This is a genomic window from Flavobacterium sp. HSC-61S13, from assembly GCF_024171535.1.
Taxonomy (GTDB): Bacteria; Bacteroidota; Bacteroidia; order Flavobacteriales; family Flavobacteriaceae; genus Flavobacterium.
In genome coordinates this window covers 288,358-335,656 of record NZ_JALJZV010000003.1, presented here as the reverse complement: position 1 = coordinate 335,656, position 47,299 = coordinate 288,358, and the positions used below count along the sequence as shown (strand labels likewise).

Below are 47,299 nucleotides of genomic sequence, written 5' to 3'. Positions count from 1 at the left end.
CTCTAAAGCCGCACAGTAATTATAACCGGTAACAACTAATTCATAAAGCAGACAGGGTGCCGGCTCACCCGGTGTTGATGTACCATATTTAACACACTTAAGTTCATATTCTTTGTTTCGTTCTAGTATAGCTAAAATATCATTCTTACAATCAATCGTTTCCGCCGTATTGTAAAATACTTGCAGCAACAAGTCAACTTGATTTTTACACAATGCCGACTGAGTTGCTGATGATGCGCCTACAGAACGAGAAGTATTGATATTCCCTAAAACATCCGAACTTATAGCCTTATCACTGTAATCCATCGAACTATTTACCGCAGACGATGCTGAATTTCTCTGGAGCGACGAACTATCTCCAGATTTAGGCGCACTAAAATTCGCAGTAGCAGAATTGCTTTTGGTAATTCTCGAGGCTATTCGCTTTCCATTAGCATAGTAGTGATTGGTATAGAAATTTTGATTGAACGTCAAATGTGCACTTGGATACAAAACCTCATTTGCGCCATACATCCCGTTTTGCGGATTAGTTCCGTTTATCGAAAAGGTGCTACTCATTTCCACTCGCTTACTAACGCGATCACCCTTACCATCATATTTGTACTCATTGAAAATTGTTCCAGCTGCCGTGTATTCGACTATGCTGGTAATATTATTGTTGGCATCCCACTGGAAAATACGTTCGCTATCACTGTTATGTTTCCATTTTATAGTTCCATTCGCATGTATACCGTAACTTTGCTTTTGTTCATGTCCAAAAGGATCTTTACTAACAACGGCACTTAGAGCAGGTCTTTTATCTTCATAAAGATACTTTCTTTTTAGATAATTTTCCGTATGCCAAACATGCCCTGTATTTTTATCTTGGATCAGGTGATTCTGAGCTTTCTCCGAAATGGAATGATCTTTTAAATATTTCATCTTTAATTGATAGTCATGGGATTCCAGCAAACCGCTCCATTGACCATGCGCCTCCTGGAGGCGATTGAACTTATCATATTGGTACATTTTTACGGAAGTCCCTCCCACTACGATATTTTCATATTGGCTAAAATCATTTCTCTGTCCAATGATGTTGTTGTTTTTATCATACCCATATACATTTCTAGAAAATACATTTAAGTTATTCGGATCGTTGTAAGGTCCATTAAAAAGTTGAACAGCCCTCAAGCGTTCTGTCAAATCAAATTCCTGAATCACTTTTACGCCATTGCCATATTCTATAAAGTACGGTTGATCAAAATGGGTGTATTTTACATCATAAATATACCATTCTCCAAGAGAACTCCTAACCGAAGTTAATTGACCCACACGATTGTAATTGTAGGAAACCCTTTCTAAATCTGGATAATAAATTTCTAAGATTCTGCCCCAAGAGTCGTATTCGTAGTCGGTTCGGAAAAAACGAGAAACCCCAGTATTGTCTCTGAGCATTTTCACATCGCTTATTACTTCTCCCAACCTACCGTACTCAAATTCCTGAGAACCCGAAACGTCTTCCATTTTAATGACCCGCCCCCCTTGATCGTAAGTGAATTTCGTTTCTATGGTGGCATTGTTAATCTCTAATAGGCGGTTAAAATCATATTTATATTTTATAATGTTGCGGTTCGCATCTTCTTTTTCAATCACATTTCCCAAATTGTCGTATTTATATTTCGTAATTCCCGAAGCAGCTAATGTTTTATCTGTGATTCGCCCTAAATTGTCGTAATTATAAATTGATTTATGATCCATGGCATTGGTTACAGTTTTTACTTGACCCAAATGATCGTAACTAAAACGCGTCCATAAATCTTCATCACCAATTTGTTTCTGACTGGTTTGTAACCCCAATTCGTTGGTATATCCAATCGTTTTATTTCCTTCTGGTAAGGTTATTTCTTCTGTAAAGGTATTTGTTCCAAGATAATCCGATCCGAAGGCATATTTGGTTGTGGTTCGCGCATTGGTTCCAAATACCAATTCTTCTACAACTCGGTCTTTATGATCGTATAATCGATTGGTTTTTTTCTCGGGATTACGCGATCCTTGATAGTAGTTGGTCAACAAGGTTCGCAATGAAGCCCCATTGGCGCAAGCAATTTCTTCTTCAGACAGATAATTCTCGACCACACGACCAAATTCATCATAGAGTTTATCTCCCGAAACGGCTAAGCGAATCTCAGGAATTTGATTATTACATCTTGGATTTTTGTCCGTCGGCATGATTTCTTTTTTCACCTGAATCGTCCTACCCAAACCATCATTAATCATGCTGGTATGTAGTTTGTTGCCCTGTCCTAAATTGTGTTGACTAATTGCAGTTCGGTTATTTATATATTCATTCTTGATAGTCCAATCGAATTCATAAGGTCCTTTTACCTCAATGATTCGATTGAGCTGGTCGTATTTATAATATATTTCTTCACCATAGGGATCCACCATTTTGGTCAACTTACTGGCAGCATTATAGACAAATAGGGTTTCATTTCCAAAAGAATCACGTATTTTTGAAGGTGTTATCTTCCTATAGTTATAATTGTCATCATCAGGATGATCGATATTAGAGCTACCATAATCATATTCGTAGTAAAAACCCGTATCAAATTCCTTTCTAACCAAATTACCCATATCATCATATTGATAAAACACCGCTATGTAATCCGTAGGGTTTAGATACTTTCTGATTTCGTGAATTTTCAATCCATCCTCAGTTATAGCCTTGGTCTCACGTAAAAGTTGTTGTCCCTTGGTTGTGCTAATGCGATGGCCAATCGGTAAGATTTTTGGAGATGTATTATATTCGATTTCAACCGTTAGACCCCGATCAACATCCAAGTATTTCTTGACATTGCCAAATTGATCATAGGTATGAAAATACTGCTGTGTTTTTTGAGTGAGGGAACTGTTTTGGGAATCCTCATCGTAGTTGGTCACCATATTCAGAACCGAAGTTACCAAGGGCAACACAGACATTTTATTGGTAAACACCTGAATTTCCGCATTGGAATTACGCGATGTATTGATGTCTGATGTCAATTTTGTACTGTCATAAAACTTATAAGTATAGACCGTTTCATTCAACATGCGTTTACTTCGGTCTAAGGAATAAGTTCTTTGTGGCAAGCCTTTTTTGTATAGAAATTGTTTTAAATCGGAACTAATTCCCGGGCGATATAACTGATGTTCCGTCATGTCGTTATTAAGGTATTCCGTCACTGAGGTCCTATATACGTAACCTTTTTTGTCGAGTAAATGTGCTTTGGTCATTCCAAACCCTAGAAAGCTTCGTTCTTTTCTGTCTTTATATCCATTGAAATATTCGTAAGCATAACGCGTGGTGTTCTCGCCGTCGCCGACAAAACCATCGTGAACGGCTACTTTTGTCAACGCCCATTTCTTATAAGGCATTTTATAGGTAGATCCGATCACCGATTTATCAATTGGATTGACAATATCATAATCCAATTCGATTCTAGCACCGGTAGATTGAGTTACGCTTTTGAGTAAATTGGTTCGCCTAATTCGAGATCGATAGACCGTAAGGCTTTCATTTTTATCGGAAGTCACATAATCCGGAAAACCATCGCCGTCAAAGTCCATATAACGCGCTTCTTCACTAGAGATACTTTTTCCAGCACTCGCACCTAAGGAAACACAAAATTTGGGTCCTATGAGCAGTATGGTCGGAAAGTAGACACAGATTGTGATATTTCCATTTAGCCCAGCCTCTGTGGATTTCTGTGTTTGAGTTCCGGGTAGGGTACGCGCTCTAGTTTCAAAGCCGGTTCCCAAATTAATATAGTACGTTGATCCATCAATAATTTTCTCGGGTAGCCCATCGCCATTGAGATCCATATACGTTACTTTATCTTCAGAAGTACTTGATGAAATACTAATCCCACCAGAAACATCCATATTGGAAATACCCGAAAATCCGACTCCGCCTCCCCCTTGTTTGGTAACTGTTTGGCTTTCTTGAAAAGGTAATGCAGCCTTCCAAAAATTACTTTTTTTAAAGTTACCTCCGTAATTGAGTAAAACACTACCGTCACTTTGCACCAGATCAATCAATCCATCGCCGTTGATGTCTACATAAAAGCGCTCCACCTTGTTGGTCGTAGAAAAGGAACTACCACTTATAGAGGCACTCCCCTGATTTCCTACTATTAAATTCAGCTGGTTGCTTTTGGATCCAATACCCGCACTTCCCCTAATACCCGCATTTCCTCCACCTACTAATTTACCCGATCCCTCTATGGCTGTTTTCGAATTGAGATTGACATTTAAAATCCTATTGGAGAGGCCTCCTCTCTTGGCGGTTAATTGTATTTCACTTCCAATGATATCGGGGAAACCGTCTCCATTGATGTCAAAAAAATCATTGGATAGCGAACTCGATCCTTTCGTCTTTGTTTTTCCAAGACTTACTCCTAAAAAACCCACAGACGCATTAGTACTGTTATTTTTAAAGCTCGAATACTTGTTAATTCCATAAGCACCAAAACTATTTACAGGTACTGTTGGTGGTTTTAAATTCGGTATTTCATCCGTTAAAAATCGGATATAGGGGCTAATCCCCGAACTCGAAACATATAAATGCTCGTGACTTTCCCAGCGGTTGAGTTTTTTATTGGGCATCAATAGCGCAAAATGGTTGGATACATTACCTCCTAGACTTTCAATTTGATCGAAATCGGCTTCTGCATCGTCTAAAGACAAGTTTGGATCTTCGAAGATATCCTTAGTGGTTTGTCCTTCTGCATTGGTTTTGCCAGGGTTGTACAAATGAATATGGTCTCCTATGATCGGGGTATAAGCCTTTCCCACTTCCGCACCTTTGTAAGCGAATTGCCCCCAATTTCGATACATACTGCCCCAGGCTGTAGTTAGCTCGGAGGAGTATATATTGGATTTAAACATACCGTAATTGTTACCGCCTTCGACATAAGTGGATTTAGGGGTTTCATTGTTGACCCGTACCAAAAAATTTGAGCCGGTGTTTTGATAGTTTTTTAATTTTTCAGCAATGACATAATCTGTGGTGTAATACTCAAAGAATATATTTTTTCCTGCAAATCCCCCCAAACCATGCGTGGTGGTGGACTTTACATCGACATATTTATTCTTATTGATATCCAACCACTGCCGTTGTACAATAGTACCATGGGCATTTATCTTATATCTGAATTTCGCATAGTACCTGTTGTTTATTCCTCGCTCAAAAGTCGCGATTCTTCCCCCTGACCATTTGATAATTAAATATACATATCGATTTTCGCAACTGTTTTGCGTACACCCTGGTAGCGAAAAGTTATGGTTAATTGTGAATTCATCTGCAGTCGTATAGGTAGTAAAGTCCGAATTGGCATAATTGGTATTGACATTACTATAATTAGAGTAATAAGGCACCAAATAGATATCGTCCTGATTGTCTAGAGAAACCAATTTTGGTCTGAAATGGGTGTCAATATCTTTCCAGTTCACTTCCGACTCACTGAGTACCTCAACCTTAACATAGTGAAACGATTGTGGATTACTGTTAATCGAGTTCATATTCAAAATCAGATTCGGAGAGGGGAAGTTGGTAATATCATCGATGGCACTAACTCGCTCATAAATTGTGACATTATTTCCCTTTACAGCTTTATTTATAAGTCCATTACTTTCCTTGGTATAGTGGGAAACTTTAATGGTGATACGGTCATTTGTTTCAAAATTAAAAGAAGGCCATTCCAGTCGATAGCGACCACTTTTTTTAAATGTATGTTCATAATTTGATCCGACTATTAGGCTTTCTTCGAAGGATGAGGAGTATTTCGAATGTCCGGTTGATGATTCGAAGTTTTGCGTTAAGTAGGTTACTTTAGGATTCCAAGTAACCTGTAGTTCTTGAACAGGCATTTGATTGGAATGCGTTCGAAAAAAGATTAAATCACCCTTGACTACATTTACCGTAAGATCATGCTTATCCGAGCTCGACAACATCAAATGCGGTCCATAGATAAAAGTTGCGGGTCCCATATCGGTATCGTGTAATTTTTCTATGGAATATTTAACCCCGCTTTGCAAATTGATATGCTGCTTGGAGATGGTTCCGTCAATGCGCACCTGTCCGCTTTTCGGTGCGCGCCACACCATCACCACATCCATTAAACCGTTAGTCAATTCCAGTTGCGGCATCGGATTTAATACCGGAGCGATATCGTTTTCTTTAAGTATGATAGCTGGCGTTATTGAACTGTCTAAACTAAAAGCAGGTTGCTTAGTAACCGGATCAATATAACCAAAGTAAACGCGTTCATTGTCGACCACGTCCAACAAACCATCTGCATTAACATCTGCGGTATAATTATAAGTGGTTGACGTGCTTTCAGAAAAGGATTTACTCACACTTCCTGCCAATATATTCAAGCTAACCGATTTATCACTGCTCGATGTTTTGGAGTAATTCAAATTGGGCAAATTTTTGATGGAAAAGACTTCAGAAGAAAATCGATTCCCCAAATTCTTGCGGTAGAAAAAAGCACTACCGCCCTTAAAGATTTTGTCGGGCAAACCATCACCATCGATATCAGCCATCAAAACTTTGGTTTCGGAATTGGACGAACCTCCACCCAAATTGCCCCCCAGAGTTGCAGCTCGACTAAATGGTAACCAGGACGCGGGAAATACCGGCAATACCATACCTGCAGAAGCCCCTCCTACAAAATTGGTAGATTTCCCTTCAGCACCCCCTAAGGCGGATATAAATACATTATGGTTGTCGTAGCTCGTTTCATAATCTTTATAAGTATTCATGGTTTGGCCTGTACCTTCAAATAACGACCCCGTACCTACATCGTCGTGATAGTCAAATTGATATTTCTCCACCACCGATGAGTATGTGGTAAAATCATCATAATCATTGTAATCTTTACCAATATTATTATAAGCCCTTTTGATAATTTGATGCAACAAACTCCTACCGAATTGACCTTGATTGTACTTAAAGCTGTACTCCATCAAATATCCACGTTTGTTATATACATCGTTGTCATTGGGAGGGGAATAAATAACAATTTTGTCTATTAGATCAGGACTTTGTATCGCATACCCATAACGGTTGTTAATTTTGGTATCAACCCTGTTTTTATTGGTTGCATCTATTGTTTTTTTTCTGTATACTTTTATATCAAAAGTTCCTTGTTTATATAGATTTGGATGATTTGTGTTGTTGTAAGTTATTTTATACAATTCAACGCTTTCTGTCGTCGGATTGACCACATAATCATACTCGATACTGTTGCCAAACTCATCGCTAATCCGATCTAAAAACCAACGACCGAAAAATCGATTATGGAATCGATTACCGTAGAAAGAGGTCCAGCCCGTCTTGGTGTCGCGAATTTTCCAAGAATACCTCCCCTGATAGCCTTCTCGCAATATTTCCAAAGTTGGGTCGTGTATCAATTTTTGAAATTTAGCCGTTTGAAGTCTAGGAATCAATGGGTCTTTATGAGGGGCATACAGGGTATTATCACCTTTTACAAGTAATAATTCTTCTCCGTTTAACAGATAGGACTCGGTTTCCTGATAGGGATCAATAGTCGGAACCCCCCAACGGGTATCGATTTCTATAGATGGAACTGTCAAACTCCATCCCAATCCAAAATCACCTTCGTCGGCACTACTGTTATAATTGATCGAAAGATCGGGAACCATACCCTCTCTAGCTGGAGGTAGCATCAATGGAAAGTTAAGCGTTGCATCACCCCGATCATTAATTTGAGGAACGCTGACCATAGTGGTGTTTTCCATTGGATTCGCTGCCTGTATACCACTGATTGTTGTCGGTGTAAAAGCATTACCTTCAGGGCTCTCCGGCTCTTGAATAACACCAGCGATATAATCGGTGAAGTGTTTGGTCAAGGCAACGACTTCTCCCGTGGCTTCTAAAACTTCCATTACTTTGACCTTAATCCACTGTTTTAACGTAGTATCAAAATAAAAAACCTGCACATCTTTTAATCCATATCCCTTCGGCAGGGCATTGATATCGCACTTGATTTTGACTTTTACTTCTTTTTCAAACTGGATACCGTCGGGTAAAAACCGATAGGCTGCTCTGTTTTTGGTGACATTATGTAATACCATGCCGGTCGGGGCATAGTCACTGGGGCGCAATTCTTGAATCGACAATAGAAAATCTGTGGAATAACTTGCCACTGGAATCGTTATAGCAATATTTTCTAATTCATACCGGTTTTCCTCTGTTGCAGTAATTGTACAAAGTGCTTTTTCAAAGGCACGATCCCATGCTTTCACCTGATCAACCGCTTCGATTTCGGAAATGGGAATACTCTTTTTCTCGATGAGTTTGTTCCTTTTTTTCAGCTCAAAAACAATTTCTCTTTGATCATCTTGCTCTAAAGAAATAAGCTGTTCAAAACGATGATTGACAAGTGTGATTTCCTGATCCCCAATAAACAATTGCAGTTCCGGGTCCGTACTAGCTACGACTCCTTGTGCATAAACTTGATCCGTACTAGCCGCTTTCACCACATCATTAAGCCACAATAAATCATCTGAAGAAGCGGTTGTTTTTTCAAACTGTAGGTTCCGAATTACATAGCCAAAGTCCTTAGTCAAATCACTGGTAAACAAAACTGTATTGACGCCCTTTTTTAGCTCGTCTGGTGATACAAATTCGGAAACTCGAGTCCATTCTTTTTTTGCTTTTATAAAAAACCCTCCGGTACTCGTTCCTGTATTAATGCTTTTGGTTACTCCCGAGGCATTGGCAATTCCATAAACTTCATAACTTAAAATATAGGCAGCATTCGAATCAATTTCGTCTTGAATATCTACAGTAAACAAATTGTCGTCTGGCGCGTCAAACGAAGTGTGCGCGCTTCGACCTATGTGCCCTATAGTCAAATCCGCATTATACAAGGTGGTGGATACTTCTATCTCAGGAACCACATTATTTGGATGAGATTGCCTTGGTGATGTCTTTTGATCATTTACAGGATAATCACGGAGTGGCTGTATTATAGACGATTCTTCATTTTGTTCTTCGCTGTGATCTCTGTTTTTATAATCGTTGTTATAAATCGGCAATACCGTGGATGTTATGGGCGCAGATGGTATGGCAAAGGCCTCATAAACAAACCCGTGTAGAAAGGCTAATAGTAGAAATGTTGCTACTTCTTGATTATATGACTTAAAAAATTTCATAGCTGTAAGGCAATTATTTTACAATCAATTTTTGAATTGATGCTTTTGAATTGATAATTGGAATGATTAAATAGGTTGTTGCGCCTTGAAGTGTATAAACAAAACTGGCTTTTTCAACAACTCCCAACTCTTTACGAAGTATGAATTTTCCATCTAGGGTATAGACGTAGAAATCCACTTTCTTTGGAGAATCAAAGTCATAGGTAACTGTAAACTCTTCTCCTCTCTCTACCGGATTTGGGCTCACTACCCACTGTGATTCTATTCGTTTGTCCTGTTTCGGTTTATCGCTAACCGTAAATCCAAAATGTTCTTTTTTTCCGTATTTATCCGAAACATGTAACGTAAATGATCCTGGATAGTTCAACGTGAGTCTAGCCGAATTCGAAATCAATTTGTCGTGATAATACCATTCAAATGTCAAGTAGTTTTCCAAATTTGGTGTGGTCGCGTTTGGTGTAATCTCCAAGGGCTTGTTGTTTTCCAACAGCCAATAATCAGCGAGAGTAACTAACCTGGAATCTGGTGCATTTAAGGAAATGTGCTGTAATTTGGCTTGATGATTCTCTGCATCTACAACCGTGAAATGGTAGGTGGCAGGCGGTAATTGCTCCAAGGGATATGTTGACTCTTGACTGACAAAATAATATTCTTGTTGTGTATCAGAATCTGTTGCGGTGATGTAGAAAGGAGCCTTACCCACATCATTAACCCCTAAATAATATTTTGTATTTAAGCTTTTGTCGTCCTCAAATATTTTAAACTCAAAAGGTTTCTTCTGCTCTATAGTAAAATAATAATTCTGGCCTCTTTTAATCAGTATATCTTTAAAACTCAAACGTAGGCTATCTTGCTGTTCGTTCCGGAATACTACATCCGAGCCGCTATGCAAATAATATTCGACCTCCCTTTCTGGTTTAATGCTCCAATGTAAATCAAGATATACATTGCTATCGCCCTTATTCTGAACCAACCACCGTCTCTTATACAGACCCGATTGATCGTCAAATTTCTTTTCGCCATCGTTATCACCAACCATCACATAGGCCATATTCGGCATAGGATCCGCTACTTGACTCTTAGATTTAGCTACTATAAAAGATGTATCAATATGACTAAAACTCGCCGTTTGCTCTAAACTAAAAAAATCATCGCGCGCAATGCCAATGATGCGATGGTTGTACTTGCTATCCAATTCTTCATCCCATACCTTTCGTTCATCACTAGCCACATAATTTTCTTTTTGTACCAAAGTGATACCGTACTTCACCGCGAGATAGGTTTGTATTTTATTTCGAATCTTTCGATCATCACAAGTACTACAAACTAATACTTCATAGAGCTCCACTTCGGATACCGCTGGATTATCCAGGTACAAAATTCCGGTCTGCTCCTTGTTATAATCCTTGTTATAAAAATTAAAATTGACCAAAGCTCCAGAAGACAGCAGACCAACATCCACCGACTGACTAACAATGGATTTAATGATATCGGTATAGAAACTATGTAAATATCCTGAGTTGTATAAGGAGAATACCTTTTGCGAAGGCGTTTGTGTCTTGAGTACATAATAGACATAAGTAAACTTTGATGATTTATATTTTTTATTCAAAACGGGAAAGTCTCCCCGAAATCGAACCGGAATATAAAAATTCAAACTTGCTTTTTGTTCTTCCGAAATCCCCAAACTCTTGATCCATATATTACGATAAGAATCCTTGAATTTCCTCTGACCAAACACGTTCGTTGAGGACAAGATAAAAAGACTAAATGCGGCGGTAAAAATTAAGGAACGTATCATAACTACCTAAATTTTATTAAAAAACAATTGTATCTATCGCTAGTTGTATTTTAATAACTCCTTATTCGCAAATTGAAATGCCGTTATTTGAAAAACAACCAATTAAACTAATCTTATAAAAAACCTATTCTAGACCTCATAGTGACCATTTTATTTCATCAAGACTACTACTCATGAAAATTAAATCCGTCCTATAAATCTGTAAAGCAAGATAAATCTATATTGAAAGAAAAGCACTCAGTAATTGATTTTTAAGGATAATTCAATAATATTTTAACTAAATTTAGATACAATAAATACTTTAATTGCCTCTATAAGTCTAAAAGACACCTTAAAGTTTAAAATAAATGGAAGTACAATTAATTAATTTTTTAGAATAATTTCATCAATTATGTTATCAAATGTAAAATGACATAAATCGATGCCAGACAGCGTTTTACTAGCTGTCGTAAAATAAAAAACGAAAGATTTTAAGTTAAAACGCTTATGATTTTTTATATAAAGTGAAAAAACATTAACGGTAAAATGAGTTAGCTTTTACCTAAAAGAGTTCTTTACCAGTAAAAAACAACACTAAAAACACAGTTAATTAAATGGTTATAAAAAAAGATATTGAGAGAAGATATTCCAAATCGAAGAACTCGAATTAAATTTAAGGCAGCTAAAACCTTGTAATTCAATTAAAAACAAAAAAGGTTACAGTAACTTTTTGTAAATCCAAAATCGCAAAAAGAAACATATAAATTAAAAACTTCCAAGAGAATTGCAAGTTAAAATTAGCCGTTTCTTATTTAAAATCTGCAAAGATTTCCTTTAAAACCGCTAGTGATTTTGGTTTTCTAAAACCAGAGAGATGTAGTTCATAGTACCGCAGTAGCAACCCGAGTAGTTCGTTGCGCTCTTTGCCGTTAAATATTTTTTGATCGGACTGAAAGTTATGTTCCAGCAACCGCTTAAACAAATGGGTTTCCTCCGATTCAAAACTTCCCTTTTCAAAAAGAGCATTGAAATGCCCCGCCACGGGATTAAAGTACGGTAACTCTATGTCGGCAGAATCGGGATAAAACCCCAAATACTTCGTGACTCCCAATAATACAATCAGGTGAAAATTGGAGGCTTCCTCTTGGTGATCAAACCACAGCAGAGCCGTTTCCAGATACTCAAACAAGGGTTCGTTGGGCTCTTGTTCTTTGATCAGGTTATACAGCATCTCAGACACAAAAGTGCCCATGCTGTTTTTATAGAAATCGTTGTAAATCGTTTGGTAGGGATAAGCGAGTTTAAGTTCTTTGATATACTCCAAACCTCCTTTATTCTTGTGTTGGGCTTCGACCTCCAACAAGGTAAGTGGTCGAAAGTAAGCATTGTTTTGCGCTCCTTTTCCCTTTGAAAAAGCATTGCGGATATAGTATGATTTGACGCCGCTCAGTTGTGTAAAACAAGTGACAATCAAACTCTTTTCCTGATATTTGACCACACTGAGTACTACGGCTTTGGTTTTGATTAACATTAGCGAATGACCATGATTTTTCTTACTGTTTTTTCAGCGCCATCTTTGGAAGAAATCATTATTAAATAGACCCCTGTAGCCACTTTTTTACCCGCAAAAGAGTAGGTATTCCACAATACAGTTCCCCCCTCAGAAGTAGCTTCAAAGACCAAATTACCTTCCAAATCGGTAATTTTGACATTGGATTTATCCATCAAGCCCGATATTTTTACATCACCAGCAAACTCTGGTCGCACAGGGTTTGGATAGGCAAATACGTTGCTAAATGACGGCATAGCAGCAGTGGCCCCCCCGCGAAAAGATACCATACCGTTGTCTGTAGCGAAGAATACTTCGCCCGTTTTTCCGTCGATTTCAATATCGTTGATATTATTACTCGGCAAAGGAGAGTTCTCCTTGGTAAAGCGATATAGGGTCTTCTGTCCGTTTGGCGACACCAAAAATACTCCGGCATCTGCAAGAGCTACCCATTTGTTGTTGGCACCATCAACTTTAATTTTTGTAATACTTTGATGATAAAACAATTCTTGAGCAATGCCACCCTCCTTGATAATAATCGCGTTAGACGACAATTGACCTTCATTGAGGAAACGATCTACATTGGGTATGATCCGCAGTCCTTTATAGGTTCCAATCCACAATTGATTGTTGTTATCTAAAGCAATTGTGCGCGTATCATTATCGGGCAAATTGCCCGTTGTCGCATTGATTACCATCGTTTTTAGTCCCTTTTTTTCATTAAAGGCAATCAAACCGTGATTGTAGGATCCAATCCATTTGGTATCGTTTTTATCAACGACCGGCACACCAAAACTCGTAGCTTCTTCAGAAGGGATACTCTGATTTAAGCTGTAGGATGCCCAATCGCCATTGACCAATAGTTCTTTGATAGGAGAAGTGACCAAACTGTTGGTCATCCAAGCATTGCCACTACTATCAAAAGCGGTTCCATTGATGCGAATCGACTCGTAATCGGGTATACCCGCCACCGATTGTGGTCCTGCGGATCCACTATTTTTGTTGTTATAAAATTTAACTTCACTCGATTTTAGGTCTTGCAATTTTAAAGTGATATCCAAAAAACCCGAATGAAAAGAACTGACATAGAGATGCCCCGGTTTACGCGGATTTATTGCTGCATGTGACAAGACCATCGCACCCTCTAATTGAGATACCAGTATTCTGTCATATCCTATGGAAGGGCTATAAAGATTCATCCCATAATTGGCCAAACCGGGATTGTGGGGATTGTATTCTTTACTATATCCTCCGAAAATCATCCACAGTCCATAATCGGTACTCAAAAGAGAAAAGACCCGATTGTTAATCGGCCCGTCTGGTGATAGTGAATTGGGAAGTCGCGTTAACGATCGTTCGTATTGCAAGAGTCCTCCTGAATGAGTCCCTACATAGATATCATTTCCAACGATCACTGCCGAACTAAAACCATCGGTTTGCCCATAATTGGCGTCAATGGTGAAGGACAGATTTCCCTGTTGATTAAAGCCAAAACTGTGTGACAATGTTGTTGCTTCCAATAAACCCGCAGAGTTAACCTGCGCATCTAAAACCGGTTTTTCAAATTGGTAAAGCGGGTTGGCACTATTTTGATTGAACTTGTACAAAACCAGATCATCCTTAACCCCTGCTAACACGCCATCCCATAAAAATATGTGACCCCAATTACCATAGTCAAAAACCTCCCAATGACCGAAATCTACTAAATTTGGATCGCTCACTAAGGCTTTTTTTATTCCCTCAGCTTCTGTGGCTGCATAAATCCAATTGCCTACGACTGCCACTTGTTTAACTTTTTGATTCAATCCCAAATCACCTATAAAATAGGTGTCACCAAAAGTATTGTTGTTTAAATTTAGAACGCTGATACCATAATTGGTACTGATGTATAACTGCCCCCCATGTTCCATTAAGGCATTGATGCGCTTTTCTGTAGGCGGAATGGCGGTTTTGTTTACAATGTCATTGATACCGGTTATTTTCCCACTCGGACGATGTACAATTTGAATCGAACCGTCTTCATTACCAATAACCAATTTCTTAAACTTCTCACTATAAAAAATCGTTGTGATTTGCTGTGATTTTAATCCTTCTACTGAACTGATCGTTTCCACCTGCTGCGATGCGATATCAAAAATCAACACCGAACTGTTTGTCGCCGCATATACTTGAGTAGGTGATGCCGTAACCGCAGTTATTTGAGCATACGAAAAATACCCTCTCCACGATTGGGTTTGAGCTTGCCCAAAAAAACCGATAAACAACACACTCAGATATATAAAAAACTTCATGAAAACAGTGTTAAGATGGTAATCAGTGATCAGTAACTAGTGATCAGTGGATAGTACTGATCGCTAGTTACTAGTTGCTATTTAAAAGCTTGCTCCAAATCGAGAATCAAGTCGTCGATATCTTCAACTCCAACGCTTAGGCGAACCAAGTCATCAGTCACACCAATTTCTTTGCGTTTGTCTTCGGGAATCGAAGCATGTGTCATCAAGGCAGGATGGTTTGCTAGCGATTCAACCCCTCCTAAGGATTCTGCCAAAGTGAATACTTCTAATTTTTCCAGAAAATCAATAGCGTCTGCTTTCGCTTCTGATTTAAAAGTAAAGGATACCATACCTCCAAAACCATTTTTCATCTGTTTTTGAGCAATGGCATATTGCGGGTGATCTTCTAAGCCCGGATAAAAAACCTGAGCTACTTTCGGGTGTTTTTTTAAATATTGAGCTACTTTCATTCCATTTTCAGAATGTCTTTGAACTCTTAAATGCAGGGTTTTAATACCTCTAAGCACCAAGAAACTCTCTTGAGGCCCCAAGGTTGCGCCCGTTGCAAATTGGTAAAAATGTAATTTTTCACCGAGTTCTGCTTCTTTGGTAATTAAGGCTCCAGCGATAACATCCGAATGCCCTCCTAAATATTTAGTCGCTGAATGCATCACCACGTCTGCTCCTAAGTCCAACGGATTTTGTAAATACGGTGTAGCAAAGGTATTATCGACCACAAAAAGAATGTTTTTCTCTTTGGTGATTTGTGCGATCTGTGCGATATCTGCTAATTTCATCAAAGGATTCGTCGGTGTTTCTACCCAAACCAATTTGGTCTTATCGTTAATAACCGATTCAAACTGAGCGATATTATTCATATCAACGAAATGGAAAACAATTCCCATATCTTGATAAATTCTAGTAAACATTCTATAAGTTCCTCCGTAAAGGTCGTCCATTGCAATTACCTCATCCCCGGGTTTCAACATACGCAACACACAATCTGTTGCAGCCAAGCCCGATGAAAAAGCCAAACCACGAGCACCGTTTTCTATACTAGCCAAGGCATTTTCCAAAGCCGTTCTCGTCGGATTTGCAGCGCGGCTGTATTCATAACCCGAGTGAACTCCTGGGCTGGTTTGTGCAAAGGTGGAAGTATGATAAACCGGAGGCATCACAGCTCCTGTACTAGGATCAACTTGCTGTCCTCCATGTATGGTTTTGGTATTGAATTTCATAGTATCTATTATATTTATTATTCTCTTAAAATCAGTAATTACAACGGCCTATATGATTTTATTTATTAGATTAAACGTATTAATAAGCTAGTGTTACCGGTAAAATTATCCGATTTCATCGGCCACATTTCGCCGTGTTTTTATACAAAACACCGCAGCGCTATCCAACACATCATATAAAGACAAATATACTTTTAATTCCAAAGTAAATTGTATAAATTTGTTAATTATTAACTCTTTTTCAAACGCCTTATGAAGTTATATCCCTTATTTTTTGCGAGTTTATTTCTAATGGTTAGTTGCCAAGATAACAAGGAGTTAGTCTTTGAAAACAAAAAATTTGAACGCAGTTCAGCAAGCCCTTGTCCGGAAAATGAATGTACCAAAGCGGTGATCGATATTGCCGTGGCTACCACTCCCAATTCCGTTATTGCCGATAGCATCAATAAAACGACCCTAAACGTCATCAGCCATATCGTATCTTTTGATGAAGAGCCCAATAAGTCTACATCCTACGATCAAATCATTACTTCTTTTGTGGATTCGTATAATGCACTAAAGAAAGAATACCCAAAAGAAAGCACGCCTTGGCAAGCCGAAATCAAAGGCCGTGTCGAGTATCAAAGCCCACAGGTATTGTCTATGCACATAGAGCACTACACCTTTTCTGGAGGTGCACACGGTTATCAGGGCGTACGCGGCTTAAATTTTAATCCTGAAAACGGGCACCTTTATACTGCCGAAGAATTGATCCTCGACCAGAAAGGACTGTCTGACTTAATCGAGCAAAAACTTCGCAAACAACTGAAAATTCCAGCTGAAAAAGGCATAAACAGCACCGGTTTGATGTTTGAAGACGACCTTTTTAAATTACCCGAGACCTTTTTATTCTTTAAAGATGAATTTGTAGCCTATTACAATACCTATGAAATCGCTTCGTATGCTGATGGACCTACCAAATTGGTATTTACCTATGCAGAAGTAGCTCCCTTTTTACGTGTAAAATAAATCCATAATGCCCACAGTTTGTGCGCATTTATTGATTATTTTTGCTCACTGACTGAAACCGCTGATTTTGAGCATCTACAAAAAAATATTTAAACAGACCGCTATTTACGGTCTAGCCACCGTTTTCCCGAAGTTACTCGGTTTTTTCTTGGTGTCTTTCCATACCTCGTTTATGGCCAATAACGTCTATGGCGAATACAATATTGTATTCTCTATTATGATGTTTTTCAACGTAGTACTCGCCTTTGGTATGGAAACCGCATTTTTCAGGTTTTACAACCTTAGAGAGGACAAACAAGAGGTTGTTAACAACTCCCTGATCTACCTAAGCATCACTTCGCTGTTGTTTCTGACTTTAGGACTACTGACCAAGGATTATTGGAGCGCATACCTCAACGTCGATGCTGAGATCATCAAGTATCTTATTTGGATCTTGGTTTTAGATGCCTTGGTGATCATCCCGTTTTCAAAATTGCGTGCCAATCAACGTCCGATGTTTTATAGTGCGGTAAAAATTGGCAATGTCATCGTCAACGTCTCACTAAACATCTTTTTTCTTTACGCCCTACCCAAATTGGCCGTTGCTTATCCGGGTTCTTTTTTTGATTCCATTTATACCGAGGGACAACAAGTACAATATGTTTTCCTCGCCAATCTAATTGCCAGTGCTCTAACCCTATTGGTTTTTGCATCCGATTATTTAAAAATCAAATTTACTTTTAACAAAGATCTTTGTAAACAAATGATCCGCTATGGTTTTCCAGTAATGATTGGAGGTTTGGCATTTGCGATCAATGAAAGTTTTGACAAGATCTTATTAGGACGCCTATTGCCGCCTGAAATCGCCTTGGTTGAAGTAGGTAAATATGCTGCTTGTTACAAACTCGGCCTTTTTATGGTTTTGTTTCGTCAGGCCTATACTTTGGGAATAGAACCTTTTTTCTTTAACTACGCCAAAAACGATGATGCCCCGACCAAATATGCTACCATTACCAAATATTTTGCTATTATAGGCAGTTTGATTATGTTGTGTGTGATTGTATTTGTCGATATACTGAAGCCAATCATGATTCCCAATCCTTCCTATTGGGAAGCGATGAAAGTGGTTCCGTTGATTATTTTAGCTAATTTCTGTTTGGGCATCTATTCCAATTTATCGGTATGGTACAAGTTAAGAGACAAAACGATGATTGGAGCATATATCTCAATTTTCGGTGCGGTATTGACCATTGTTTTAAACTATGCGTTAATTCCCATTTGGAGTTATGTCGGCTCAGCAATTGCTACTTTGATTGCCTATGGAAGTATGATGTTGATTTCATACGTTTTAGGCAATCGCTATTACCCCATTCCCTACGATAAAAAAGCGATCACGGGTTATACCTTAATGGCCATCACTTTTTCAGCGATCTATTTTTATGGTTTTCGCGAAAATTATTTTGTGGGAATCGCATTTATAGCAATCTTCGTGGCCGTCTTATTTAAATATGAAGGAAAACTGTTGCGTAGCATCATTAAATAACAGCTAGGTCATTTAAATAAATCTGTAGAATACATTATATTTGTTTCCAACATCGCGGGTATTGATCAAGCCGAACGATGTTCCCATGTTATGAAGGTCGATAGACGTAGACTTAATACCGGGATTACAAGATTAAAAAATATCAAGATATGAAGACTATAAAAATCATCAACCACTCCCAACATCCCTTACCAAACTATGAAACCACTTCATCTGCTGGTATGGATTTGCGAGCGAATATCACAGAACCCATCACTTTAAAATCGTTGGAACGCGCTATAGTTCCGACTGGTTTATTTATAGAATTACCCGAAGGCTATGAAGCACAAATCCGCCCGAGAAGTGGATTGGCTGCGAAACGAGGCATCACGCTGCTCAACTCTCCTGGCACGATTGATGCTGATTACAGAGGTGAACTCGGCATTATCTTAGTAAATCTTTCGGCGGATCCCTTTACTATTGAAAACGGAGAACGCATTGCACAAATGGTTATTTCTAAATTTGAGCAAATCCAATGGGAACCCGTAACGGTCTTGTCTGAAACAGAAAGAGGCGCTGGTGGATTTGGAAGTACCGGAACGAAATAAAAAAATTGAAAAAAAGCTAAAAAATGAAAATAATAGTACCCATGGCAGGACGAGGGTCTCGTCTTCGCCCACACACCCTAACCGTACCTAAACCGCTTATACCTATTGCAGGAAAACCCATCGTACACCGATTAGTTGAGGATATAGCTAAGGTTCTAGACGGATCCATTGAAGAGATTGCCTTTATTATACACGAGAGTTTTGGAAAAAAAGTAGAAGAAGATCTGATAGCTATAGCCGAAAAACTCGGAGCCAAAGGAACGATCTACTATCAAAACGAAGCCCTAGGAACTGCACATGCTATTTTATGTGCTAAAGAAAGCATGCAAGGCCCTATAGTGGTCGCTTATGCAGACACTTTGTTCCGTGCTGATTTTACTTTAGACAAAACCGCAGACAGTGTTATTTGGGTAAAACAAGTTGCCGACCCAAGTGCTTTTGGCGTGGTGCAACTCAATGCTCAGAATGAGATTGTTGATTTTGTTGAAAAACCCAAAGAATTCGTTTCGGACTTAGCCATTATTGGTATCTACTACTTTAAAAGTGGTGAAACACTGAGAAAAGAACTCGAGTACTTGCTCGACAACAACATGACCAAAGGCGGCGAATATCAATTGACCGATGCTTTGGAAAACATGAAGCAAAAGGGAATGAGATTTGTACCAGGTAAAGTGGATGAGTGGATGGATTGCGGTAATAAAAACGTCACTGTCGACACCAACAACCGCATGTTGCAGTTTTTGCATCAAGATCAGGTCAATTTGGTGGCAAGTACGGTAAAACTGGAAAACAGTCAAATCATCGAACCTTGTTATATTGGGGAAAACGTCATCTTACGAAACAGCACCGTAGGTCCGAATGTCTCAATTGGAGATCATTCTATCATCGAACATGCGGTATTGACCAACAGTTTAATACAAACACATTCGCAAATCCGCCATGCTAATTTAGACAACGCCATGGTTGGAAATCACGCTATATACGACGGTAAACACACCCAAATCAGTATTGGAGATTATTCCGTCTTAGAATAAAAAGTGCTATAAAATCCGTTTTATTTAAATGAAACGGATTTTTTATTAGAAAATAGGAATGCTATTTGCTACTTGATTAAGAATTCAATGGCCTGCGATAGCTATTATCTAGGATTTCGACTGAAACAAACAATAGTCTACTTAGATATCCTATGAACTTAATTAAAATAATATTTCTATATGAAAAAGGTATTTGCTTTACTCCTTGTGACACTGACTTTCGGTGCTTGTAAGTCGACCAAAATAGCTGGAGATGGTGTATCAGAATCGGCTGCTTCCAGTTCAAAAACGGTACTACACATCGTAAACGGACATTATAAAAACAGTCCTGATTTTAATACAGCCAATATCCGTTCTTCGACCAGTTATAAGGGCAACGGTCAACAGTTGGGTTTTGATACCGATATTCGTATTGAAAAAGACAAGCAGATACTTATCACAGTCAAGTTTTTCACCATCACTATGGCTAAAGCTTATATTACCCAAGACAAAGTGCAGTATTACGAAAAGATGAACAGTTCGTATTTTGAAGGCGACTACAGCATGTTGAGCAAATGGTTGGGAACCGACCTCGATTTCCAAAAGGTTCAAAACTTATTGTTGGGTCATGCGATTAACGATTTAAACAAGGAAAAGCTCGTTGCTAGTTTAGAAGACGGTTTGCACAAACTCGAATCAACCAATACCAAAGGTCTGGAGTCTACGTATTATTTTGAAGACCAAGATTTGCTGTTGAAAAAAGAGGCACTTACACAACAAAAAGAAAACCGTTCGGTTACCATTTCGTATCCAAACTACCAGAAAATCCAAGACATTACGCTTCCCAGCGAAATAAATATTGATGCAGAACAAGAAAAAACCATACATTTGAACATTATTTATAACAAAGTGACATTTAACGAGAAACTGTCGTTCCCTTACAGTGTTCCAAACAATTATAAACGAATCAATATTAATTAAATTGGTAAAACAAATTCAATGCAAAGACTGATTTACATCCTATTATTTTCGCTTTTATGCCATTTTTCATGGGCTCAAACCTCTGAAAAACAACGTAATTTGGAACTTCGAAAAGAGCAAATTCTGAAAGAAATTAAAAATGTTCAGAAGATGTTATTGACCGAGAAATCCAAGGAGCGTAATGTTTTGGCCGAAATAGCCGAGCAAAATAAAAAGATCCGACTCAGTCAAGAATTGATTCAAAATACTCAACAACAGGTGCGCTTATTGACTGATAACATCTATAAAAATCAGTTACAGATCAATAAACTTCAAAAAGAACTGGGTGTATTAAAGGAGGATTATGCGAAAATGATTGCTAAATCCTATAAGAGCCGTTCTGAACAGAGTCGCATTATGTTTGTGTTGTCTTCAGAAAACTTTTTGCAGGCGTATAAACGGATACAGTACATGAAGCAATATGCTAATTTCCGAAAAAACCAAGGCGAGGAAGTCAAGGTTAAATCGACGGAATTGCAAGCTATAGTTGCTACACTCGAAGTACAAAAAGGCAAGCAACGCGTGTTATTAAACGACGCAGAACGCGAGAAAAAGGATTTGGAAAAAGACCGCTTAAAGCAAGAGGAGTTGGTTGCTTTGATCAAAAAAGATCAGAAGAAGTACAACGAACAAATCAAAAAGAAACAAGAGGAAACGCGAGCCATTGATAAACAGATACAGAAGTTAATCCGTGAAGCCATTGCCGAAGCCAATAGGAAAGCTCGAGAAGAAGCGGCCAAAGCGGCAGCCAAAGCAGGTAAAAAACCGGTAGCTCCAACCAAATCCAATACGACGACCTTTGAATTAACTCCAGAAGGTAAAATTATAGCGAATAATTTTAGAGCCAATCAGGGAAGTTTACCGTGGCCCGTTGCCAAAGGTTATATCTCTCTGCCTTATGGAGATCAGCCCCATCCGGTTCAAAGTCAATTGACCATTCACAACAGTGGATTGGAAATCAGTACAGAACCCGGTTCAGAAGCTCGTTCGGTGTTTGGAGGAGAAGTACTTCAAGTACAAGTTTTATCCGGAGGTAACAAGGCGGTTTTAATACAGCACGGAGATTATATTACCGTATACCAAAACTTAAGCTCTGTCAGCGTTAAAAAAGGCGATAAAGTCAGCATCAAACAATCGATCGGTACCATTGGTACCAATGCGACGGGTAGAGCGGTATTGAAATTTTTACTATCACATAATACAACCATACACAATCCACAAAGTTGGTTGAGCAAAAGTAACTAACGCATAGAAAAGTAATTTTTATGAGCAGTAGACAACCTTTTAATTTACACCGATGGATCGAAGAAAACCGCGATCTATTAAAACCCCCGGTGGGCAATAAGAACATCTATGTAGAATCCAAAGATTTTATAGTGATGATTGTCGGTGGTCCAAATGCTCGCAAGGATTTTCATTATAACGAATCTGAGGAGTTTTTTTATCAGCTGGAAGGCAGTATTCAAATCGATATCCAAGAAGATGGTCAACGAAAATCGATGACCTTAAACGCGGGCGATATTTATCTATTACCGGCAAAAACACCTCATAGTCCTATTCGCTCAGAGGGGTCTGTGGGCTTGGTAGTCGAGAAGATCCGAGAAGGAGCGGGACAGCGTGATGGCCTATTGTGGTACTGTGAGAACTGCAACCACTTATTACACGAAGTCTATTTTGAATTGACTAATATCGAAACGGATTTCCTACCTCATTTTGAAAATTTTTATCATTCTAAAGATCTGAGAACTTGCAAAAAATGCCAACAAGTCATGGAAGCAGACCCGAGATTTGTCAAGTAAGCCTTAGCTTAAAGTAAAGTACTCGAGTGCTTCCATATATTTTTTGTAAATTCGCTCAGAAACATAAATCAATCATTTAACCACAAATCATGGCAACAGTAACAGACCAATTTGGCATTCAGGAGGCTTTAAAACAATTAGGCCTACAGGAAATAAATAATGGAACTTCTACTGGTTCTACAACTTTTTCAAATGGAGAGATTCTTGAATCTTATTCACCGGTAACCGGAGAATTGATTGGAAAAGTAAAAACGTCGACTAAGGAGGATTATGCGACAGCAATGAAAACTGCCGAAGAGGCTTTTAAAACATGGAGAATGGTGCCTGCACCAAAACGTGGTGACATTGTTCGTCAAATCGGAATCGAATTAAGAAAATATAAAGAGCCTTTGGGTAAATTAGTATCCTTTGAAATGGGAAAAAGTTTACAAGAAGGTTTGGGTGAAGTACAAGAGATGATTGACATCTGTGACTTCGCAGTGGGTCTTTCCCGTCAATTATACGGATTAACGATGCATTCAGAGCGTCCACAACACAGAATGTATGAGCAATGGCATCCATACGGTATCGTTGGTGTAATCTCTGCCTTCAACTTCCCAGTAGCTGTATGGAGCTGGAATACGATGTTGGCTTGGGTTTGTGGAGACGTTTGTATCTGGAAACCAAGTTCAAAAACACCTTTGTGTGGTGTAGCTTGTCAAAATATCGTTTCGAAAGTATTCCAAGCTAATGATATTCCGGAAGGAGTAAGCAACTTAGTAATCGGTAACCAATGTGGAGATTTGATCAACAACGATTCTAGAATTCCTTTGGTATCCTTCACAGGATCTACTCGTATCGGGCGTCACGTATCTAAAACAGTAGCGGAACGTTTTGGAAATACCATTTTGGAATTGGGTGGTAACAATGCTATCATCGTTTCAGAACATGCTGATATCAGTATGGTATTGGTTGGAGCGGTATTCGGAGCTGTAGGAACTGCCGGACAACGTTGTACTTCAACAAGAAGATTAATCATACACGAAAGTGTTTACGATAAAACCATTCAAGTATTGCAAAGTGCCTATGCACAGTTGAAAATTGGAAATCCATTGGATACCAATAATCACGTAGGTCCGCTTATCGATAAAGGAGCGGTAAACGACTATCTTAACGCTATTGAAAAAGCCAAACAAGAAGGTGGAAAAATCATCGTTGATGGTGGTGTTCTTGAAGGAAAAGGTTATGAGAGTGGCTGTTATGTTAAACCTTGTATCATCGAAGCGAAAAACGAATTTCAAATCGTTCAAGCAGAAACTTTTGCACCGATCTTGTATGTCATGAAATACAGTACAATTGAAGAAGCAATCGACTTACAAAATGGTGTTCCTCAAGGTTTATCTTCTTCTATATTTACGAATAGCATGAGAGAGATGGAATTATTCTTATCTCAAGCGGGTTCTGACTGTGGTATTGCCAATGTAAACATCGGGACATCTGGTGCTGAAATTGGAGGTGCTTTTGGTGGAGAAAAAGAAACTGGTGGTGGTCGTGAGTCTGGCTCGGATGCTTGGAAAGCATATATGAGAAGACAAACCAATACCATTAACTACGGTACTGCACTTCCGTTAGCTCAAGGAATAAAATTCGATTTTTAATCGATCGATTTTCTAATAATAAAAAAAGGTACTGTTTTGAAAACAGTACCTTTTTTATTTATTTGAGATTCGCCTAGAGCGTACAATATTTTTACACCTTACTAGTACCTACTCTCTATTGCTTATTTATTGATCATTAAAATCTATAACCAAGAGTAACTCCTGCATTCAATTCAATTGCCATAAAACGGTCGTTCACATCTTCGCTAAAGTTTCTTCCGATGTTTGCAAACGGCTGAATGGTAAATGAGTCATTTTTAACCCATTTGTAACCAACGCCAAAACCAACGATAACACTATTCATATCCGTAGTTTCTTGAACCAACACATCGTCTCTCCATTTGTCTTCTTCAAAATCACCAAAACGGTATTTCAAAAAGGGAGTCACACTATAACCCGATCCATTTTCACCATTTGATCCTCCAAAATAAAAGTTATAAGAAGCGGCAATACTTGTGGTATTAAACTTTTTTCCTTTGCTTTTACTTTCTGGATAGTATGAAAAACGGTCATTTAAGTAAAGATCCACACCTATTGACTGATCTCTATCGATAAAGTGTTCGTATCCCACTTCTACAGAGGTCATGATAATCGTGTTTAAAATATTGTATTTGATTTCATTAACAGCCTGAGCTTGAGCCGTCAAAGACCCTCCTACTAGGAGAATTAAAAGTACTAATTTTTTCATAAGTTTTTGTTTTTGTGCAAATATACAAAACGATCTATTAAGTCGCATTTCTACCCATCTCATCTGGATAAAGTTTCGGCAAAAAATCGCTTTGCCAAAATTCTTTGGTATCCACATCCATCACAGAAATACAACCTGTAAAAGCTGCTCCAGTATCTATATTCCAAACCCCTGCTCTATGCATCGGTATGGTCGAATCAAAATGAGTCACGGGTGTATGACCGATATAGATCTCCTTATAAATTTTTAGGCGTTTTGGATAAACCAAATCCTCACGACTCAAAAGCGGATCTAATCCCAGAGCCGTTTCCCATAAGGTTCGATCCCAGCGAAAATACTCGGTGAAAAACTCGTAATCAACACCGCGTTGATTTGTGAATCCCGCGTGAATAAACAATCGATGCTGATCGTCTAAGTAAAAATCACGCAAAGCCTTAAAAAAAACGATGTGCTCGCGCTTTTTGTCTTCAGACAACCTGCTGTAGGCATTTACAGATGCTTTTCCGCCATTTCTTAACCATTGTTCACCTTGTTCGCCAGTCAACAGCCATTTGAGCAACAGCGACTCGTGATTGCCTCCCATAAAAACACACTGCTGTTTTTTCTGCAAGTTTATTAAATAATCTACCACTTCGGGTGATTGGCTCCAACCGTCAACATAGTCCCCTAAAAAAATCAATAGGTCGTCTGTGGTAATTTGAGCGCGTTCTAAAACCTGGATCAAGGCGCGATACCCGCCATGAATGTCTCCAACTACCAATATTCTATTCTTCATTAACTTCGTATTTCACTTTACGCAAGATACGCATTACTTCTTTAAAGGAGTTATATACCGTTTCATTTTCGACTGCTTTTAACAGCTCTTTAGCACGGATAAGCTCTGCTTTTGCCGACTCAAAATTATTTAAGTAACAGATCATCATCGTCTGTGGCAATTGGGTCAAATCGCGTTGATCCGATTCACTGAGTTTTTGATTTTGCCTTAATTTATTGATAAGTAATAAATTAGACTGATAAATATGACGTAACAACGTAGGGTTGTATTTAGGCGGTTCAAACAACATTTTGTTTTTCATGGTATACGAACCATTTTCATAAAAATGGAGCACCAAACGCTCAAACGGGTAATAGGTTGTGGCATCTTTTAATCCGAGCCGAATATATTCTGTGATGATAAATTCATCTTTATTGTAATCAATGGTTACCGCATCAAAAGTGGAATAGAACAATTTAATTTGCTCGTTAATCAATTCGATATCTACGCGAGAATAAAACACCTTGTCGCGTATTTTTCTAGGTTTTCCAGCCCAACAAACCACAAAATACTCCTTAAAAACATGATAGTCGGACTTCATATCCTTATGTGTAAGATTGACAAAACTCAGGACACTGTCTAAGACATGGTTTAGATTGTTTCGAGAAATCTTCTCGATACTTTCAACGATCTGCTGATTGTTGTTTGCTTGCGGTGGCATATCAGGTATCGAGTTACTACCCATCCGACTAAAGTACGTTCCGGGGGTAATGGTGTAAATTGATTTTTTGAAATGAGAAATTCCCTTCTGCGGGCGGATGGTTACTAATCCGACCACTTTATCTTGCGGCAAATCCGGGAAGGGTACATTTTCGTATTGGATTGCTGGAGGATCATCTAGAAAAGCATTGACGAGATTCTGAATTTTACTGTCGTCATAAAAATCAGTCCCGACAATTAAGTTGTCTTCATCTTCAATTCCAACGACTAAAAAAGAGTTGTTTTTGGGGTTGGAATTCGACAAAGCACAAACGTGTTTTAAGAACTTCGCCTTACCTTCTTTGCTGTGTAAATTGAGCTGTCTTTTTTTATCGTAAAAGCTATTCTCATCGTGGTGAGACAATAAATTTCTTATAAGCAATCTCTTGTTAATCACAACATTTATTTTTAATTCCTTAAAAATATAAAAAGAATTTCATAAATGAGCCCTAACGACATCTTATAGGTGAAATATTTAACCTATTATTAACAAGGAAAAAGTAAATAATTTTTGAATTTGCGCCAACTAAACAACTAAGCCATTATAGTACAAAGATAATAGATATGGAAGCTACTGAAAACACGCATGATATTCGCGCATTAAATGAGAAAATCGAAAGAGAAAGCGCTTTTATAGATCTGCTCTCCCTTGAGATGAACAAGGCTATTGTGGGTCAAAAGCACATGATAGACCGATTACTAATTGGGTTGTTGGGTCAAGGACACATCTTGTTAGAAGGGGTGCCTGGACTTGCTAAAACTTTAGCTATAAACACTTTAGCAAAAGCCGTTCACGGTTCTTTTAGCAGAATTCAATTTACTCCGGATCTACTTCCTGCCGATGTTGTCGGCACAATGATTTACAATATTAAAGAGAATGACTTCTCTATTCGTAAGGGTCCCATCTTTGCTAATTTCATTTTAGCTGATGAGATTAACCGTGCCCCAGCGAAAGTTCAGTCGGCACTTTTGGAAGCGATGCAAGAGAAACAAGTAACGATTAGTGACGAAACTTTTCTGTTAGATCGCCCTTTTTTGGTGATGGCTACACAAAATCCTGTTGAACAAGAGGGAACTTATCCGTTGCCAGAGGCACAAATGGACCGTTTTATGCTTAAAACCGTGATCGATTATCCGAAATTAGAAGAAGAACGTCAAGTAATTCGTCAAAATTTATCGGGTGCTAAGGTTACAATTAACCCGGTGGTTTCACTAGAACAAATCGCTCGAGCGCAAGCTGTAGTTCGCGAGGTTTATATGGACGAAAAAATTGAGAAATACATTTTAGATATCGTATTTGCCACGCGTTATCCGGAGCAATTCAAACTTGAAAAACTAAAACCATTAATCAGTTTTGGCGCCTCACCACGTGGAAGTATCAATTTAGCGATGGCGGCAAAATGTTATGCGTTTATTAGAAAAAGAGGTTATGTGATTCCGGAGGATGTTCGCGCAGTAGTCATCGATGTATTGCGTCATAGAGTCGGAGTTACTTATGAAGCAGAAGCGGAGAATATTACTTCTGTTGATATCATCAATCAGATTGTAAATGAGGTAGAAGTGCCTTAATCGACCACGATAATTATATTTATTCTATCCCTATTTGCTTTCTTATTTTTAATATGGGAATGGATAGGGTTATTGAGGTTTAAATAAATTTCATCAAATTCAAAAATGGAAACAAAAGACATCCTAAAAAAGGTCAAGAAAATTGAGATAAAAACCCGTCGATTAAGCGATCATATTTTCTCTGGAGAATATCACACTTCGTTTAAGGGACGCGGAATGACTTTTGCCGAGGTACGCCAATACCAGTTCGGAGACGATATTCGTTCGATCGACTGGAATGTTACCGCCCGGTACAACGAGCCTTATATCAAAGTTTTTGAAGAGGAACGGGAGCTAACCATGATGTTGGTCGTAGACATCAGCGGTTCAGAACATTTTGGATCTACAGATCAATTTAAAAATGAGATCGTTACAGAAATAGCAGCAACGCTTGCATTCTCAGCAACTCAAAATAATGATAAAGTGGGATTGTTACTATTTTCTGACCAGATAGAACTTTATATTCCACCAAAGAAAGGAAAAAGCCATGTATTGCGAATTATTCGTGAATTGGTCGATTTTAAACCGAAGAGTAGAAAAACGAACTTATCGCTGGCTTTGGAGTATCTTTCCAAAGTTTTAAAGAAGAAAGCTATTGTATTTGTGCTGTCGGATTTTATCACAGCAAATTATGAACAGACGCTTAAGATTTCGGCTAAGAAACACGATATCACCGGTATCCGTGTTTATGATCTTCGAGAAAAATCGCTACCTAAATTGGGATTAATCGCCGTGATGGATGCAGAGACAGATGAAAAGGTTTGGGTCAATACCAACGATACGGCTGTGCGACAGGAATTTGAAAAGAACTATCTAGATCACGAAACTTTTTTTCAAAAGACTTTTTATAAATGTGGTGCCGGAGTTATCCAAATGCACGTAGAAGAAAGTTATGTCAAAAAATTACTTGGTTATTTTAAATCGAGATAATCGTTAACAACAAGATGAAAAAACACAAAATAATATACCTATTTTTAATTTGTTTGTTCGGAGGAGCTCTTCAGGCTCAGAATCCGGTGAAATCCAGTATTGATACCACTCAAATAAAAATTGGTGATCAATTTGAATTGACGATCAAAGCACTTTTAGACAAAGGGACAGTGGTTCATTTTCCTGAAAATGAACGCATGGGAGCTTTTGAAGTGATCAGTTCTGAACCCGTTGACACTTTAATCAAAGCGCATCAATACGAATTGATCAAAAAATATAGTCTGACTCAATTCGATTCGGGCACTTACCAATTACCTCCACTTCCCGTATTGGTCAATAACAAACAATACCTTACTGACGCCTACTCTATATTGGTTCAGAATGTAAAAGTGGACACGCTAAAACAACCGATGTACGAGATTAAAAGTATCTCGACTAGCGGCGCTGGGATTTCTTCGAATTGGTATTATCTCATCGCAATAGCGATCTGTGTAATTTTGGGAATCGCCCTATATTATTGGATTAAGAAACGTCAAGAACGCAATCTTTCGGAAGATGATTTATTCAAAACTCCTTTCGAAAAAGCCTCGAAGAAACTCGACAAGTTAGCTGCAAAAAAATTATGGGTACGCGGGGAAACCAAAACGTATTATTCCGATATGACCGATATCGCTCGGGTTTTTATCGAGGAAACTTTTAATATTCCTGCGAAGGAACTAACTACTTTCGAGTTGTTAACCATTTTTAATCAGACTCTTAATTCCAAAAAAATCAAGATCGACAAACGCGTAGTCCAAGCATTTAAGAATGTTTTTCAAACGGCCGATTTAGTGAAATTCGCCAAATCACAACCGCAAGAATTTGAAATTATCAATGATACCGAAAAAATCCAAAAGGTAATCAATGAAATCAATACCGCCTATCCAATATCCATGGAAACCCAATCGGAACAAATTCGATTGCGCGAGCGACGTAAGAAAAAACGCAAAAAATTCAGAACGCTGGTACCTTTGACGATTAGTGCTGTATTGTTGGTATTAACGGGTATTATCTATTTAATCAATAATACGGAAAGCGGCTCTTTCTTTAAGAACCTATCTTTTAGTAGTTCCAAACGATTACTAAACGGAGACTGGATACAAAGTACCTATGGTAACCCTGGTGTTGTTGTAGAAACCCCTAAGGTTTTAACACGTATTATCGACCCTAGAGTACAACAAACCCTACCACCAGGAGTAAAATCGGCTGTACAATTTAGTTCTGGTCAGATTACCGATGCTGTACAGGTCTTGTTAAACATCATTCATTTTGACAAAGAAAGCAGTTATACCAAAGAAGAAATTCTGGCTCATTCCCTAAAGGTTATCACCCAGAATCTACAAGCCACTAAGGTCGAGTCTAAAACAGCAGTTTTTGAAAATGCCAAAGGAATACAAGGCACAAAAAGCACAGGTACCTTTGTCATCAATAATCCGATTAGTAAAAAAGAAGTAATCATTCGTTTTGAATTGGCTTTAATACAGCAAGGGGAAACCGCCCAAGAAATTGGCGTTTTCTATGAAGATACCGATACGGTTGGAACGCAAATTGCTCAAAAAATATTCGAATCCATTCAATACAAAACTGAAGAAAAAGAATGAGACAGATCACTTTTTTATATCCCGAATTGTTTTGGTTATTCTGCCTATTACCTATTGCTTTTTATATCTGGTATCGCAGTAGAAATAACCAGAAACCGACTTTAACTTTAAGTTCCACCGAAGGATTTTTAAAGAAGAAGTCACTATTGGTGCGCCTAAAACCCCTGAGTATCGCTTTAAAACTATTGGCCATAAGCGCGATTATCGTTGCACTTGCTCGTCCTCAAACTGTGGATGTCAGTAATAAGGTACATTCTACTCACGGGATAGATATCGTTATGGCCATGGATATTTCAGGTAGTATGTTGGCAAAAGATTTAAAACCCAATCGTATAGACGCTTTAAAAACCGTTGCAGCCGATTTTATAAAAAACCGAACCAACGACCGAATAGGACTTGTTATCTATGCAGCAGAGGCTTATACCAAAACACCAGTTACCAGTGACAAACCTCTTTTACTAAATGCCTTAAAGGATGTGGTTTACAACGACGACCTTAAAGACGGTACCGCTATAGGAGTAGGACTGGCAACCGCTGTCAACCGATTAAAGGATAGTCCGGCCAAGAGTAAGGTAATTATACTGCTGACCGACGGTGTTAACAATGCCGGCTTTGTCGATCCGCGTATGGCTACGGATATTGCCAAAGAATTTAAAATAAAAGTTTATACCATCGGTATTGGAACCAATGGAATGGCCGAATCCCCTTATGCATATTCGCCTTCAGGAGAATTATTATTTAGGATGATGCCCGTAGAAATTGATGAAGCTTTATTAAAGGAAATCGCACAAAAAACCGATGGAAAATACTTTAGAGCTACGGACACCAAGAGTCTAAAGAAAATATATGACGAGATTAACTCCATGGAAAAGACCAAGGTAGACGAGCAAAAATTTGTGAGCCGAAATGAGAAATTTCACCTTTTCGCACTGCTGGGATTTATCCTGCTTTGCTTGGAATTTATCTTACAGAAAACACTATTTAAAGGTTTCATATAACAACCAAACCAATGTGGGAATTTGACAACATAAAATATTTCTTTTTGCTAGCGGTACTACCGCTATTGCTACTGCTATTTATTGTAAATAACATCTGGAAACGCAAAAGACAAAAAGAATTTGGAAGCGTAAAAGCCCTTCAGATTCTAGCACCAAATCAATCCAAAAACAAAGCCAACATCAAAGCGGTATTGTACTTCGCTATCTTGGTTTTAATCATAATCGCGTTGGTTAATCCTAAAATAGGAACGCGAATTGAAACGGTAAAGAGACAAGGTATTGACATTGTTTTTACTGTAGATGTTTCTAAAAGTATGTTGGCCGAAGACATGGCACCCAACCGTCTAGACAAAACCAAACAATTGGTGTCGCAAATCATCAATGTTTTGGGATCTGATCGTATCGGTATAGTCGGATATGCCGCCAGTGCTTTTCCAATGCTGCCCATCACCACAGATTATAACGTGGCTAAGATGTATCTTCAAAATATGAATACCGATATGGTTTCTTCACAAGGTACTGCCTTTGAAGATGCGATTACAGTAGCTAGTAATTATTTTGATGATCCAAAGACCAGCAAACTGATGATCTTGATATCCGATGGAGAAGATCATGGAGACGGGCTTGAAAATGCCATACAAATTGCCAAACAAAAAAACATTAGCATCATTACCATCGGTGTCGGCACGGAAGCTGGAGGCCCTATACCTATTAGACAAGGTGGGACAACCGAATTCAAAAAAGATTCGAATAACGAAGTGGTTATCACCAAACTCAACTCCGAAACCCTTAAAGCGATTGCTCAACAAACCGGTGGTCGTTATTACTATGGCTCCAATACGCAAGAAATAGTTGGTCTGATCAAACAAGACTTAAACAAAATTGAAAAATCAGACTTTGAAGCACAAGAAATCGCTGAGTATCAATCACAGTATCAATGGTTTTTAGCTTTAGCACTATTATTATTGCTTATTGATCTTTTTATCTTGGAACGCAAAACCAAATGGATGAAAGAATTGAATTTATTTAATGAAAAATAATCTGGAAATCAGAACGATATAGCTTTGAATTATGAGACATTTCCTAATATACCTATTACTATTAACGGCCTACTGCGCGCAAGCACAATCGGCAAAATCATCACTTGCTAACGGCAATAAGCTTTATTCAGAGAAGAAATATACTCAGGCAGAAGCCGATTACCGCATCGCTCAATCCAAAGACCCTAAAAACATCAGTTCGACGTACAATATGGGCAATACGATGTACAAACAAAAACAGCTCAGCGATGCTGAACTGGTCTATCTAGAAGCTGCTAAAAAAGCTACTTCTAAAGAGGATAAACATCGCGCTTTTCACAATTTAGGAAACACCTATATGCAGAATAAAAATTATTCAGCTGCCGTTGAAGCCTATAAAAATGCTTTGCGAAACAATCCTAAGGACGAAGAAACTCGTTATAATTTTGCCTTAGCTAAAAAGATGCAACAAGAAAATCCGGATCAAGATAAAGACAACAAGGACAACAAGGACAACAAGGACAACAAAGACAATAAAGACAACAAGGACAATAAAGACAACAAGGATAACAAAGACAACAAGGATAACAAAGACAACAAGGACAATAAGGATAACAAAGACAATAAGGACGATAAAGATAAAAAGGACGATAAAGGAGAGCAGGATAAGAAAGATAACCCTGGAAAAGATCCTAAAGACCAAGAAGATAAAGGTGATAAAAAACCACAGGAGGCATCGGGCAATCCAAACCAACAACAAATGGAGCGAATCTTAGATGCCATGAATAAAGAAGAGAAGAAGGTTCAGAAACGACTTCAGGACAAAAAGGGAAAACCTGCAGTATCCGGAAAAAACACAAAAGATTGGTAAGATGAAAGTATTCGATAAATATTTAATCGTTTTCTTACTCACTTTTTCGCAAGTGATGTTGGCACAAATAAAATTTGAGGCGGTTGTCAATAGAACAACCTCGCCTCAAAATGAAATGTTGCGTGTTGATTTCTCGATGAATGGAGATGGGGATAATTTTCAACCACCTCGATTTGAAGGTTTTCAAATTGCGGCAGGTCCGAATCAATCGGTTAATTATTCTTGGATAAACGGTGAGAAGTCATTTAGTAAAAGCTATTCGTATTTTTTGATTCCGACTCGAAAAGGTAGGATGACTATTGGATCAGCCTCGATAGAAATCGAGAATAAAGTTTATAAAACCGAACCGATTACCGTAACCATTACCGAACCATTAAAAAGGGAGGAACCCCAGATGAGTGATTCTCAACAACAGATGTTGAAAGGTATACATGTAGTTACCGAAGTGTCTAAGAGCAATCCCTATATCAACGAACCCATTACAGTTACCCATAAGTTATATGTTGGATTTAATTCCAGTGTCCGTGGTTTTATGGAAACGAGTAGTCCTAAGTACAACAAATTTTGGAATCACCCGATTGAACTTAAACAACAAAAGATAGAACAAGGCACCTATCAAGGTCAACAATACCGTTATATCGTTTTAAGAAAAGTAATTTTGATGCCGCAGGAATCTGGTGATCTCGTTATAGAACCAATGGTATTGGATATTGAAACCGAACTACCTACTGGAAGGCGCGATTTCTTTGGATTTCCTGAAATGGGAGTTGTCCGAAAGGTATTTTCCTCCGGAAAGAAAACCATCAAGGTCAAAGCTTTACCTGAAAATGGAAAACCAGAAGATTTTAGCGGTGCAGTAGGACAGTTTACCTTTAAGGTAACTCCTTCTACAAAAGCACTGAAATCTGGTGAAACATTTACCTTAAACGTAACAGTGGAAGGGAAAGGAAATCTAAATCTCTTTTCACTACCGCAGCCACAAGCTCCAACAGCATTAGAAATTTATGATCCAATTAGTTCAGAAAATATCGGACCAGGCGCTTCAGGTTTACAAGGTTCTAAAACCGACAAATACACGATTATTCCACAATATAAAGGGGATTATTTGATCAAACCGCTGACATTTAGTTATTTTGATTTAGCTACGAACACTTATAAAACCATCACCTCAGACTCCATACCAATTGAAGTGCTAGATGGTCCGATGCTGCCAACCAATGAACAAGTCAACAAAACCGAAAAGATCGTTGCGGCCGACAAATTTTACGATATTAAAACAACCACAACTTTCGAATCTGCCAAACCAAAGGATTTCTTGGGTTCAACCTTGTTCTATATTTTAATAGTATCACCGTTGATTGCCATGCCTCTATTTGGATGGATCATTACTCGGAAACGCCGAAAAGATGGGGATTGGCAAAAGAATAAATTAAGACAATCCAATCGTCTGGCGCGTAAATATTTGGGAGAGGCTAAAAAGAACCTAAGCAATAAAGAAGCTTTTTATGAAGCTCTTGAACGTTGTTTACACAATTTCTTAAAAGCCAAGTTACATATAGAAACCAATGAGATGAGCAACGATAATATCGAAGAAATCTTAACCGAAAAAGGAATACAAAAGGAAACGATAACGGACTTTATGAATTTGAAATTCGCCTGTGAATTTGCGCGTTACGCGCCAACCGCGCAGGTCGAAATGAATGCCCACTATCAACAAGCAATTGGAGTAATCTCTGAACTAGAAAAACAATTCAAATAAAATAATCATGAAAAAATTTATTTATATTCTATTGTTTTTAAGCTCTTATAGCTGGGCACAAACAGCAACAATAGATCCGGAATTTCAAAACGCCAATACCCTTTATCAACAAGGTAATTATGAAGATGCGGTAGCGCGTTATCTCAAACTGATTGAAAATGGTAAGGAATCTGCAGAGTTGCATTTTAATCTGGGTAATGCCTATTATAAATTGCATCAAACAGCTCCATCGATCTACCATTTCGAAAAAGCATTATTACTCGATCCGGATGATATAGCGATAAAAACCAATTTGGGCTTTGCTCAAAAAACAATTTTAGACGATATTCCCGTAGTCCGCAGCCTCGGCTCAAAAGAGATTATTCACAACAGCTTGAAAGCCCTTTCGTATGATAGCTGGGCCTGGCTGAGTGTAGCTGCCGCTTTTTTGATCTTGCTTTGCTACATCGGATATTTCTTAGCCAACAACAGCAGTATTAAACGCTTGTTTTTTGGGTTGATGATACTCTTTGGACTTGGAGCGGTGTTTACGATAAGTAGTGCTTACTTGGAACAAGAATACGTAAAAAACTACCGTACCGGCATTATCTTCACAGATAAGATAGAACTTAAGGCCGATGCGAAAAACAGTTCTAAAACGCTCGCAACGCTTCATGAAGGCACTAAAGTACTTATACTCGAAGAAAAATCACTGTGGACTAAGGTTAAATTGAATAATCAGAATACGGGTTGGATTTTGAAAGCCAGTTTTAGAGAAATTAAGTAGATACGCGGATATGCAAATAAGATGATACGCGAATAGGCTGATACGTCTATTCGCGTATCATCTTATAGGTAAATAGGCTCATAGACCTACATGGGTCTGTACAAAATATCGAAACGACCTGCTTTTGCGGTAATTATGTTATTTCGATTGTTTTGATCTTCCGCTTTGAAGTTGAAAATCCCAGACATAATTTTGTTTTCAGTATCTAATTTTACAATTTCAATCTCTCCCTCAGTACAACCATAACTTCTTTGGTCTACACTACTATTATAAATCGCGAAAACAACACCGTCTTCCTGACTTCCAGAGAAGGCTAACTTGTCTCCTTCTTTTATCGGGTTTACAGATCGATAATCCAAAACAAAGGAGTCTAGATAATTCCTTTGATTATTAGCGATAATTCTTAATACATATTGTTGAGTATACGCTTCTAAATAATAACGCATTTTGTAAATGGGCTGTATAGGAGATTCAGCTGTGATCTTACTCTCAACAGGCAAACATTGAGAAGAAAGGCAGGATATAAACTCTCTTGCTCCCATCTTAAAAGCCAGAGTAGCCCTACCCGCTGTTGTAACCTCTGGATAGGTCATGTATTCAATTGGAGGCGGACAAACACTAATTTCCACTGCATCATCATCACTAGAACAAGATCCTAAACACAATCCGATTCCGAATAGCGTTAAAATAATTTTTTTCATAAATTAAAATTTCATTTGCAGACACAGTTAAAAAAACGGATAAAATAGCTTATCGTCAAAAAAATGACAAAATATTAAAATTCGATACACTTACTAAGGACATTTAGAACTGGTATTATCGCCCTGTTTGCTTCTCATAAGTTTTAAATCAGCAAGGTGATATGAATATCATAAGCTTGAAGTTTCTAAACAGCCATTACAAAACTCAAAAGTGTCACAAAAAAAGAGTCTTCACTAACGAAAAGACTCCTAATATATTTTGGTATGATTATGCTTTCTTTTATAACTGCTTACCGCATTAAAGAAATTGTACTAATAATGATCACTATACGACAAATCAAAACGTCCGTCCTTAATTTTAATTGTATCATTGGTTGTTTTCATCACAGCAGAAAAATGAAACGTTCCAGAGATTACTTTGGCAACGGTATCCAATTTAAGGACCTCCATTTCTCCCTCAATTGCACTATAGTAAACACGCTCAACAGCTGCTCTATAATTTTGAAATACCACCGTCACTAAACCAATATCTTCTTTTGATTTTAGTTCACCAATTTTATATTTCCCTCCCTCTTGCAATGGATTAGGACCGAGATAGTCAATTTGCAACCGCTCTGCCCTTTGCATTTTTTGATTATGGGAAGACACACGAAACTCATAACTTCTAGCTAAGACATTATGCTTATACAAACTAGTTAATAAAAATTTACCATCAGGTATACTCTCACTTACAGAAGTCGGTAAATTATGGGAAACAAACTCGTACGCGTCCATTTTGAATGCTAAAACATCCATTCCTACAGTAGTAATAGCAGGAAAGAACATCCAACCATCCCTCCCTATTCGCTCATCACCTATCGTTTTATTGTCGTCACTAGTACAGGACACGACTGCTAGAACAAGAAATACACAAATAATACGCTTCATATACTAATTTATTATATTAATTTAATAACTAAATATCTATCTTAATCTGCTAAAATAACATAATTATGCTTTTATAAAAAAAATATTATACTTTTTTCGAACTTGTTAATTTTATAAGCTTTTTTCTATACCCGAAGCCGCATAAAAAAACCCGTAACAGTTAGACTGTTACGGGGATCATATAAAGTATATAAAAATCTAGAAGCTAGATTTGAATTGTTCTAAAAATCGTACATCATTTTCATAAAACATACGGATATCACTAATTTGGTATAACAACATCGCCATACGTTCGATACCCATACCAAATGCAAAACCGTTGTACTCGTTTGGATCGATATTACAGTTTTTCAAAACGTTTGGATCAACCATTCCACATCCCATAATTTCCAACCATCCGGTTCCCTTGGTAATGCGGTAGTCGGTTTCGGTTTTTAGTCCCCAGTAAATATCTACCTCAGCACTAGGCTCTGTAAATGGAAAATAAGACGGACGTAAACGGATCTTAGACTTGCCAAACATTTCTTTTGTAAAGTATAGAAGCGTTTGTTTTAAGTCTGCAAAGGATACGTTTTTATCGATATACAAACCTTCTACTTGGTGGAAAATACAATGTGAACGCGATGAGATGGCTTCGTTTCTAAAAACACGACCCGGAGAAATCGTTCTCAAAGGCGGTTTGAATTCATCCATATAACGCACTTGCACAGATGATGTATGTGTTCTCAATTGCATTTCAGGATTGGTCTGCACAAAGAACGTATCCTGCATATCTCGTGCTGGATGGTATTCTGGGAAATTTAGCGCGGTGAAATTGTGCCAATCGTCTTCGATTTCCGGTCCCTCTGATACATTGAATCCAATATTGGAAAAAATGTCGATAACCTGATTTTTCACCAAGGATATCGGGTGTCTAGACCCCAAACTAATCGGACTTCCAGGACGCGTTAAATCACCATAAATCCCTTGAGAGTCTTCTTTGGATTCCAAAAAATCTTGAATAGATTTTACTTTATCCTCAATGGTAGTTTTTAATAAATTTATCGCTTGTCCAAATTCTTTCTTTTGATCATTAGGCACCGTTTTAAACTCGTTAAACAAGTCGTTTAGGATCCCTTTTTTAGAAATGAATTTAATTCGAAAAGATTCAAGCGCTTCTTTGTTATCGGCAGAAAAGCTCTGGGCCTCTCCAATAAACTCTTTTATTTTATCAATCATTTTAAGTCAAGTAAAACGCAAATTTACGTCATTTAAATTATACTGAAAATTATAAACTTTAAAAAAAAATTATTAATTTACTATCTTACTCGATAATGCCTCTCTCCATAAAATACGACACTATGGCTTCTTTCATCAAAACCGACTGCTCACCGGCTTTTAAAGCTGGTAATTGTTCCTTAATTGTATAGTGTGGCCAACCTTCATCATCAAAACGTTCAAACTCATAATAACCATAAGGCTCTAACAAGCGGCAAATAGCTATATGCATTAAGTTTAATTTTTCGTCTTTTTTATATTTCTGATTTGGTTTCCCTAATTCCTGTACTCCGATTAAATAAATAATCGCATCTAAATCTAATATATCGCCATCTGCGAAACGGGTAGATAAAAAACCAACCACTAATTCCCAGCGCGCTTTTAACTGTTCGTCTCTAGCCATAATTCTGTTGTATTATTTGCAAAGATACTACTTCCTTGTAAAACGAATTTATAATATCTTCGCATCAAATTAAGAAAAAAATGTTACTGATAGATTTATTGTGTTTGGTTGGATTGGTTTACGGTTTTTATAAAGGTTTTTCAGACGGCCTATGGGTTTCCATCGCTTCGTTTATATCTCTACTCATCGGACTTATCGGTGCTATTAAGTTCTCCACAGTTATTAAAGATTTTTTAGGTTGGGACACCAAAATGTTACCGCTAATAGCATTTGTACTGACTTTCCTACTGGTAATCGTTTTGGTTCAACTGTTAGCCAAAACACTGACTCAATTGTCTAAAGCTGTTTTCCTCGGTGGTCTGAACCGAATTTTTGGCGGACTTTTTCAAGTATTAAAATTCCTACTGATCGCTTGTATTCTAATGACCCTTTTTCTAAAAGTCAACTACAACAACTTTATGGCTTCACAAGAAACCTTAGACAAATCGTATTTATATACCGTAAATAAAAGTGTTTCCCAACATATACTGCCAAGTGTATTTAAATTATTTGATGATTTGTTTGAACAATCTATTGATCAGATTACGAAAACCGATACCGAAGAATAACTCACTGGCAATACGCCTATTATCCTTGACAAAGAACGATCCTGAATGACAGAAACTCATTACAACACCGATATCTCTGGCAAAAGAGCTATTTATTGAGCAAGGTTAAACCAATCATGATACCGTCCTTAGAAACCCCATGCTGCAAACTGCGAACATAGTCTACTCGTAAACCTCTAAATTTGCCAATACCTATATTGGAAAACCCAGCAGTGAATTCCTGATACGGATTTCTATCCGTAGTAATGGCATTGTGATACCCCAAAACCAAGTTCCATTGAAGCAGATCTAATAGCGGAATTTTGTTCATAATATAGCCCTTGAAATTGTGTTCTAGGTGGATTTCCGCATAGGCTTTATTTGTACTCAGTTCATAGTACGGCAAAAGGTTAAACGCATTCATATACTTCCCTTCCAAATTAACATGGGTTTGATTGCCATTAAAATGGTGGTAGTCCATAAAGGCGATATCATCCGCTCCAAAAAATTTTCCCGCTTTTAAATGATAATTGAATTCTCCTTTATTGCTGACGCCCAGTTCTTGAGTGATACTCGCCGACAATAGATCATATTGATATTTATTATCCGAAGCTGCGAAGGCTTTTTCAAAATTGACCGATAATACGGGGAATTTGGCACTTGGAATATTGACCTTCTGGTTGGGTAAGGAGATATATTTTTGAGCAAAATTAAATTGAGCCCCAATCTTAGCCTTCACAAGATGATGCTGTTCAAAACCGGCATGGGTATAATTTTCAGGATCAAGCGGATGGTTTGAAGTATAGGCCTTGTCGCGATTAAAGATCACATAGTCCGTATTGTTAAACAGCGCTTTTCTCTGATTGTATTCTAAAGTCCCCTCAGCCGTAATTCCATTGTAGACTTCCTGACTATAGGTTGCGTTTACAAATTCACGGTTATACAACTTCATGTAATTATCCTTAAAAAGCAGTGTACTAGCAGAATTTAATAACTTAGAAATGGGTTGATCCGCATTAAACTGTGCGATTGTGCTTCCTCCGGTTACGCTCAGCTTTTTTCTATCGATCTTATTAAATAGATGTTGAACCGTTCCTACAGCACGCAAACGATCTTCTGCAAAACCGTAGTTGAGCACTGCTCCAATATCTGTGACAGAACCTTTGTCTTTATTGGTTTTTACAAATTTAAACTCATTTCCAATATTCCATCCTTGCACCGTATTAAAACCAAGAGACTTAATATCTGCAAGTCCCTCATAACTCAAGGTATATCCTTTTAAAGTGTTTTTATAGGTATAACCCGTCAATAAACCACCTATTTTAAATCGATTATTCTTGCGATCTAAACTATCAATATAAGCCGCAGAGTTTTTGATGATCATAAGACTATCCTTTACTTGATAGTCCTTTTGCTCCTCGTCTGTCAACGGAATTTGACGGTGTTGGTCCCAATAAGACTGATCTACCTTGTTGGCATCCGCATCAAAACTAACCAACTCATTCGAAAAAGTTTTGGCATCAAAATGATCCACAAAATGATAGTTGCTAAACACATATGAAAACTTAGCCTGTAGTTTTACTCCCAACATCCCCCCTATAAAATCGATGGACTGAACATTTTTAATCCAGTTTTTTAATGATGCTTGATAACTGTAGTTTTGAACCAATTCCAACTTGTCAATAATCGGTTCCTGCATGCGGTATCCCAAAGCATCAAGTTCGACACCATAAATAGCCCAGCTGTCTTCAACGATATATATATAACCCTCAAAAACAGGTTCTTTGTCGCGTTTGGGTATTACTTTAATTTTATTGATTAGATAGGTACCGTCAAAGAAAGTACCCTCGAGTTTATATTTGTAATAATTAAAGGCATTTTTTGCCAAAGGCGAAATCATCTTAACATCTACCCGTTTATTAAGATTAATCGTTTCATCGTAAAAGTCATAAAAAGTCTCTTTAGCCGTATTAAAACTATAACCGTTGTCGTTACCACTTATTTTCGATGCTACGATATGCTCTTTAATCTTATCCGGTTTTTGATATGTGATTTTTGACACGGTTTCCGACAGATAAATGACATTGGGATTTAAGGAATCTATTTTATTAACTTCCTCTTGTCCATTTACACCAATACTTACAAATTTGGGTAATTTTAATAGCTTAAGATTTCCTTTAGAATAAAAATCCGCAGTAAATTTTGAGGTGTTTTTAGTGTTCGAATCCTTGCTTTTGATTGCATTTCTAATAATTGGATCTGCCAAATTCTCTCCGACCTTAATCACAATATCCGCCATCATAAATTCTTCTTCAAGCATTTTTACATTTAAAACAATTGCTTCAGATTTTAATAAAACCGCGATTCTTTGGGTTTTATAACCCAAATATTGAAAATTAACGTAGATAGTACCCTCTTGTCGGGTATTGAAAAGTTCGTATTCTCCCTTTTCATTCGAAGACGTTCCCCTTGAGGTATTTTCGACAGTAATACTAGCGAAGGCGATAGGCTGCCCTTTTTCATCGGTAATTTTCCCCTTAACTTGAGCAAATGACAACACAGAAAACAATAATAATAGACAAGTAAATTTAAAGCTCATAAGTGGTTTTTATATTTAAATCTGAAGATTCCTCTGGGAGTTCCAAAGCTTATCTACAACAAAATCACATTTCATGCGATTATCGTGTATAATAAATAAATTAGGTGTTAAATATAAATCAATATCCGCCTTTACATCATTGTGTTAACTTAAATTTATAAGAACAATCCTTTTAAGCGGATTTAAAGCGTTTCCACATTTGTTGATAATAGTGTCCTAATAAGTGTTGCCTATAAATACTTCAACTCTCGAAAATGTGTTTCTGTAAGTTGTTTCATGGAAGCTTAAGTGTCTTTTCTTCTATAATCAAACTTTTTTTCATCAGAAAAGACCCCATTGATAAACGCACAGATATCGCTAAAGCTAAAAACATACTCACAGGTATACCCCAATCAAGACCAACAAACTCCAGTCGGTTTGATACAAACGTCATCATCAACAAATAAACATTAAACCCCAAACAACTGACAACTCCTCTCTTTACATATGCATTCAGTACGGTTTTTTGAGTGGAATTAAAAACCTGCATCAGCGTTCGTGTGATAATAAAAAAGTTAAAAATCAACAAGCTTATTATTCCGCCTTTTGCCACAGCATCCTCAACATCAAACGCATATACCACAGAAAATGATAAACCACATACAGCGAGAAGCATCAACAGATAATTTAAATCCAATCGCCTCCATAATGTTACAACCATTCGAGGCGTGTTTGTATATGTACCCAATTTTTTGTGTTGCAAATCGTTATGCCATAATTTGAAAACCGTTTTTAATGCGACTTCAAACCCCAAATCTTCATCGTTCATCAGCACTTCCATTTCGGAAGCGATATGGTCCAAAATTTCTAATCTTAAATGATCGTATTTTAGATTATACTTTTGAAGTAGTATTGTTTCAAGGGTACCGATTTGTTCCGTGTTTAACGTTTTCATCTTAAGTCAGTTTTAAATTTACTATCGACTGCATGTTTTTGATAAAATTGTCAAGTTCCTCAATTAAATGATTGGTTTCCTTGATGCCCGACGCTGTCAATTTATAATATTTTCGGACCCGTCCATCAACCCGCTCCATTTCCACGTCTAAAAAACCCTCGGACTCCAATTTATGTAAAGCCGGATACAAAGCCCCTTCAGTCAAGTTCATCTCTCCAGCAGTGATTTCCTTTACTTTCTGAGTGATCTCATAACCGTACATCTTTCCATTTTGTTCCAGCAATCGCATGATGATGGCATTCAAACTTCCTTTATATAATTGCTGTTGTTTTTTCATTTGTAGTGCTTTATCCAATCAAATATAGACAAAAAAACAATACCCCTAAATTAGAGGTATTGTTTTTTAAACAGAAACTAACAATTATCATGAATTAAACTCGTTTTGGTTTCGTATTTTTGCGTGCAGTAAACTCATAAACCATGTCAAAATTCCATTTATTAACTATAAAGGAAGTTCGAAAAGAAACACCCAATTCAGTATCGGTGCTTTTTGACGTACCGGATAGTTTAAAACCCGATTATACCTTTATCGCTGGACAGTACTTAAATATCAAATATGTATTTGAGGGTAAGGAAATTCGAAGAGCTTATTCGATCTGTACCACGCCAAAAAGTGGAGAACTTCGCGTAGCGATCAAGAAAGTAGAAAGCGGTGTGTTTTCCACATTTGCCAATACGGAATTGAAAGTAGGGAACACTTTAGAAGTAGGAACTCCCGAAGGTCGTTTTATACATGAACCTCAACCGAATGTACAAAACAATTATGCAGCCTTTGTTGCAGGTAGTGGAATTACTCCCGTCATGTCAATCGTACAAACGGTTTTAGAAGAAGAACCCAACAGCACTTTTGTGTTGGTTTACGGAAATAAGAAAGTTGAAGAAACCATCTTTCACGATGCCCTTCATCAATTACAACAAAAATATATCAACCGCTTCTTTGTACATTTTGTTTATTCCAAAGAACGTGAAGCAGAATCCTTATTTGGCCGAATCGAGAAATCCGTGGTCAATTTTGTGATCAACAACAAACACAAGGAAAAGACTTTTGAGAAATTCTTTTTATGTGGCCCTGAAGAGATGATTGATACGGTCAGTGCCGTTTTAAAAGAACGAAATGTCTCTGAAAAGAAAATATTATTCGAAATATTTACTCCTAATAACGATGGAGCAAAACCAGTGGATGCAGAAGGAACTGCACGAATTACCGTTTTAGTAGACGATGAAGAAGTGACCTTTGAAATGTCTAGAAAAAACATTCTTTTAGACGCCATGTTAAAAGAGGGGATCGATGCTCCTTATTCTTGTCAAGGCGGCATCTGTAGCTCGTGTATGTGTCGCATCCAAAAAGGCACCGCCGTGATGCAAAAGAATTCCATATTAACAGACAGTGAAATCGAAGAAGGTCTGATTTTATCCTGTCAGGCCATTGTAACTTCTGATGAAATATACATAGACTTTGACGATGTTTAAAGTTTAATCTATAAGCCATTATAAAAAGAGCTCCTTACGGAGCTCTTTTTACTTTAATAAGACATTTAGTCTTCGCTGTACTTTTTCAAAATCAAACTGATCTACGGTTTTTTTAAACTGTTCCGCTATAGCGTCATTCATCAAGTTTCCTATGCTGCCTTGGTGCGTATGATTGACCTCCTTAGAAGGTTGATAGGTCCCTGATTCGATAGCGAATCCTATATTTTTGTAAGCCTCTCTAAACGGAATTCCATCCAAAACCTGATTGTTAACCACCTCAACACTAAATAAATAATCGTATTTTGGATCATCTAGAATATTGGGATTGATTTGAATATTTTCGAGCATCAAATCCAAAATATCCAAGCATTCCTTTAACGAAACAAAGGCAGGAAAAAGATTTTCTTTCAACAGTTGTAAATCTCTGTGATAACCCGATGGCAGATTGGTTGTCATCATTGTTATTTCATTGGGTAATGCTTGAATCTTATTACATCTCGAACGAATGAGTTCCAATACATCCGGATTCTTTTTGTGCGGCATAATACTTGAACCGGTAGTCAAATGTTCTGGAAAACTTATAAAATTCATATTCTGACTCATATATAGACAAGCATCCATTGCAAATTTTGCAAGGGTAGCGGCTATGGAACTCAATCCTTGCGCTAAAACTCGCTCGGTTTTTCCACGCCCCATTTGAGCGTAAACCACATTATAGTTTAAGCTATCAAAGCCCAACAAATCCGTAGTCATTTGTCTATCTAATGGAAATGAAGATCCATATCCTGCTGCCGATCCCAAAGGATTTTTATTGGTAATCTTCCACGCGGCATACACCATTTCCAGATCATCGACCAAACTCTCCGCATAAGCACCAAACCACAAGCCGAACGAGGAGGGCATCGCGATTTGAAGATGGGTATAACCCGGCAATAATACCTGATTATATTGATTGCTTAGTTTTTGAAAACGCTGAAAAATCTTGCTCGTCTTTTCTACGATTTCTTGAATCTCAAATCTAAAATACAATTTAAGGTCAACCAAGACCTGATCATTACGCGATCTACCGCTGTGGATTTTCTTTCCACTGTCGCCTATACGCTGTGTCAACAACAATTCGATTTGAGAATGAATATCTTCTACCTCATCCGCTATTTCGAAAGTGCCATTTTGAATTTCATTATAGATATCCTTTAATGCCTTGTGAATTTCCAACAGTTCCACTTCTGTCAACAAACCGATCTTCTCCAACATCTGCGTATGAGCCAAGGATCCCAAAATATCAAAAGCCGCTAAATTTAAATCCAATTCACGATCTCTACCTACGGTAAAGTGGTTTACATCGGTATTCACATCGGTACTTTTTTGCCAAATTTTCATGTTTTTTCTTTTTATACGATTTGTTGCAACATTGTGATATAATCGGCAATACCGTTTTCGATTTCACTGATATAAATAAATTCATCCGCAGTATGAGAACGGGCCGAATCTCCTGGTCCCAATTTTAACGAAGGAATATCCAACAAAGCCTGATCACTAGTCGTTGGAGAACCATAGGTGGTTTTACCCAAGGCTATTCCCGCTAAAACAATCGGATGACCCGGATCAATAGACGACGGTTTTAAACGAATAGAACGCACTTTTACTTCTGAAGTCACCGACTGGCAAATCAATTCCAACAATTCTTCATTGGTATAAACTTCCGTTACACGTACATCAACTACAAAATCACAGACTGAGGGTACTACATTATGCTGAGTACCAGCTTGAATCATCGTGACACTCATCTTGATCGATCCAAAGATATCCGAGGTTTTTTCAAACTGATAGCTGTTAAACCATTTGATATCACTCATGGCTTTATAAATAGCATTGTCGCCTTCTTCGCGCGCGGCATGTCCAGATTTCCCATGGGCACGACAGTCCAAAACCATCAGGCCGC

The 47,299-nt window shown here is 37.8% G+C and carries 35 protein-coding genes (1 of these 35 cut by a window edge); 18 read left to right on the top strand and 17 right to left on the bottom strand.

All coding sequences use genetic code 11. The features are described 5' to 3' along the window. The 5 genes from L1275_RS04910 to L1275_RS04890 form a co-directional block, all read right to left on the bottom strand. Positions 1-9,201: SpvB/TcaC N-terminal domain-containing protein (locus tag L1275_RS04910; RefSeq protein WP_253470405.1), on the bottom strand; the 9,201-nt coding region annotated here is incomplete at its 3' end. A gap of 13 nt (positions 9,202-9,214) precedes the next feature. Beyond that, positions 9,215-11,002, bottom strand: a complete 1,788-nt coding sequence (locus tag L1275_RS04905) for a hypothetical protein (protein WP_253470403.1) — start codon at positions 11,000-11,002, stop codon at positions 9,215-9,217. 787 nt (positions 11,003-11,789) lie between these two features. After that, positions 11,790-12,512: a DNA repair protein RecO gene (gene recO / locus L1275_RS04900; protein ID WP_253470401.1), complete on the bottom strand. Its 723-nt coding sequence runs from the start codon at positions 12,510-12,512 to the stop codon at positions 11,790-11,792. Beyond that, complete coding sequence (locus tag L1275_RS04895) at positions 12,512-14,821, bottom strand: two-component regulator propeller domain-containing protein (RefSeq protein ID WP_253470399.1); 2,310 nt, start codon at positions 14,819-14,821, stop codon at positions 12,512-12,514. The genes recO and L1275_RS04895 overlap by 1 nt, the downstream gene beginning before the upstream one ends. A gap of 77 nt (positions 14,822-14,898) precedes the next feature. Next, positions 14,899-16,041 (bottom strand): cystathionine gamma-synthase, encoded by a 1,143-nt coding sequence (locus L1275_RS04890; RefSeq protein ID WP_253470397.1) that lies wholly within the window; start codon positions 16,039-16,041, stop codon positions 14,899-14,901. Positions 16,042-16,293: 252 nt separating this feature from the next. On the opposite strand from L1275_RS04890, the gene L1275_RS04885 reads away from it, so the two are divergent. From L1275_RS04885 to L1275_RS04850, 8 genes are all read left to right on the top strand, one after another. Then, positions 16,294-17,049, top strand: coding sequence for a DUF3298 and DUF4163 domain-containing protein (locus L1275_RS04885; RefSeq protein WP_253470395.1), 756 nt, complete (start codon positions 16,294-16,296; stop codon positions 17,047-17,049). Positions 17,050-17,116: 67 nt separating this feature from the next. After that, the gene (locus L1275_RS04880; protein WP_253470394.1) at positions 17,117-18,571 is read left to right on the top strand and encodes an oligosaccharide flippase family protein; all 1,455 of its coding nucleotides are present in this window, start codon (positions 17,117-17,119) and stop codon (positions 18,569-18,571) included. Between the two features lie 149 nt (positions 18,572-18,720). Further along, a complete protein-coding gene (dut, locus tag L1275_RS04875) occupies positions 18,721-19,158 on the top strand; it encodes a dUTP diphosphatase (RefSeq protein WP_253470392.1) in 438 nt (145 codons plus the stop codon). Between the two features lie 23 nt (positions 19,159-19,181). Beyond that, positions 19,182-20,192 carry a sugar phosphate nucleotidyltransferase gene (locus L1275_RS04870; RefSeq protein WP_253470390.1) on the top strand — a complete coding sequence of 337 codons (1,011 nt, stop codon included), beginning with the start codon at positions 19,182-19,184 and terminating at the stop codon, positions 20,190-20,192. 180 nt (positions 20,193-20,372) lie between these two features. Then, positions 20,373-21,152 (top strand): DUF4292 domain-containing protein, encoded by a 780-nt coding sequence (locus tag L1275_RS04865; RefSeq protein ID WP_253470388.1) that lies wholly within the window; start codon positions 20,373-20,375, stop codon positions 21,150-21,152. Positions 21,153-21,170: 18 nt separating this feature from the next. Beyond that, positions 21,171-22,436, top strand: coding sequence for a murein hydrolase activator EnvC (locus L1275_RS04860; protein WP_253470387.1), 1,266 nt, complete (start codon positions 21,171-21,173; stop codon positions 22,434-22,436). 20 nt (positions 22,437-22,456) lie between these two features. Then, entirely contained in the window at positions 22,457-22,990 is a 534-nt protein-coding gene (locus L1275_RS04855; protein WP_253470385.1) for a 3-hydroxyanthranilate 3,4-dioxygenase, read from the top strand. A gap of 89 nt (positions 22,991-23,079) precedes the next feature. Next, complete coding sequence (locus L1275_RS04850) at positions 23,080-24,627, top strand: aldehyde dehydrogenase family protein (RefSeq protein WP_253470383.1); 1,548 nt, start codon at positions 23,080-23,082, stop codon at positions 24,625-24,627. Between the two features lie 136 nt (positions 24,628-24,763). Here L1275_RS04850 and L1275_RS04845 read toward each other — a convergent pair whose 3' ends face one another. The 3 genes from L1275_RS04845 to L1275_RS04835 are packed head-to-tail and all read right to left on the bottom strand — an operon-like array spanning position 24,764 to position 27,225. Beyond that, positions 24,764-25,315 (bottom strand): DUF3575 domain-containing protein, encoded by a 552-nt coding sequence (locus tag L1275_RS04845; protein ID WP_253470381.1) that lies wholly within the window; start codon positions 25,313-25,315, stop codon positions 24,764-24,766. A 37-nt stretch (positions 25,316-25,352) separates the two neighbouring features. Further along, a complete protein-coding gene (locus tag L1275_RS04840) occupies positions 25,353-26,090 on the bottom strand; it encodes a metallophosphoesterase family protein (protein WP_253470379.1) in 738 nt (245 codons plus the stop codon). Then, complete coding sequence (locus L1275_RS04835; protein WP_253470377.1) at positions 26,080-27,225, bottom strand: DUF5929 domain-containing protein; 1,146 nt, start codon at positions 27,223-27,225, stop codon at positions 26,080-26,082. Before L1275_RS04835 ends, L1275_RS04840 begins: the two co-directional genes overlap by 11 nt. Before the next feature lie 167 nt (positions 27,226-27,392). Here L1275_RS04835 and L1275_RS04830 point away from each other — a divergent pair, with 167 nt between their 5' ends. From L1275_RS04830 to L1275_RS04795, 8 genes are all read left to right on the top strand, one after another. Next, positions 27,393-28,397 carry a MoxR family ATPase gene (locus L1275_RS04830; protein WP_253470375.1) on the top strand — a complete coding sequence of 335 codons (1,005 nt, stop codon included), beginning with the start codon at positions 27,393-27,395 and terminating at the stop codon, positions 28,395-28,397. A 105-nt stretch (positions 28,398-28,502) separates the two neighbouring features. Continuing rightward, complete coding sequence (locus L1275_RS04825; RefSeq protein WP_253470373.1) at positions 28,503-29,366, top strand: DUF58 domain-containing protein; 864 nt, start codon at positions 28,503-28,505, stop codon at positions 29,364-29,366. Positions 29,367-29,380: 14 nt separating this feature from the next. Further along, the gene (locus L1275_RS04820; protein ID WP_253470371.1) at positions 29,381-31,006 is read left to right on the top strand and encodes a BatD family protein; all 1,626 of its coding nucleotides are present in this window, start codon (positions 29,381-29,383) and stop codon (positions 31,004-31,006) included. After that, positions 31,003-32,004 carry a VWA domain-containing protein gene (locus L1275_RS04815; protein WP_253470369.1) on the top strand — a complete coding sequence of 334 codons (1,002 nt, stop codon included), beginning with the start codon at positions 31,003-31,005 and terminating at the stop codon, positions 32,002-32,004. Before L1275_RS04820 ends, L1275_RS04815 begins: the two co-directional genes overlap by 4 nt. Positions 32,005-32,015: 11 nt before the next feature. Further along, entirely contained in the window at positions 32,016-33,044 is a 1,029-nt protein-coding gene (locus tag L1275_RS04810; protein WP_253470367.1) for a VWA domain-containing protein, read from the top strand. 31 nt (positions 33,045-33,075) lie between these two features. Continuing rightward, the gene (locus L1275_RS04805) at positions 33,076-33,894 is read left to right on the top strand and encodes a tetratricopeptide repeat protein (RefSeq protein WP_253470365.1); all 819 of its coding nucleotides are present in this window, start codon (positions 33,076-33,078) and stop codon (positions 33,892-33,894) included. A gap of 1 nt (position 33,895) precedes the next feature. Then, a complete protein-coding gene (locus L1275_RS04800; RefSeq protein WP_253470363.1) occupies positions 33,896-35,653 on the top strand; it encodes a BatD family protein in 1,758 nt (585 codons plus the stop codon). A gap of 7 nt (positions 35,654-35,660) precedes the next feature. Then, complete coding sequence (locus L1275_RS04795; RefSeq protein ID WP_253470361.1) at positions 35,661-36,419, top strand: tetratricopeptide repeat protein; 759 nt, start codon at positions 35,661-35,663, stop codon at positions 36,417-36,419. Positions 36,420-36,505: 86 nt separating this feature from the next. Here the strand turns inward: L1275_RS04795 and L1275_RS04790 are convergent, their stop codons facing one another. The 4 genes from L1275_RS04790 to L1275_RS04775 form a co-directional block, all read right to left on the bottom strand. Next, positions 36,506-37,120, bottom strand: coding sequence for a hypothetical protein (locus L1275_RS04790; RefSeq protein WP_253470359.1), 615 nt, complete (start codon positions 37,118-37,120; stop codon positions 36,506-36,508). Between the two features lie 312 nt (positions 37,121-37,432). After that, positions 37,433-38,047, bottom strand: a complete 615-nt coding sequence (locus L1275_RS04785) for a hypothetical protein (protein WP_253470358.1) — start codon at positions 38,045-38,047, stop codon at positions 37,433-37,435. A gap of 198 nt (positions 38,048-38,245) precedes the next feature. Then, positions 38,246-39,265: a phenylalanine--tRNA ligase subunit alpha gene (gene pheS / locus L1275_RS04780; protein WP_253470357.1), complete on the bottom strand. Its 1,020-nt coding sequence runs from the start codon at positions 39,263-39,265 to the stop codon at positions 38,246-38,248. Between the two features lie 85 nt (positions 39,266-39,350). Then, on the bottom strand, positions 39,351-39,707 hold the full coding sequence (locus tag L1275_RS04775; RefSeq protein ID WP_253470356.1) for a hypothetical protein: 357 nt from the start codon (positions 39,705-39,707) through the stop codon (positions 39,351-39,353). 80 nt (positions 39,708-39,787) lie between these two features. On the opposite strand from L1275_RS04775, the gene L1275_RS04770 reads away from it, so the two are divergent. Next, positions 39,788-40,315 carry a CvpA family protein gene (locus L1275_RS04770; protein WP_253470355.1) on the top strand — a complete coding sequence of 176 codons (528 nt, stop codon included), beginning with the start codon at positions 39,788-39,790 and terminating at the stop codon, positions 40,313-40,315. A gap of 88 nt (positions 40,316-40,403) precedes the next feature. Here the strand turns inward: L1275_RS04770 and L1275_RS04765 are convergent, their stop codons facing one another. From L1275_RS04765 to L1275_RS04755, 3 genes are all read right to left on the bottom strand, one after another. Then, on the bottom strand, positions 40,404-42,893 hold the full coding sequence (locus tag L1275_RS04765) for a DUF5686 and carboxypeptidase regulatory-like domain-containing protein (RefSeq protein WP_253470354.1): 2,490 nt from the start codon (positions 42,891-42,893) through the stop codon (positions 40,404-40,406). A gap of 274 nt (positions 42,894-43,167) precedes the next feature. Next, on the bottom strand, positions 43,168-43,827 hold the full coding sequence (locus L1275_RS04760) for a hypothetical protein (RefSeq protein ID WP_253470353.1): 660 nt from the start codon (positions 43,825-43,827) through the stop codon (positions 43,168-43,170). A 1-nt stretch (position 43,828) separates the two neighbouring features. Beyond that, positions 43,829-44,164 (bottom strand): PadR family transcriptional regulator, encoded by a 336-nt coding sequence (locus L1275_RS04755; protein WP_253470352.1) that lies wholly within the window; start codon positions 44,162-44,164, stop codon positions 43,829-43,831. A gap of 143 nt (positions 44,165-44,307) precedes the next feature. Between L1275_RS04755 and L1275_RS04750 the strand changes: the two genes are divergently transcribed. Continuing rightward, positions 44,308-45,357, top strand: coding sequence for a ferredoxin--NADP reductase (locus tag L1275_RS04750; protein WP_253470351.1), 1,050 nt, complete (start codon positions 44,308-44,310; stop codon positions 45,355-45,357). Positions 45,358-45,405: 48 nt separating this feature from the next. Here the strand turns inward: L1275_RS04750 and argH are convergent, their stop codons facing one another. Then, complete coding sequence (gene argH, locus L1275_RS04745) at positions 45,406-46,737, bottom strand: argininosuccinate lyase (protein ID WP_253470350.1); 1,332 nt, start codon at positions 46,735-46,737, stop codon at positions 45,406-45,408. An 11-nt stretch (positions 46,738-46,748) separates the two neighbouring features. Next, positions 46,749-47,299, bottom strand: partial view of a M20 family metallo-hydrolase gene (locus tag L1275_RS04740; RefSeq protein WP_253470349.1) — the 3' portion only. Its footprint extends 508 nt past the window's final position; only the last 551 of its 1,059 coding nucleotides appear in the window; its start codon lies beyond the right edge, outside the window — the gene reads right to left on this strand; its stop codon occupies positions 46,749-46,751.

Coding starts and splice junctions, on each gene's coding strand:
- L1275_RS04905 (WP_253470403.1), bottom strand. CDS start 11,002: ATGATACGTTCCTTAATTTTTACCGCCGCATTTAGTCTTTTTATCTTG.
- recO (WP_253470401.1), bottom strand. CDS start 12,512: ATGTTAATCAAAACCAAAGCCGTAGTACTCAGTGTGGTCAAATATCAG.
- L1275_RS04895 (WP_253470399.1), bottom strand. CDS start 14,821: ATGAAGTTTTTTATATATCTGAGTGTGTTGTTTATCGGTTTTTTTGGG.
- L1275_RS04890 (WP_253470397.1), bottom strand. CDS start 16,041: ATGAAATTCAATACCAAAACCATACATGGAGGACAGCAAGTTGATCCT.
- L1275_RS04885 (WP_253470395.1), top strand. CDS start 16,294: ATGAAGTTATATCCCTTATTTTTTGCGAGTTTATTTCTAATGGTTAGT.
- dut (WP_253470392.1), top strand. CDS start 18,721: ATGAAGACTATAAAAATCATCAACCACTCCCAACATCCCTTACCAAAC.
- L1275_RS04870 (WP_253470390.1), top strand. CDS start 19,182: ATGAAAATAATAGTACCCATGGCAGGACGAGGGTCTCGTCTTCGCCCA.
- L1275_RS04865 (WP_253470388.1), top strand. CDS start 20,373: ATGAAAAAGGTATTTGCTTTACTCCTTGTGACACTGACTTTCGGTGCT.
- L1275_RS04860 (WP_253470387.1), top strand. CDS start 21,171: ATGCAAAGACTGATTTACATCCTATTATTTTCGCTTTTATGCCATTTT.
- L1275_RS04855 (WP_253470385.1), top strand. CDS start 22,457: ATGAGCAGTAGACAACCTTTTAATTTACACCGATGGATCGAAGAAAAC.
- L1275_RS04850 (WP_253470383.1), top strand. CDS start 23,080: ATGGCAACAGTAACAGACCAATTTGGCATTCAGGAGGCTTTAAAACAA.
- L1275_RS04845 (WP_253470381.1), bottom strand. CDS start 25,315: ATGAAAAAATTAGTACTTTTAATTCTCCTAGTAGGAGGGTCTTTGACG.
- L1275_RS04840 (WP_253470379.1), bottom strand. CDS start 26,090: ATGAAGAATAGAATATTGGTAGTTGGAGACATTCATGGCGGGTATCGC.
- L1275_RS04830 (WP_253470375.1), top strand. CDS start 27,393: ATGGAAGCTACTGAAAACACGCATGATATTCGCGCATTAAATGAGAAA.
- L1275_RS04825 (WP_253470373.1), top strand. CDS start 28,503: ATGGAAACAAAAGACATCCTAAAAAAGGTCAAGAAAATTGAGATAAAA.
- L1275_RS04820 (WP_253470371.1), top strand. CDS start 29,381: ATGAAAAAACACAAAATAATATACCTATTTTTAATTTGTTTGTTCGGA.
- L1275_RS04815 (WP_253470369.1), top strand. CDS start 31,003: ATGAGACAGATCACTTTTTTATATCCCGAATTGTTTTGGTTATTCTGC.
- L1275_RS04810 (WP_253470367.1), top strand. CDS start 32,016: ATGTGGGAATTTGACAACATAAAATATTTCTTTTTGCTAGCGGTACTA.
- L1275_RS04805 (WP_253470365.1), top strand. CDS start 33,076: ATGAGACATTTCCTAATATACCTATTACTATTAACGGCCTACTGCGCG.
- L1275_RS04800 (WP_253470363.1), top strand. CDS start 33,896: ATGAAAGTATTCGATAAATATTTAATCGTTTTCTTACTCACTTTTTCG.
- L1275_RS04795 (WP_253470361.1), top strand. CDS start 35,661: ATGAAAAAATTTATTTATATTCTATTGTTTTTAAGCTCTTATAGCTGG.
- L1275_RS04790 (WP_253470359.1), bottom strand. CDS start 37,120: ATGAAAAAAATTATTTTAACGCTATTCGGAATCGGATTGTGTTTAGGA.
- L1275_RS04785 (WP_253470358.1), bottom strand. CDS start 38,047: ATGAAGCGTATTATTTGTGTATTTCTTGTTCTAGCAGTCGTGTCCTGT.
- pheS (WP_253470357.1), bottom strand. CDS start 39,265: ATGATTGATAAAATAAAAGAGTTTATTGGAGAGGCCCAGAGCTTTTCT.
- L1275_RS04775 (WP_253470356.1), bottom strand. CDS start 39,707: ATGGCTAGAGACGAACAGTTAAAAGCGCGCTGGGAATTAGTGGTTGGT.
- L1275_RS04770 (WP_253470355.1), top strand. CDS start 39,788: ATGTTACTGATAGATTTATTGTGTTTGGTTGGATTGGTTTACGGTTTT.
- L1275_RS04765 (WP_253470354.1), bottom strand. CDS start 42,893: ATGAGCTTTAAATTTACTTGTCTATTATTATTGTTTTCTGTGTTGTCA.
- L1275_RS04760 (WP_253470353.1), bottom strand. CDS start 43,827: ATGAAAACGTTAAACACGGAACAAATCGGTACCCTTGAAACAATACTA.
- L1275_RS04755 (WP_253470352.1), bottom strand. CDS start 44,164: ATGAAAAAACAACAGCAATTATATAAAGGAAGTTTGAATGCCATCATC.
- L1275_RS04750 (WP_253470351.1), top strand. CDS start 44,308: ATGTCAAAATTCCATTTATTAACTATAAAGGAAGTTCGAAAAGAAACA.
- argH (WP_253470350.1), bottom strand. CDS start 46,737: ATGAAAATTTGGCAAAAAAGTACCGATGTGAATACCGATGTAAACCAC.